At 65.3% G+C, this 56,944-nt stretch carries 50 protein-coding genes, 1 tRNA gene, 2 pseudogenes and 1 riboswitch (1 of these 54 cut by a window edge); of the genes and pseudogenes, 32 read left to right on the plus strand and 21 right to left on the minus strand.

Going from position 1 to position 56,944, the window contains the following annotated elements:
- Positions 1–207: 207 nt before the first annotated feature.
- The 8 genes from IEY43_RS11165 (at position 208) to IEY43_RS11200 (ending at position 9,788) form a co-directional block, all read left to right on the plus strand.
- Entirely contained in the window at positions 208–816 is a 609-nt protein-coding gene (locus tag IEY43_RS11165; RefSeq protein WP_188948683.1) for a hypothetical protein, read from the plus strand.
- Between the two features lie 49 nt (positions 817–865).
- Complete coding sequence (locus IEY43_RS11170) at positions 866–1,450, plus strand: copper resistance CopC family protein (protein ID WP_188948684.1); 585 nt, start codon at positions 866–868, stop codon at positions 1,448–1,450.
- Between the two features lie 94 nt (positions 1,451–1,544).
- On the plus strand, positions 1,545–2,114 hold the full coding sequence (locus IEY43_RS11175) for a copper chaperone PCu(A)C (RefSeq protein ID WP_188948685.1): 570 nt from the start codon (positions 1,545–1,547) through the stop codon (positions 2,112–2,114).
- Positions 2,107–3,273 carry a Dyp-type peroxidase gene (locus IEY43_RS11180; RefSeq protein WP_188948686.1) on the plus strand — a complete coding sequence of 389 codons (1,167 nt, stop codon included), beginning with the start codon at positions 2,107–2,109 and terminating at the stop codon, positions 3,271–3,273. Before IEY43_RS11175 ends, IEY43_RS11180 begins: the two co-directional genes overlap by 8 nt.
- 98 nt (positions 3,274–3,371) lie before the next feature.
- Complete coding sequence (locus tag IEY43_RS11185) at positions 3,372–5,456, plus strand: bifunctional copper resistance protein CopD/cytochrome c oxidase assembly protein (RefSeq protein WP_229777366.1); 2,085 nt, start codon at positions 3,372–3,374, stop codon at positions 5,454–5,456.
- Positions 5,449–6,189 carry a hypothetical protein gene (locus tag IEY43_RS11190; RefSeq protein WP_188948687.1) on the plus strand — a complete coding sequence of 247 codons (741 nt, stop codon included), beginning with the start codon at positions 5,449–5,451 and terminating at the stop codon, positions 6,187–6,189. The genes IEY43_RS11185 and IEY43_RS11190 overlap by 8 nt, the downstream gene beginning before the upstream one ends.
- 182 nt (positions 6,190–6,371) lie before the next feature.
- Positions 6,372–8,279 carry an NHL domain-containing thioredoxin family protein gene (locus IEY43_RS11195; RefSeq protein ID WP_188948688.1) on the plus strand — a complete coding sequence of 636 codons (1,908 nt, stop codon included), beginning with the start codon at positions 6,372–6,374 and terminating at the stop codon, positions 8,277–8,279.
- A 255-nt stretch (positions 8,280–8,534) separates the two neighbouring features.
- Positions 8,535–9,788: an MFS transporter gene (locus IEY43_RS11200; RefSeq protein WP_229777367.1), complete on the plus strand. Its 1,254-nt coding sequence runs from the start codon at positions 8,535–8,537 to the stop codon at positions 9,786–9,788.
- Between the two features lie 3 nt (positions 9,789–9,791).
- Here IEY43_RS11200 and IEY43_RS11205 read toward each other — a convergent pair whose 3' ends face one another.
- The 8 genes from IEY43_RS11205 to IEY43_RS11240 all read right to left on the minus strand — a co-directional run bounded on the left by IEY43_RS11205 (position 9,792) and on the right by IEY43_RS11240 (position 16,749).
- Entirely contained in the window at positions 9,792–10,814 is a 1,023-nt protein-coding gene (locus tag IEY43_RS11205; RefSeq protein ID WP_188948689.1) for a zinc ribbon domain-containing protein, read from the minus strand.
- Between the two features lie 61 nt (positions 10,815–10,875).
- The gene (locus IEY43_RS11210) at positions 10,876–12,621 is read right to left on the minus strand and encodes a helicase HerA-like domain-containing protein (RefSeq protein WP_374189862.1); all 1,746 of its coding nucleotides are present in this window, start codon (positions 12,619–12,621) and stop codon (positions 10,876–10,878) included.
- 46 nt (positions 12,622–12,667) lie between these two features.
- Positions 12,668–13,441, minus strand: coding sequence for an amino acid ABC transporter ATP-binding protein (locus IEY43_RS11215; protein ID WP_281065210.1), 774 nt, complete (start codon positions 13,439–13,441; stop codon positions 12,668–12,670).
- Positions 13,428–14,093, minus strand: a complete 666-nt coding sequence (locus tag IEY43_RS11220) for an amino acid ABC transporter permease (protein WP_188948691.1) — start codon at positions 14,091–14,093, stop codon at positions 13,428–13,430. The genes IEY43_RS11215 and IEY43_RS11220 overlap by 14 nt, the downstream gene beginning before the upstream one ends.
- Positions 14,094–14,168: 75 nt before the next feature.
- A complete protein-coding gene (locus IEY43_RS11225) occupies positions 14,169–14,969 on the minus strand; it encodes an amino acid ABC transporter substrate-binding protein (protein ID WP_188948692.1) in 801 nt (266 codons plus the stop codon).
- A gap of 130 nt (positions 14,970–15,099) precedes the next feature.
- Positions 15,100–16,029, minus strand: a complete 930-nt coding sequence (locus IEY43_RS11230; RefSeq protein ID WP_188948693.1) for an AEC family transporter — start codon at positions 16,027–16,029, stop codon at positions 15,100–15,102.
- A 66-nt stretch (positions 16,030–16,095) separates the two neighbouring features.
- Positions 16,096–16,166 (minus strand) — tRNA-Gly (locus tag IEY43_RS11235).
- A 91-nt stretch (positions 16,167–16,257) separates the two neighbouring features.
- Positions 16,258–16,749: an SseB family protein gene (locus IEY43_RS11240; RefSeq protein WP_188948694.1), complete on the minus strand. Its 492-nt coding sequence runs from the start codon at positions 16,747–16,749 to the stop codon at positions 16,258–16,260.
- A 110-nt stretch (positions 16,750–16,859) separates the two neighbouring features.
- Here IEY43_RS11240 and IEY43_RS11245 point away from each other — a divergent pair, with 110 nt between their 5' ends.
- Together IEY43_RS11245 and IEY43_RS11250 are read left to right on the plus strand one after the other, a co-directional pair.
- On the plus strand, positions 16,860–18,566 hold the full coding sequence (locus IEY43_RS11245; protein WP_188948695.1) for a fumarate hydratase: 1,707 nt from the start codon (positions 16,860–16,862) through the stop codon (positions 18,564–18,566).
- 237 nt (positions 18,567–18,803) lie between these two features.
- Positions 18,804–19,142 carry a hypothetical protein gene (locus tag IEY43_RS11250; RefSeq protein ID WP_188948696.1) on the plus strand — a complete coding sequence of 113 codons (339 nt, stop codon included), beginning with the start codon at positions 18,804–18,806 and terminating at the stop codon, positions 19,140–19,142.
- Between the two features lie 3 nt (positions 19,143–19,145).
- Here IEY43_RS11250 and IEY43_RS11255 read toward each other — a convergent pair whose 3' ends face one another.
- Positions 19,146–20,027, minus strand: coding sequence for a M15 family metallopeptidase (locus tag IEY43_RS11255; RefSeq protein WP_188948697.1), 882 nt, complete (start codon positions 20,025–20,027; stop codon positions 19,146–19,148).
- 178 nt (positions 20,028–20,205) lie between these two features.
- Between IEY43_RS11255 and dcd the strand changes: the two genes are divergently transcribed.
- Positions 20,206–20,787, plus strand: a complete 582-nt coding sequence (dcd, locus tag IEY43_RS11260) for a dCTP deaminase (RefSeq protein WP_188948698.1) — start codon at positions 20,206–20,208, stop codon at positions 20,785–20,787.
- A gap of 60 nt (positions 20,788–20,847) precedes the next feature.
- Here the strand turns inward: dcd and IEY43_RS11265 are convergent, their stop codons facing one another.
- Complete coding sequence (locus tag IEY43_RS11265; protein ID WP_188948699.1) at positions 20,848–22,185, minus strand: MFS transporter; 1,338 nt, start codon at positions 22,183–22,185, stop codon at positions 20,848–20,850.
- A gap of 225 nt (positions 22,186–22,410) precedes the next feature.
- Here IEY43_RS11265 and IEY43_RS11270 point away from each other — a divergent pair, with 225 nt between their 5' ends.
- The 6 genes from IEY43_RS11270 to mnhG are packed head-to-tail and all read left to right on the plus strand — an operon-like array spanning position 22,411 to position 28,746.
- Entirely contained in the window at positions 22,411–25,386 is a 2,976-nt protein-coding gene (locus tag IEY43_RS11270; protein ID WP_188948700.1) for a Na+/H+ antiporter subunit A, read from the plus strand.
- Positions 25,383–25,832, plus strand: a complete 450-nt coding sequence (locus IEY43_RS11275; RefSeq protein WP_188948701.1) for a Na(+)/H(+) antiporter subunit C — start codon at positions 25,383–25,385, stop codon at positions 25,830–25,832. The genes IEY43_RS11270 and IEY43_RS11275 overlap by 4 nt, the downstream gene beginning before the upstream one ends.
- The gene (locus IEY43_RS11280) at positions 25,829–27,430 is read left to right on the plus strand and encodes a Na+/H+ antiporter subunit D (protein WP_188948702.1); all 1,602 of its coding nucleotides are present in this window, start codon (positions 25,829–25,831) and stop codon (positions 27,428–27,430) included. Before IEY43_RS11275 ends, IEY43_RS11280 begins: the two co-directional genes overlap by 4 nt.
- Before the next feature lie 13 nt (positions 27,431–27,443).
- Positions 27,444–28,076, plus strand: coding sequence for a Na+/H+ antiporter subunit E (locus IEY43_RS11285; protein WP_188948703.1), 633 nt, complete (start codon positions 27,444–27,446; stop codon positions 28,074–28,076).
- Positions 28,073–28,339, plus strand: coding sequence for an MrpF/PhaF family protein (locus IEY43_RS11290; RefSeq protein ID WP_188948704.1), 267 nt, complete (start codon positions 28,073–28,075; stop codon positions 28,337–28,339). The genes IEY43_RS11285 and IEY43_RS11290 overlap by 4 nt, the downstream gene beginning before the upstream one ends.
- Positions 28,339–28,746: a monovalent cation/H(+) antiporter subunit G gene (gene mnhG / locus IEY43_RS11295; protein WP_188948705.1), complete on the plus strand. Its 408-nt coding sequence runs from the start codon at positions 28,339–28,341 to the stop codon at positions 28,744–28,746. The genes IEY43_RS11290 and mnhG overlap by 1 nt, the downstream gene beginning before the upstream one ends.
- Positions 28,747–28,817: 71 nt before the next feature.
- On the opposite strand, the gene IEY43_RS11300 is transcribed toward mnhG, so the two are convergent.
- The gene (locus IEY43_RS11300; RefSeq protein WP_188948706.1) at positions 28,818–29,069 is read right to left on the minus strand and encodes a DUF4235 domain-containing protein; all 252 of its coding nucleotides are present in this window, start codon (positions 29,067–29,069) and stop codon (positions 28,818–28,820) included.
- 74 nt (positions 29,070–29,143) lie between these two features.
- Positions 29,144–29,262: riboswitch (TPP riboswitch) on the plus strand.
- Between the two features lie 65 nt (positions 29,263–29,327).
- Here IEY43_RS11300 and IEY43_RS11305 point away from each other — a divergent pair.
- Together IEY43_RS11305 and IEY43_RS18425 are read left to right on the plus strand one after the other, a co-directional pair.
- Positions 29,328–29,948, plus strand: coding sequence for an ECF transporter S component (locus IEY43_RS11305; RefSeq protein WP_188948707.1), 621 nt, complete (start codon positions 29,328–29,330; stop codon positions 29,946–29,948).
- Positions 29,945–32,269: an ATP-binding cassette domain-containing protein gene (locus IEY43_RS18425; protein ID WP_188948708.1), complete on the plus strand. Its 2,325-nt coding sequence runs from the start codon at positions 29,945–29,947 to the stop codon at positions 32,267–32,269. The genes IEY43_RS11305 and IEY43_RS18425 overlap by 4 nt, the downstream gene beginning before the upstream one ends.
- Before the next feature lie 6 nt (positions 32,270–32,275).
- Here the strand turns inward: IEY43_RS18425 and IEY43_RS11315 are convergent, their stop codons facing one another.
- On the minus strand, positions 32,276–33,151 hold the full coding sequence (locus IEY43_RS11315) for an aminodeoxychorismate lyase (RefSeq protein WP_188948709.1): 876 nt from the start codon (positions 33,149–33,151) through the stop codon (positions 32,276–32,278).
- A gap of 192 nt (positions 33,152–33,343) precedes the next feature.
- Here IEY43_RS11315 and cls point away from each other — a divergent pair, with 192 nt between their 5' ends.
- A complete protein-coding gene (gene cls, locus IEY43_RS11320) occupies positions 33,344–34,840 on the plus strand; it encodes a cardiolipin synthase (RefSeq protein WP_229777369.1) in 1,497 nt (498 codons plus the stop codon).
- A 180-nt stretch (positions 34,841–35,020) separates the two neighbouring features.
- On the opposite strand, the gene IEY43_RS11325 is transcribed toward cls, so the two are convergent.
- From IEY43_RS11325 to IEY43_RS11345, 5 genes are all read right to left on the minus strand, one after another.
- A complete protein-coding gene (locus IEY43_RS11325; RefSeq protein ID WP_188948710.1) occupies positions 35,021–36,925 on the minus strand; it encodes an alpha/beta hydrolase in 1,905 nt (634 codons plus the stop codon).
- Between the two features lie 708 nt (positions 36,926–37,633).
- Positions 37,634–39,661, minus strand: coding sequence for a chorismate-binding protein (locus IEY43_RS11330; RefSeq protein ID WP_188948711.1), 2,028 nt, complete (start codon positions 39,659–39,661; stop codon positions 37,634–37,636).
- Positions 39,648–40,157, minus strand: a complete 510-nt coding sequence (locus IEY43_RS11335; protein WP_188948712.1) for a low molecular weight protein-tyrosine-phosphatase — start codon at positions 40,155–40,157, stop codon at positions 39,648–39,650. Before IEY43_RS11335 ends, IEY43_RS11330 begins: the two co-directional genes overlap by 14 nt.
- 102 nt (positions 40,158–40,259) lie before the next feature.
- The gene (locus IEY43_RS11340; protein WP_188948713.1) at positions 40,260–40,883 is read right to left on the minus strand and encodes a LysE family transporter; all 624 of its coding nucleotides are present in this window, start codon (positions 40,881–40,883) and stop codon (positions 40,260–40,262) included.
- Positions 40,884–40,957: 74 nt separating this feature from the next.
- Positions 40,958–41,428, minus strand: coding sequence for a MarR family winged helix-turn-helix transcriptional regulator (locus tag IEY43_RS11345; protein ID WP_188948714.1), 471 nt, complete (start codon positions 41,426–41,428; stop codon positions 40,958–40,960).
- A 112-nt stretch (positions 41,429–41,540) separates the two neighbouring features.
- Here IEY43_RS11345 and IEY43_RS11350 point away from each other — a divergent pair, with 112 nt between their 5' ends.
- The 3 genes from IEY43_RS11350 to IEY43_RS11360 all read left to right on the plus strand — a co-directional run bounded on the left by IEY43_RS11350 (position 41,541) and on the right by IEY43_RS11360 (position 46,244).
- A complete protein-coding gene (locus tag IEY43_RS11350; RefSeq protein ID WP_188948715.1) occupies positions 41,541–43,691 on the plus strand; it encodes an MMPL family transporter in 2,151 nt (716 codons plus the stop codon).
- Between the two features lie 313 nt (positions 43,692–44,004).
- Entirely contained in the window at positions 44,005–45,558 is a 1,554-nt protein-coding gene (locus IEY43_RS11355; protein WP_188948716.1) for a DEAD/DEAH box helicase, read from the plus strand.
- Positions 45,559–45,701: 143 nt separating this feature from the next.
- Complete coding sequence (locus tag IEY43_RS11360) at positions 45,702–46,244, plus strand: hypothetical protein (RefSeq protein WP_308425058.1); 543 nt, start codon at positions 45,702–45,704, stop codon at positions 46,242–46,244.
- Positions 46,245–46,346: 102 nt separating this feature from the next.
- On the opposite strand, the gene IEY43_RS11365 is transcribed toward IEY43_RS11360, so the two are convergent.
- Positions 46,347–46,577, minus strand: coding sequence for a PLDc N-terminal domain-containing protein (locus IEY43_RS11365; protein WP_188948717.1), 231 nt, complete (start codon positions 46,575–46,577; stop codon positions 46,347–46,349).
- A gap of 249 nt (positions 46,578–46,826) precedes the next feature.
- Here IEY43_RS11365 and dnaK point away from each other — a divergent pair, with 249 nt between their 5' ends.
- The 4 genes from dnaK to IEY43_RS11385 all read left to right on the plus strand — a co-directional run bounded on the left by dnaK (position 46,827) and on the right by IEY43_RS11385 (position 50,853).
- Complete coding sequence (dnaK, locus tag IEY43_RS11370) at positions 46,827–48,677, plus strand: molecular chaperone DnaK (protein WP_188948718.1); 1,851 nt, start codon at positions 46,827–46,829, stop codon at positions 48,675–48,677.
- 13 nt (positions 48,678–48,690) lie between these two features.
- Complete coding sequence (locus IEY43_RS11375; RefSeq protein ID WP_188948719.1) at positions 48,691–49,263, plus strand: nucleotide exchange factor GrpE; 573 nt, start codon at positions 48,691–48,693, stop codon at positions 49,261–49,263.
- A gap of 86 nt (positions 49,264–49,349) precedes the next feature.
- Positions 49,350–50,318, plus strand: coding sequence for a DnaJ C-terminal domain-containing protein (locus IEY43_RS11380; RefSeq protein WP_188948720.1), 969 nt, complete (start codon positions 49,350–49,352; stop codon positions 50,316–50,318).
- Between the two features lie 106 nt (positions 50,319–50,424).
- Positions 50,425–50,853, plus strand: coding sequence for a heat shock protein transcriptional repressor HspR (locus IEY43_RS11385; protein WP_188948721.1), 429 nt, complete (start codon positions 50,425–50,427; stop codon positions 50,851–50,853).
- Between the two features lie 239 nt (positions 50,854–51,092).
- Here IEY43_RS11385 and IEY43_RS11390 read toward each other — a convergent pair whose 3' ends face one another.
- Complete coding sequence (locus IEY43_RS11390) at positions 51,093–51,722, minus strand: GNAT family N-acetyltransferase (protein ID WP_229777371.1); 630 nt, start codon at positions 51,720–51,722, stop codon at positions 51,093–51,095.
- A gap of 56 nt (positions 51,723–51,778) precedes the next feature.
- Positions 51,779–52,636 carry a tRNA (guanosine(46)-N7)-methyltransferase TrmB gene (gene trmB, locus IEY43_RS11395; protein ID WP_188948722.1) on the minus strand — a complete coding sequence of 286 codons (858 nt, stop codon included), beginning with the start codon at positions 52,634–52,636 and terminating at the stop codon, positions 51,779–51,781.
- 130 nt (positions 52,637–52,766) lie between these two features.
- On the opposite strand from trmB, the gene IEY43_RS11400 reads away from it, so the two are divergent.
- From IEY43_RS11400 to IEY43_RS11415, 4 genes are read left to right on the plus strand one after another with little or no spacing between them, the layout of a single operon-like run.
- Positions 52,767–53,177, plus strand: a complete 411-nt coding sequence (locus IEY43_RS11400; protein WP_374189863.1) for a YccF domain-containing protein — start codon at positions 52,767–52,769, stop codon at positions 53,175–53,177.
- Positions 53,137–53,397, plus strand: a complete 261-nt coding sequence (locus IEY43_RS18510; RefSeq protein ID WP_188948723.1) for a transposase domain-containing protein — start codon at positions 53,137–53,139, stop codon at positions 53,395–53,397. The genes IEY43_RS11400 and IEY43_RS18510 overlap by 41 nt, the downstream gene beginning before the upstream one ends.
- A 30-nt stretch (positions 53,398–53,427) precedes the next feature.
- Positions 53,428–53,856 carry an integrase core domain-containing protein gene (locus IEY43_RS18355; protein ID WP_188948724.1) on the plus strand — a complete coding sequence of 143 codons (429 nt, stop codon included), beginning with the start codon at positions 53,428–53,430 and terminating at the stop codon, positions 53,854–53,856.
- Positions 53,857–53,875: 19 nt separating this feature from the next.
- Positions 53,876–54,493, plus strand: coding sequence for a hypothetical protein (locus IEY43_RS11415; protein WP_188948725.1), 618 nt, complete (start codon positions 53,876–53,878; stop codon positions 54,491–54,493).
- A gap of 267 nt (positions 54,494–54,760) precedes the next feature.
- On the opposite strand, the pseudogene IEY43_RS11420 reads toward IEY43_RS11415, so the two are convergent.
- Positions 54,761–56,150 (minus strand): annotated as a pseudogene (locus tag IEY43_RS11420) (IS256 family transposase).
- Between the two features lie 153 nt (positions 56,151–56,303).
- Here IEY43_RS11420 and IEY43_RS18430 point away from each other — a divergent pair.
- Positions 56,304–56,944 (plus strand): annotated as a pseudogene (locus IEY43_RS18430) (IS4 family transposase) (it continues 637 nt past the right edge of the window).

Here is a 56,944-nt window from a genome sequence, read left to right on the forward strand (position 1 = left end):
TCCTGCCGGCCACTCGGTGAAGCTGACCGCTGGATCGAAGCTGAAGGCCGCTGTCGCCAAGAAGTAAGCACCCCATGCTTGTCTGGAGGCCCGGTTCCGCGCAATATCGCGGAACCGGGCCTTTTGCCGTTACGCACTTTGAGGCATACTTCTACTTCGCGTAGAATCAGCTGAGATCACCTAATTATCGACGAACGGCAGACCCACGTGCACAAGAACCCAGCGATCCGCGTAGTCCGCGGTTGGCTCGCGGCTTCCGTGTGCACCTGGACCGCTTTCGCCGCACACGCGCACCAGGCACCGACCAAGATGTCGCTGATGGTCATGCTGCTGATCACCTGCGTCTCGGCCGTGGTCGCCATGGCGATGCTGGGACGCAAATTCTCGCTGTGGGCCACCAGCTTGGTGGTTGTGCTCAGCCAGGGGCTGTTCCACTTGTCGCTGTCGGTGATGAGCCATGGCGAAACAGGACCCCTGACCGCGATGGAACACGCGACCCACCACGGCCCCGTGGACCTCTCGGGCCAAATTGTCGTGCAGTACGCCCAGGTGCAGAGCGAATCGATGCTCTACGCCCACATCCTTGCGGCGGCAACCAGCGTCCTCGTGCTGAACGGCGCCGAGCGGCTGCTCGTTCCGCTACGCGGGGTGCTCACCTTGGGATCCGCCCGGCTGCTGCTGTTCCTGATCCGCATTCCAGTCCCGGAACTGCGACCTATTCCCGGCTACTACCCGCTGCGTTTTCAACTCAAGCTTGCGCAGCTTGGCAGGCTGCCCGAACGGCGTGGACCCCCTTCCTTCGTATTGAGCGCGTGAACCCCATCAATACGAACTCCCCGGACACCGGGGAACTGGAAGGACTACTGTGAAACTGCGCAAGAACCTCTCCCGAATGATCGCCGGCGCGGCGGTCGCGATGCTGGCGGCATTTGGAACCGTCGGGGCGGCCAACGCCCACGACTACCTCACCGGCTCCAGCCCGGAGAACGGTGCGAGCGTGAAGAGCTCGCCGAAGGACATCACGATGACCTTCTCCGCCGAACTGCAGCAGCTCTCCGGCACGGACTCGACGGTTGTGGCCCTGAGCCAGGCTGGCAAGAAGATCCCGACCACCGCCAGCACCAAGGGCACCACCGTCACCGTTGTGCCGGATGCCGAACTTGCCTCCGGCGAGTACACCCTGGCCGTGCGGGTGATCTCCTCCGATGGACACCCGGTCGAGGACTCCATCAGCTTCACCGTCGACGTCCCCGCCTCCGCGGCTGCAAGCGCACCCGTGTCGCAGACCGCGGCCGCTTCGAACAGCGCGGATGAGCCCACGGTGCAGCCGGTCCAGCCGGTGCAGGACCTGGGCGCAGGGATGAATCCGGTTGTCTGGATCATCGCCGGCGTCGTGGTCCTGGGCGGCGTGATCGCCGTGCTGGTCAAGTTCATGCGCAACACCAAATAATCTTCCCCATCCTTAACCGGCGCGTACGACGTGCCGTGATTGCGCACGCCTAGAAACCGTGCCGCCGGTTGCACACCGAAAGCTTGAGAAACTCATGAACACCAAGAACACCCTGAAGACCACCGCCGCCCTGCTCGGACTGGGACTGCTGCTGACTGGCTGCGCCCAGGACGGCGCGAATGCCAACGGCGCGGCCGCGTCCGAAAGCCCCGCCACCCAGGCCTCGGCGCTGCAGGCCAGCGAAACCTGGGCCAAGGCTGCGCAGGACGGCATGACCGCCGCCTTCGGCGTGCTGCACAATTCCGGCACCGCTGACGTGGAGCTGACCAAGGTCGAGGACAAGGCCGGCAACGTCATCCAGATCCACGAAACCACCGGAAACGGCGCCGATGCGAAGATGTCGCAGCTGGACGGCGGGCTGAAGATCGAAGCCGGCAAGGACGCGATCCTCGAACCGGGCGGAACCCACCTGATGTACATGGATCTGAAGGCGCCGCTGGTCGCCTCGGAAACCGGCCAGCTGACCCTGGTCTTCAGCGACGGGTCGAGCACCGAGGTGCCGTTCGAAGTCCGCAACTTCACCGGGGCAAAGGAGAGCTACGAAAACCACGAGGGTATGGACCACAAGAACATGGACCATGAATCGATGAACCACGATGGCTAATGCGCCAACGCGCCGGATGTTGCTGGGAACCTCGGCCGCCGCGGCGCTGGGCGGCGTGCTCGCCGGCTTCGGCACGTCGCAGGCCGTGGCCGGGCAGGCCCCGGCCGCGGCTCCGGCACCGCAAGGTCCGCAGTACCTCCCGTTCCACGGGAAGTACCAGTCCGGAATCCTGGATGCGCCGCAGGCCCACGCGGTTTTCGTCGGCTGGAACCTCAACTGGCGCGAGGGCGGCAAGAAGGACCAGCTGCGCTCGCTGCTGAAAATGATCACCGACGACGCGCAGCGGCTGACCGCCGGACGCGGGGTGCTGGCGGACACGGAAGCCGAAATGGCCGCCGGCCCCAGCGACCTGACGGTGACCGTCGGGGTGGGCCAAAACCTGCTGGAGGTCATGGGCGGGGCAAAGGTCGGCACGCTGCCGGGCTTCGCGGGGGACAAGCTGCAGCAGCGGTACGGTCAGAGCGATCTGCTGATCCAGTTCTGCGGACAGGACCCCACGGTGCTGGCCCACGCGGTGCGCGCGGTGTCCAAGAACTTGCGCGGGCTGGCGCAGAAGCTGTTCACCCAGCGCGGGTTCATGCACCAGCGCGGTTCTTCGGACACCTTCCGCAACCTGTTCGGGCAGCTCGACGGGGTGAACAACCCCAAGGCGGAGGCCCGCGAGCTGGCAGTGTTCGGCACCCCGGATGAGCCCAGCTGGATCGCCAACGGCACCACGCTGGCGCTGCGCCGGTTTGAGATGGACCTGGAAGGCTGGGACGAGGTTGCGACGGCGGGGCGGGACTTCTCGCTCGGCCGGCGGCAGTCCGACGGCTCGCCGCTGACCGGCAGCGGGCCCGCGGACCCGGTGGACCTGGACGCGGTGAACGAGGTGGGGCTGCCGGTGATCGGGGCGAACTCCCACGTCGCGCTCGCGATGCCGCGCAGCGCACAGGAGGTGATCCACCGTCGGGGCTACAACTTCATCGACGGCGAGGTCAGCGGCCTGCTGTTCGCCAGCTACCAGCGCGATCCGGCCGCCAGCTTCATCCCGCTGCAGCAGCGGCTGGCGGAGGCTGACCTGCTGAACACCTGGCTGACCCCGACCGGATCGGCGCTGTATGCGATCCTGCCGGGGATCGAGCCGGGGATGTACCTGGGACAGCAGCTGCTGGGCTAGGTTGCTGCCGGCCGCCGGTGTGAGATGCACCGCCGGCCGGCAGAAAACCGCCTGGCTGCTTCTGCTCCGGCGCGGCCAAGTGAGATGATTGAAAGGTTATGGCCATAGAAACTGCACAGCGCGAGAGCGCGCCCCCAGTCACCCGCTTCATCCTGCCGGGGATCCTGGCGATGGCCCTCACCTTCGTGGTGGCGGTGCTTTTCGCCGGTATCGCCGTGCCGAGCCTGCTGGGAGACCCCGGGCCGTTCGTGCGCTGGGCGCTGCCCGCAACCCGGGCCATCCACCACACCTCCATGGCGCTGGCCGTGGCCGCGCTGATCTTCGCGGCGGCCATCGTGCCGCGCGCCAGGAAGGCCAAACGCGCGGGCGCCGGCGAAGCCGAGGACCAGACGCACGACCACCCGGCATTCATCCGCAGCATGAACATCGCCGCCGGTGCCGGCGTGGTGTGGACGCTGGCCGCCGCCGGGGTGCTGATGCTGACCTTCTGGGACCTGGCCGGCACGCCGATCAACCTGCGCCCGGAGTACTCCGTGGCGATGCTGGACTACATCATGGGCATCACCACCGGCCGCGCCTGGGCGTGGATGGTCGTGATTGCGGCGATCACCACCTCGCTGGCGCTGGCAGTGCGCTCGAAGACCGGGGTGGGGCTCAGCGCGGCCTTCTCGATGTTCGGCATCATCCCGCTGGCGTTCATCGGCCATGCCGCCGGCGGCGACGACCACTTTGCAGCCGTCAACTCGATCGGCCTGCACCTGCTGGCCGTGGTGCTGTGGTTCGGCGGCATCATGATGCTCGGCCTGCTCGCCCCGACGCTGGGCGGCGAGGCCCCGGGCCGGCAGCGCGGCCAGCTGCTGGCCGGCGTGGTACTCAAGCGCTTCTCCGCCGTGGCCACCGGCGCGGTCTTCCTGATGATCGGCTCCGGGGTGGCCTCCGCAGTGATCCGCGTGACCGAGGTCGGCCAGCTGTTCTCCACCTACGGTTTCCTGCTGATGGGCAAGGTGCTGCTGACGCTGATGCTCGGCGCGTTGGGCCTGATGCATCGCCGCCGGGTGATCCCGAAGCTGCTGGCCGGCGACTACAGCACCCTGAAAGCCGCCTGGAGCGTGGTGGTCGGCGAGGTCGTCATCATGGCCGCGGTGATGTCCCTGGCCACCGTGCTGGGCCGCACCGCGCCGCCGACCAGCGACGAAGCTCCCCCGGTGATGTCCCCGGCCCGCGCGCTGACCGGGTACGACCTGCCCGAGGCACCGAGCATGTCCAGCTGGTTCACCGTCTGGCGCATGGACTGGATCTGGGTCGCCGTGTGCCTGTTCGGCCTGGCGTTCTACCTGTGGGCGTTCATCACGCTGCGCCGCCGCGGCGACAAGCCGAGCTTCCTGCGCCTGGCCAGCTGGATCGTCGGGCTGGTCGCGCTGTTCTACGTGACCAGCGGCGCCGTCGCGGTCTACGGCAAGGTGCAGTTCTCCACCCACATGATCGACCACATGTCGCTGACCATGATCGTGCCGATCTTCCTGGTGCTGGGCATGCCGGTGACGCTGCTGCTGCAGGCGCTTGCCCCGCGCACCGACGGCACCCGCGGCCCGCGCGAATGGATCAACTACATCATCCACTCGCGCTACTCGAAGGTGATCACCCACCCGATCTTCGCCGCGGTGAACTTCGCCGGGTCGATCGTGGTCTTCTATTTCTCCCCGGTGCTGGAACCGGCCATGGTCTACCACGCGGGCCACGAGCTGATGAACCTGCACTTCCTGCTCACCGGCTACCTGTTCGCGCTGTCGCTGATCGACGCGGACCCGGTCCCGAAGCGCTACCCGTATCCGATCCGCCTGGTGGCGCTGCTGGCCACCGTCGCCTTCCATGCGTTCGTGGGCGTCGCGCTGATGAGCACCACCCAGCTGCTGGCCCCGGACTACTTCGGCAACATGGGCCGCACCTGGGGCGGCAGCGCCATCGCCGACCAGGAACTGGGCGCCGGCTACATGTGGGCGATCGGCGAGGTGCCGACCCTGGTGCTGGCCATCATGGTGGCGGTCTCCTGGCTGAGCCAGGACAACAAGGACACCAAGCGCTACGACCGCAAGGCCGACCGCGACGGCGACGCCGAGCTGGAAGCGTACAACCAGATGTTCGAGCGCTACAAGAAGATCGACGAGAAGGATACCCGTGGCTAAGAAGTTCACCGCAGTCCTGGCAGCGGGCCTGCTGCTCACCCTCAGCGCCTGCGCTGCCGAACCGGCCGACATGCCGCAGGACGAGACGCACAAGATCGCCTCCGAGGGCTCTCCCACCCCGACCCCGGAGGTGCAGAACCTGAGCACCGCCGAGGTCGCCGCAACGGCCGGCGCGGTGATCGCCGCCAAGCTGGGCTTCCCGAACTCCGCGAAGATCCAGGGCGAGGACCTGGCGGCACTGGCCGAAAAGCCCACCGACACGCTCAAGGACATCGTGGTGCTGCCGGGGAACTGCGCGGCCCCGGTCGACGATTTGAACTGGTCCCCGGTGCAGCTGGGCACCGAGGCCGCGCGCACCGACTTCACCAACGAGTCGCAGAACATCACCGGTTCCATCGAGGTCGCCAAGCTGGAGAACGATAAGGACCGCCAGGCGCTGCAGGGGCACTTCGCGAACGTATCGACCATTCTGGCGGACTGCCAGAGCGTGAAGATCAACGGGCTGGACTACTCCGAGACCCTGAAGTTCTCCGACCCGAAGGTGGAGTCGGCGGATTCGGCGCTGTACTACACGCGCAACGGCAAGTACCCGCAGGACTCGCTGGTGCTGATCACCGCCGCCGGGGACTACGCCGGCATGGTCTCCTTCGTCTCCTCCACGCCGCTGGACGACAAGACCTTCAACCAGGTGGCCACCAGCATCCTGGACACCGCGATGACCCAGGTACAGTAGCGCCCCCTGCAACAGGTGCGCGGGAATACCGCGCGGCGCGGGCCGGTTGCACTGCACAGGCGGCGAATCCGGCGCCTGCCGGGGCGGAACTCAACGTTGCTTAACACCGTTAGCCCCTTTTCACGGGGTGGCGGATAATTGAAGACAATCTGCCACACCCAGGCAACTGCGAAAGGATGCCCATGAGCGCCACTTCCGATTCGGTCCGAGCCAACTACAAGGTCCGCGCCAGCGAACTGCAGGGCCGCAACTGGTTGAATACCGGCGGCAAGCAGCTGGATCTCGAAGCACTGCGCGGCAAGATCGTGATCCTGGACTTCTGGACCTTCTGCTGCATCAACTGCCTGCACGTGCTCGACGAGCTGCGCCCGCTGGAGGCGCAGTACTCCGACGTGCTGGTCACCGTGGGCGTGCATTCCCCGAAGTTCGAGCACGAGGCCGACCCTGAGGCGCTGGCCGCCGCCGTCGAACGCTACGAGATCCACCACCCGGTGCTGGACGACCCGGAGCTGGTGACCTGGCAGGCCTACGGCGCGCGCGCCTGGCCGACCTTGGTGGTGCTGGATCCCGAGGGCTACATCGTCGCGCACCTGTCAGGCGAGGGCCATGCCCAGGGGCTGGGCTCGCTGATCGAGGAATTGATTCAGGAGCACGAGGCCAAGGGCACCCTGCATCGCGGCGACGGCCCCTACGTGGCCCCGGAAGCCCGCGAAGGCGACCTGCGCTTCCCCGGCAAGGCCGTGGCGCTGGAGAACGGCAACTTCCTGGTGGGCGACTCCGGCCACCACCGCCTGGTGGAGCTTTCCGCCGACCTGCAGCTGGTGCGCACCATCGGCGCCGGGGTGAAGGGCTACGCGGACGGCGGCGCGGACACCGCGCAGTTCAACGAGCTGCAGGGGCTTGCCGTGCTGCCGGCGCAGCTGGCCGCGCAGGTGGGCTACGACGTGGTCGTCGCCGACACCGTGAACCACCGCCTGCGCTCGGTCAACCTGGCCACCGGCGCCGTGGGCACGCTGGCCGGCAACGGAGTGCAGCGGCTGCTGGACGCGGACACCGCGCGCAGCGCCGAACAGCCTACGCAGCTGGGCACCGACGCGCTGAACATTTCGCTGTCCTCCCCGTGGGACGTGCTCTACCACCCCTCGGGGCGCATCATCATCGCGATGGCCGGCACCCACCAGATCTTCGCCTTCGACCCGCGCACCGGTGCCGTGTCGGTGTTCGCCGGCAGCGGCCTGGAAGGGCTGGCCGACGGCGCGCCGGCCGAGGTCTGGTTCGCGCAGCCTTCGGGCCTGGCGCTGGCCGGCGAGGACGTGTGGGTGGCCGACTCGGAGACCAGCGCGCTGCGCCGCATCGAGATCGCCGACGGGCAGGCCGTGGCCGTGCACACCGCGATCGGCGCGGGCCTGTTCGACTTCGGCTTCCGCGACGGCGCGGCGGAGCAGGCGCGCCTGCAGCACCCGCTGGGCGTGGCGGTGCTGCCGGATCACTCGATCGCGATCGCCGACTCCTACAACGGCGCGGTGCGCCGCTTCGACCCGTCGAACAACACCGTCTCCACCCTGGCCAAGGGCCTGAAGGAACCGGCCGACGTGCTGGTGGACACCGGCGTGGACGGGGATCCGGTGCTGCTGGTCGTGGAGACCAACACCCACCAGCTGGTGCGCATCCCGATCCCCGCCGAGGCGCTGGTGGTGGACGAGGGCGCCAGCCAGACCCAGCGTCCCAAGACGCGGGTGCAGGCCGGGGACCACGAGATCCGGGTGCGCTTCGCCGCGCCGAAGGGGCAGAAGCTCGATGACCGCTGGGGGGATCCGACCCAGCTGAAGATCTCCGCCAGCCCCGAGGAGCTGATCCTGCACGGCGCGGGCACCTCCACCGGCCTGACCCGCACGCTGAGCCTGAACCCCCAGATCGCCGAGGGCGTGCTGCACATCACCGCGCGCGCGGCCGCCTGTGACGGCGAGCCCGGCGGGGAAATCCCCGACCACGCGGCCTGCCACCTGTACCAGCAGGACTGGGGCATCCCGGTGCTGCTGGATGCCGAAGGCGAGAACACGCTGCTGCTGGACCTGCGCGGCGTGAACTGACCAGCCGCACTGCATGGCACCCGCCCCGAGGCCGGCCCCGCGCATCACGCGCGGGGCCGGCCTCGGCCGTTAACCCGCCGTCGTGCCGGTGGGCTCGGCCACCCGAGGCGACGCCACCGGTCCCGGCGGTTTCCCCGCGGGCGCGCGGGCCCGGGCGGATCGCTCGCAGGGGAAATATGAGGAAGCCTCAGTAAATTCCGCGCGCGCATGGCTAGACTGGATGCGGGAGGCGCCGGAGGGATCCGGCAGATACTGATGGCATCGCAAATGTTCCGGGCTCTGGAAATACCCAACTACCGCAACTGGGTGGTGGGCGCGCTGGTTTCCAACATCGGAACCTGGATGCAGCGCGTCGCGCAGGACTGGCTGGTGCTGACCATCCTCACCGACAACGACGGCACCGCCACCGGCATCACCACCGGCCTGCAGTTCCTGCCGATCCTGCTGCTGGGGCCCTACGCGGGGCTGGTGGCCGACCGCTTCAACAAGCGCCGGCTGCTGATTGCCACGCAGGCGTTCATGGGCGTCTGCGCGATCGTGCTGGGCCTGCTGGTGGTCACCGGCACCGCGCAGCTGTGGCATGTGTACATCCTGGCGACGCTGCTGGGCATCGGCGCCGCGTTCGACGCCCCGGCCCGCCAGGCCTTCGTCTCCGAAGTGGTCCCCGGCACCCACCTGGCCAACGCGGTCGCGCTGAATAGCGCGAACTTCAACCTGGCCCGGCTGGCCGGCCCCGGCGCGGCCGGCGCGCTGATCGCCGCCGTCGGCACCGGCCCGGCCTTCCTGGTCAACGGCGCTTCGTTCCTGGCGGTGATCTCCTCGCTGGTGTTCATGCGCAAGGACCAGCTGCACCCGGCCAAGCCGGTCAAGCGCGAGCGCGGGCAGGTGCGCGAGGGCTTCCGCTACGTGAAGGGCCGGCGCGACCTGCTGCTGATTTTCGGCCTCGCCTTCGTGATCGGCACCTTCGGGCTGAACTTCCAGATGACCAACGCGATGATGGCCACCGAGGCCTTCGGGGTGGGCGCCGGCGAGTTCGGCATCCTGGGCAGCATCATGGCGGTGGGCACCTTCGGCGGCGCGTTGCTGGCAGCGCGGCGCTCCAGCCCGCGCTGGCGCTACCTGATCGGCGGCGGCATCGCCTTCGGCATCTTCGCGCTGGCCAGCGCGTGGATGCCGAACTACGTGCTCTTCGGCATCATGCTGGTGCCGGTGGGGCTGGCGTCGCTGACCTTCCTGAACAGCTGCAACACCATGGTGCAGACCTCGGTGCCGGCCCAGTACCGGGCGCGCGTGCTGGCGCTGTACCTGATGGTGGTCATGGGCGGCACGCCGATCGGCTCGCCGCTGATCGGCTGGCTGGCCGAGGAGCTGGGGGTGCGGGTGGCGGTGTCCATCGGCGCCGGGCTGTCGCTGGCCGCGAGCATCGCGGCGCTGGTCGCCTGGCAGAAATTCCGCCACGACGCGGTGCCGCTGCGCGCGCAGATCCGCGAGATGCTGAACCTGCGCTAGCCGCTAGCGGGCTGCCTGCTCGCCTCCGGCCACGGGCACCACGGACACCTCGGTGGTGCTGGTGGTCAGGTGGGCGGTGAAGGAGAACTTCTCGGTGACCTTCTTCGCTTCCTTGGCGCCGGTGCGCAGGTCCTGCTCCACCAGGTTCACGCTGGCCTTGACCTCCAGCGGGGCCAGGATCCAGGCGCCGTTGTAGTAGCTGACGTCGATGGTCGGGTACTTGTCGATGGACCACTTGATCGAGGAGGAATCCACCCGGGCGGTGGTGTTGTAGGCGAACGGGCAGCCCGAGGGCATCAGCACCTGCTGCGTGGCGCAGCCATCGAGGTACTTCTTCACCTTGGTGCTGATGGAGGCGATGAACTCCTTGGTGGGCTGGGTCTTCAGCGCGATCTGCACCGGCTGCTTGCCGACCCCGGTGACGACCACGCCGCGGGTGTCTGCCTGGAAGTTCTTGGTGCTGAAGCTGGCGTCGAGCACCGCCGGGTAGAACACCGGCAGCGTGCTGGTTCCGGCCTTCAGCGGGATGGCCTGCTCGTTGACGTTGACCTCGTTGACGGTGTTCGCCTTGATCTTCACCGTCGGCAGCGTGGAAGGCTCGAAGGCCCAGGTGTCGAAGAACAACCAGTTCTTTCCGGTGTGGCGCAGCGTGTAGGTGGATTCCTTGTCCACCCCCGCGGCCTTGTAGTGCGCGGTCACCAGGCGCAGGTCCGGATCCTTGTCGCTGGGCACGGCGGCGTCGACGGTGAAGTCCGTGATGCCGTCCTGGGTGCGCTTGAGCACCTCGCCGTCCAAGGCGACCGCATCGCCCTTGGGCACCGCGGCCTGCATGAGCCCCAGCGCGCGGGCGCCGTCGCCCGCGGCCAGGTACTGCTGCAGCGAGGCGACCTGCTGCTGCGGGGAGAAGAGCAGGCGGTTGGCGGCCAGCGCGCCGCCGACCAGCAGGGCGATGACGACAACGGCGGCGATGGCCCACCGCACGGCGATGCGCGATGCGGTGACGGGCGCTGAGGTACGAGAGTTCATCACGTAGTAGGCTATCGGTTTTCACCGCCGACCCTGAAACCGGGCTACTTATTGCGGTGTTTCACCGCCGTTTGCGCCTGCGGGTGCCGAACATTCCGCGCAGCACCTCGCGCCCGAGCATGTTCGCCGCATCCAGCGCGAAATCCAGCAGCTCGCCGGTCTGCGCGCGCTCCGCCTGGCGCTGCGGGGAGGCCTCGCCCCGGGGCGTCGATTCCCTGCCCTGCCGGGGGCGCGGGGCCGGATCGGGTTCCGGGGCCTGCCGGTAGTCCGGTATCGGGAAGTCGCTGGCCGGCTCCGTGGTGGGTTTGCCCAGGATGGATTCGGCGATGCGCCGGGCCTCCTCATCGATCTCCGCACTGCCCGGAGAGTTGCCCGGAGAGCTGCCCGGAGAGCCGGGGGCCGCCGGTTCCGGGGTGCGGGGCGGGGCGGCAGGCGGCGCGTCCACGGGGTGGCCGGCGGAAGGTTGCCCGGTGAGCAGTTCATGGGCTGAATCGCGGTCCAGCGCGGTGGAGTACCTGGCCGCCAAGGCCGAGGCGGCGATGATGCCGGACACCACCGGTGCGTCGGCCGGTCCGATGCGCGAACCCGGGGAGGTCAGGCGGGTCCAGGCGGCCGGAGTCGGCACGCCCTTCTCTCCCAGCACCGTGATGACCGCTTCACCCACGCCGGCCTGGGTGAGCGCGGTCTTCAGATCCAGCGCGCCGGCCGGGAACGTGCCCATGACCTTTTTGAGCGCCTCGGCGTCCTTGGGGGTGAACACGCGCACCGCGTGCTGCACCCGGGTGCCCAGCTGGGCCAGTACCTCGTCGGGCAGGTCGGCGGGGGACTGCGAGATGAAGAACAAGCCCACCCCTTTGGAACGGATCAGGCGCACAGTGGAGATGATCGCCTCGGTGAACGCCGCGGAGGCTCCCTTGAACAGCAGGTGCGCCTCGTCCAGGAAGAACACCAGCTTGGGTTTGTCGAGGTCCCCGGCTTCGGGCAGCTCGTCGAACAGGTCCGCGAGCAGCCACATGAGGAAGGTGGAGAACAACAGCGGCTGGCGGTTCAGCGCGGGCAGCTCCAGCACGCTGATGACGCCGGTGCCCTCGCTGCGCAGCAGGTCCGCGGTGTCGAATTCGGGCTGCCCGAAAAACGGGTCCAGGCCCTGCGCCTGCAGGATGCTCAGCCCGCGCAGGATCACCGAGACGCTGGCAGGTGAGACCCCTCCCAGGGTGCGCAGGTCTTCCTTGCCCCCGGCGCTGAGCAGGTGGTCCAGCACGGACTTCAAGTCCTTGAGGTCGTCCAGCGGCAGCTTGCGGGTATTCGCGTAGTGGAACACCAGCTGCAGGACCTGCTCCTGGGTCTCGTTCAGCTCCAGCACGCGGGCCAGCAGGATGGGGCCGAAACAGTCCACGGTGGCGCGCACCGGGATGCCGTCGCTGCCCTGTCCCAGGGCCAGGAATTCGACGGTGTTGGAGCGGGCGGTGAAGGCGTGGCCGATGCCGGACAGGCGCTCGTCGAGCTTCGCGCTGGGTTCGGCCGGCTGGGCCAGGCCGCTGAGGTCGCCCTTGATGTCGGCCAGGAACACCGGCACCCCGGCAACCGCCAGCTGCTCCGCCATCACCTGCAGGGTGACCGTCTTGCCGGTGCCGGTGGCGCCGGCGATCAGGCCATGGCGGTTGAGCATCGACAGCGGGACGCGGACCTGCGCTTCGGGGCGCACGGCCCCGTCGACAATCGCGGCGCCCAGGTCCAGGCAGTCGGTGGTGAAGGCGTACCCGTTGATCAGGTCGGTCAGCAGCGCGGATTCCATAGCCATAGCCATAGCCTAGTGCAGGAATTCCTCGACCGGCAGGGGATCCGGCGCTGCCCTAGAACGGGTGCAGCAGGCGCTGGACGAAGGCCTGGGTGCGCGGGTTCTGCGGCGCGGCGAGCACCTGGGAGGCGGGCCCGGTTTCCACCACCACCCCGCCGTCCATGAACACCACGGTGTCCGCGACGTCCCGGGCGAAGGCCAGCTCGTGGGTCACCAGCACCATCGACCACCCCTCCTGGGCCAGCTCCTTGATCACCACCAGCACCTCGCCGACCAGCTCCGGGTCCAGCGCGCTGGTCGGCTCGTCGAAGAGCAGCAAATCCGGCTTGAGCATCAGCGCGCGCACGATGCCGACGCGCTGCTGCTGCCCGCCGGAGAGCGAGTTCGGGTAGGCCTGGGCCTTGTCCGCCAGCCCGACGCGGGCCAGCAGCGCCGTGGCCTGCTCCATGACCTCGGCGCGCGGCCGTTTCTGCACCTCCAGCGGTCCCACGGTCACGTTCTGCAGCACGCTCAGGTGCGGGAAGAGATGATGGCCCTGGAAGACCATGGCAGAACGCTGGCGCAGGATCTGCGCCTTCTTCGGCTTGAAACCTGCGCTGAAGGAGACCTCAGGCCCGCCGGCGAAGGCGACGGTGCCGGCGTCCGGGATCTCCAGGCCGTTCAGGCAGCGCAGCGCCGTGGTTTTGCCGGAACCCGAAGGCCCGATCAACGCCACCACCTCGCCGGCGTGCACCGTGAAGTCGATGCCCTTGAGCACCTGGTTCGCCCCGAAGGACTTGTGCAGGCCGGCGACGGCGAGCAGGCTGGCGGCCGGGTTACTTGGCGACATACTTTTCAAGCCTTCCTTCCAGTGAATTCTGCAGGGCGGAGAGCAGCAGGCAGATGACCCAGTAGATGCCGGCCGCGGTGCAGTACAGCAGCATGAACTCGAAGGTCACCGCGGTGATCTCCTGCGCCTTGCGGAACATCTCGCCGACCAGGATGATCGAGGCCAGCGAGGTGTCCTTCACCAGGGAGATGAACGAGTTGGACAGCGGCGGCACCGCGACGCGGGCGGCCTGCGGCAGGATGATGCGGTACAGCGTGCGGGTGCGCGACATGCCGACCGTGTAGCCGGCCTCCCACTGCCCGGCGGGGACCGAGAGGATCGCGGCCCGCAGGATCTCGGCGCAGTAGCCGCCGGTGTTCAGGCTGAACACGATGATGGCGCTGGGCCACGGGTCGATGGTCAGCCCGAGCGAGGGCATGCCGTAGAAGATCACGAACAGCTGCACCAGCAGGGGCGTGCCGCGGATGATCGAGATGTAGACGCGGGCGATCGAGGACAGCACCCTGCTGCCGCTGATCCGCATCAGCGCCATGAGCAGCGCAACGGCCAATCCGATCGCGAAGCTGATGACGGCCAGCGGAATGCTGGCGGTGATCGCAGCCTGGGCCAGCGGCCAGAGCGAGTCGAGGAACAACTGCCAATTCGAGTCCATGGGTCACCTTTTGCGCAAAATGAAACCGGCTCCACGCGTGCTACGTGTGGAGCCAGTCTACTGGGAAGCCGATCGCTACTTGCTGACGTCCTCGCCGAAGTACTTCTCGGAGATCTTCGCCAGCTCGCCGTCGGCGCGCAGCTGGTCCAGCGCATCGTTGATGGCGCCCTGCAAGGCTGTCTCGTCCTTGCGCATCGCGACCGCCGAGTCGGTTTTCTCCGTGGCTTCGGCGGCGATCTTGATGCTGTCATCAGGGTGGGTCTTCTGGGCGTCCAGGAAGGTCAGCTTGTCGTTGACGGTGGCGTCCACCCGGCCCTGCTTGAGCAGGGTGACGGCCTGGGCCCAGCCCTCCACCGGTTCCACGGTGGCGCCGGCGGCCTTGGCGGTTTCGTAGTAGTTGCTGGTCAGCGACTGCGCGGTCTTCTTGCCCTTGAGCGATTCGAAGGAAGTGATGTCCGTGTTATCGCTCTTGGTGACGATCACGCCGGTGGACACCGTGTAGGGCTCGGAGAACAGGTACTTGGCTTCGCGTTCGGGGTTGACGGCGACCTGGTTGGCGATCACGTCGAAGCGTCCGGCATCCAGCCCGGCGAAGATCGCATCCCACTGGGTCTGCTGGAACTTGACCTCGACACCCATCTTCTCGCCAACCGCCTTGATGACCTCCACGTCGTAGCCGGTCAGTTCCGAGCCCTCGTTGTAGGAGAACGGGCGGTAGGTGCCTTCGGTGCCCACGGTGAGCACCCCGGATTCCTTGATCTGCTGGAGGGCGTCCTTGCCCTCGGTGCTCGTCGTGTTGTCGCCGGAAGAACCGCAGGCGCTCAGGGACAGGGCAAGGGCTGCGGCGGTGGCCAGCAGGGGAGCGATGCGTTTCACGATGACCTCACAATGATGCTAGGGAACGGATACCCGTGGTCAACGGCCGGGAGCCGCGGGGTATTCCCTGATCATAGACCTACGGCCGGTGGGGCTTCCGGGCCCGAGTCATATGGGGAAATACGAACGATCAGATGCCCAGCAGCAAGGCGAGGACCATCATCAGCGGAATGGCGCAGATGGTGGTCATCAGCACGGTGTCCTTGGCGATCACGACCCCGTGTTCATAGCGCGAAGCGGTGACGAAGATGTTCTGCGCGGTGGGCAGTCCTGCCATGATGACGCAGGCGACCAGCAGCTCGCCGCGAAGGTCGAACAGGTAGTATGCCAGCACCCAGGCCAGCAGCGGCTGCAGCACCAGCTTGGCCGCCGACCCCACGAGCACGTCGGCCCTGCGGCCGGAGGCCTTCTCCAGCGGCTTCGAACCGACCAGGGAGATGCCGAAGGCCAGCAGCATGGCCGGGATCGAGGCGCCGGCGATCAGGTTGACCGGCTCGAGCACGATCTGCGGGACCTCGAACCCGGTCAACGCGACCACCAGGCCCAGCAGCGAGCCGATGATCATCGGGTTCTTCGCGGTGGCCAGGACCAGAGCGAACAAGGTGGTGCGGTGCTTGGAGGTGGTGGCGTCCAGCATCGCCAGGTTCACCGGCTGGTACAGTGCCAGCTGGAACAGGATGATGGGCGCGGCATAGGACATGTCGCCGAGCACGTACAGGGCGATGGGAAGCCCCAGATTGGCGGAGTTCACGGTGGAGGCGGCCATCGCAGCGACGATCCGCTCCGAGGCCGGGCGCTGCAGCCAGCGGGTGGTGGCCAGGTGATAGGCGAGCGCGGTGAGCACCGCGGACAGTCCGGCCACCCACAGCAGCGGGCCGAGCACGGCAACGGGATCGGATTCGGCCAAGGTCGTGAACAGCAGGGCGGGGCTGGCGACGAAGAAGGTCACGCGGTTGAGCACGTAGCGGGCCTGCGGGCCGAGCACCCCGGTGCGCCCCACCAGGTAGCCCACGGCGATGACCACCCAGATGATGGAGAAGCCTTCAAGAACCCCGGTCATGAAACTCCTCGCGCGGTGGAACAGAAAATTGCCGGGGCACCCATGGGTGCCCCGGCAATCCGTGCGAGCGGGCGACGGGAATCGAACCCGCGTATCGAGCTTGGGAAGCTAGCGCTCTACCATTGAGCTACGCCCGCATGCTCCGAGCGGCCTAATGACGGCCCGGGCGAAAAACAGCATATCGCACGATCAGGCTCCGGAAAAATCAAGGTCCCGATACGGCGCGTTTTAGGCTTCTGCGTCGGGATCCTGCTTGAGCATCTGCTCCTTGAGGATCTCCACGCCCTCGGCGGGAATCTCGAAGCTCAGCTCGTCTCCGGGGTTCACCACGAAGCCGGTGCCCTGCAGCGCACGGACGACCGTCGCGCCCTGCACCTTCACGCCGTAGCCGGCCTGGTCGATGTAGCTGGAGGGGATGCGCTCGATGGAGGTGAATACGGCGACCATCGGTGCGCCGGCCGGGTTGGTCAGCAGCAGCGGCTGGGCGTTCTTGTTCTCGCCGGTGACCTCTTCGCGGGAGAGGAAAAAGACCTCCGCGCTCATGAACGCGCCGAGCACCGAACCGGAAAGCTCCGGTTTGTTAAGCCCTGCCTGCAGCATCATTTCGAAGTGGGTTTTCGGCCGAGCGCGTTCCTTGTCCATCGGGGTTTCGATGATCATATCCGGGCGCTCGTTAGGATCTTGTCCGTCCAGCGGGGCGGAGGTGTTCTCGGTGCTCATACCCCAAGCATGTCGCGATCACCGCTGTGGCGCAAACGCCGAATAAGCCAAAACCGGTGACAAGGCCTAAACTGTATAGCGAGCACCCACCATAGATTCAAGGATTGAGCATGCCTGAATTTCGTTATGAGGATCTTCTGCCCATCGGCGAAGACACCACCCCTTATCGCAAGATTTCCACCGAAGGCGTCGAGGTTGTCGCCGGTCCCGATGGCAAGAACTTCTTGAAGGTCGCCCCCGAAGCACTGGAGCTTCTGGCGGAAACCGCACTGCACGACATTTCGCACTATCTTCGTCCGGCCCACCTGCAGCAGCTGCGCAACATCCTCGACGACGAGGAAGCCAGCCCGAACGACAAGTTCGTGGCGCTGGACCTGCTGAAGAACGCCAACATCGCCGCCGGTGGCATCCTGCCGATGTGCCAGGACACCGGCACCGCGATCGTGATGGGCAAGCGCGGCCAGCGCGTGCTCACCGAGGAGCAGGACGAAATCTCGCTCTCCCGCGGCATCTATGACGCCTACACCCGCCTGAACCTGCGCTACTCGCAGCTGGCGCCGATCACCACCTGGGAAGAGAAGGCCACGGGCAACAACCTGCCAGCCCAGATCGACCTGTACGCCAACACCAAGCCGGGCGCGGACACCAGCTACAAGTTCCTGTTCATGGCCAAGGGCGGCGGATCGGCCAACAAGTCCTTCCTGTACCAGGAGACCAAGGCGATCCTCAACGAGAACGCCATGCTGACCTTCCTGGATGAGAAGCTGCGCTCGCTGGGCACCGCCGCGTGCCCTCCGTACCACCTGTCCATCGTCATCGGCGGCACCAGCGCCGAGATGGCGTTGAAGACCGCCAAGTACGGTTCGGCCAAGTACCTCGACTCCCTGCCGACCGAGGGCGCCATGACCGGCCGCGGCTTCCGCGACACCGATCTGGAAGAGAAGGTCCTTGAACTGACCCGCCACTTCGGCATCGGCGCGCAGTTCGGCGGCAAGTACTTCTGCCACGACGTGCGCGTGGTGCGCCTGCCGCGACACGGCGCCTCGCTTCCGGTGGCCATCGCCGTGTCCTGCTCGGCCGACCGCCAGATGCTGGCCAAGATCACCGAAGAGGGCCTGTTCGTAGAGCAGCTGGAAACCGATCCGGCACGCTTCATGCCGGACGAGTCCCACCCGGCCATCGCAGCCCACGACGACGAGACCTCGGGTATTTCCGGCACCGGCGGTTCTTCGGTGGTCAAGATCGACCTGAACAAGCCGATGGACGAGATCCTGGCCGAGCTGACCAAGTTCCCGGTCAAGACCCGTTTGTCGCTGACCGGCCCGCTGGTCGTGGCCCGCGACATCGCGCACGCCAAGATCAAGGAACGCCTGGACGCCGGCGAAGAAATGCCGCAGTACCTGAAGGACCACCCGGTCTACTATGCAGGCCCGGCCAAGACTCCCGAGGGGATGGCTTCGGGCTCCTTCGGTCCGACCACCGCAGGCCGCATGGACTCCTACGTGGACCAGTTCCAGGCAGCCGGCGGCTCGATGGTGATGCTGGCCAAGGGCAACCGCTCGCAGCAGGTCACCGACGCATGCGACACCCACGGCGGCTTCTACCTGGGCTCCATCGGCGGCCCGGCCGCCCGCCTGGCGCTGGACTGCATCAAGAAGGTCGACGTCATCGAGTACGAAGAGCTCGGCATGGAAGCCATCTGGAAGATCGAGGTCGAGGACTTCCCGGCTTTCATCGTCGTGGACGACAAGGGCAACGACTTCTTCGCCTCCACCATGAAGCCGACCTTCACCGGCATCCCGGTGCGCTCCAAGTAGTCCCCGATTGCGCCGCTGACCGGTGCAGACACCTGCGGTCCGCCGCCGTTCCCCGTGGGGGAGCGTCGGCGGACCGCCTGTTTAACCTCTCATTTCACAGCAGATCCACACCGGCCGGCGGTGAAGATCGCCCCGGAATGCGCAGGACGCAGGGGTAGACTCGGAGCAACTGACACGCAGGCATCGCCTGCCGCCCGTGGTGCACCGCGCATCCGGGCACCGCTTGGAGGCAACCGCATGACTCGACTTTTTGTCGTCAATGTCCTGCTGGGGATTCCCGGCGTCATATATTTCTGGCTGCTGCATATGTACATCAGCGAAGGGGCGATGATTTCATTTGGGGCATCGACCTTCGCCCGCAACGTCGAGGGGTTCTTCTCATCGAATCTCGTGCTTGGCCCGCCGCTGGCCATCGGCGCGATTGTGTGGATTCTGGTCAACGTCTACCTGGTTAACCGGCGCCAGCGCAGCGGCGCCTGTCAGAACGGCACCGGGAAGACCGCGCACTGGCTCGCCGCCTTCGGAGCGACAATGCTTCCACCGGCTTTGCTGCTCGCGGCGGCCGCGATCTTCTAACCGCTACTTGGTGAAGCCGAAGCTCCAGTCCCGGTAGGGCGGCAGGAAACGCAGCACCATCAGGTCGTCCTCGCGCAGCACCCCGGAGCCTTCGACCTTCTGGTTGTCCTTGTCGGCGGCTGGCCCGGCAGGCGTGGACGGCTCCGACCTCGGCTCGTTGCTCGGCTCGGCGCTCGGCTTGGCCGCCGGCGATGCCGCGGTGTCCCGCGAAGCCTCCTGCAGCATGCCGAAGTATTCCTCATAGGTCTCGGCGCCGGAGTCCTGCATGGCCTTGGCCTGCTCCTTGCCGATGTAGCGTACGTGCCACGGCTCGTACTTGTAGCCGGTGATTTCTTCCTTGCCCACCGGGTAGCGCACGATCAGCCCGTAGTCGACCGCGTGCTCGGCGATCCATTGGCCGGCCGGTGTCTGTCCGAAGGCCTCCTTCAGCTCGGCGCGGCTGTTGGTATAGCCCAGGTCGGCGGCCAGGCCCAGCTGGTGCTCGCTGGTCCCCGGGCGGGCCGAGATCCGCTCCGCGTAGTCGGTGCCGTACTGCGCCTGGTACTGGTTGAACAAGGTGGCCTGGCGCTGGTAGGAACGGAAGGCGCTGAGCGCCTTGATGCTGTGGCCGGCGGCGCGCGCGTCCGCGACCAGGTCCTGAACCGCGTCGGCGGCCTGCTTGCGCAGCTGGAAGGAGGTGCCTGATACGGTGACCAGGTCCTTGGGGGTGTAATCCTCAGGAGAGAGCTTGGTGCTCGGGTTGATCAGCGCCAGCAGGCTCGAAGCGGACGTCAGCTCCGCGGCCTCGACGGCCGGGATGTTCTCGGGTGCGGCCACGGCGGCCGTTCCGGAGAGCACGAGCATTCCGGCGAGGACGGAGCTGGTCAGGGCTGATGCCAGGCGCATGAATGAAATTCCCTCGGTGGTGCGGTGGGGACACAGCGTCCCGCTCCCAAGAATAGCCGGATTTTCTGGACAGCACATGGGAATCCGCCCACTCCAAACCCACCGGAAGCGCGAAGTGCGCCTACACATAGGCGCACGGTATTCACCGATGCGCCGCAGACACGATAAATTTAGAGGCGTGTTGTATTCAGATGGTGATATTCGCAGAGAAATTGAGTCCGGAGAGATCGGCTTGGAGCCGTTCAATGCCGAGATGATCCAGCCCGCCTCGGTGGACGTTCGAATCGACCGGTTCTTCCGGCTCTTCGACAACCACAAGTACGCGCACATCGACCCGGCGCAGGACCAGAGCGAACTGACCCGTCTGGTCGAGGTCGATCCCGAGGAGCCTTTCATCCTGCACCCCGGGGAATTTGTGCTCGGCTCCACCTATGAAGTGGTCACCCTCGGCAACTCCATCGCCGCGCGCCTGGAGGGCAAGAGCTCGCTGGGACGTCTGGGGCTGCTGACCCACTCGACCGCAGGCTTCATCGACCCGGGCTTCTCCGGCCATGTGACCCTGGAACTGTCGAACATGGCCACCTTGCCGATCAAGCTGTGGCCCGGCTCCAAGATCGGCCAGCTGTGCTTCTTCAAGCTGACCAGCGAAACCGAGAACCCCTACGGTTCGGGTCCCTACGGCAACCGCTACCAGGGCCAGCGCGGCCCGACCGCATCGCGCAGCCACCTGAATTTCCACCGCACCATCATCGAGAACTAGCGCCGGCGCGGCGCACTGCTCATCGTCCCGGCAGCCCGAACGGCCGCCGGGACGACGCGGTTAAGCCGCGGCGTCGCTGGCGGTCTTCTGCGGCGCGCGGATCGGAAGCAGCAGGGCCAGCCCGGCCGCCAAGACCACCAGGATGCCAAGGATGCCGTAGCGCTGGGCCTGGCCGGCGGCCACCAACGGCGTGGCGATCGCGATGGCCGCGCCGAACAGCGCCGGCGCCAGGAAGGACACCGCGCGTCCGGTGGTGGCGTACAGGCCGAACATCTCGCCCTCGCGGCCGGCGGGGATCAACCGGGCCAGGTAGGAGCGGGCGGCGGCCTGGGCCGGTCCGACGAACAGGCACAGCAGCAGGCCGAAGATCCAGAAGCCGGCGGCGGCTGGGGAGAAGAACACCCCGGCCCCGGCCAGCAGCAGGCCCACCAGGGATCCGGTGATCACTGCCTTGGGGCCGATGGCGTCGTCCAGGCGCCCGCCGATGATCGCGCCGATCGCTGCCACCACGTTGCCCACGATGGCGAAGATGATGACCTCGCTCAACTCGAATCCGAAGGTGCCGGCGGCGATCACGCCGCCGAAGGTGAAGATCGCCGCCAGTCCGTCGCGGAACACCGCCGAGGAGAGCAGGAAGAAAATCAGGTTCTTGTCCTCGCGCCACAGGCTCGCGATATGCCGGAACAGCACCGCGTAGGAGCTGCGCAGCGGGATCCTGGTACCCGACGCGGCGGGGGATTCGGGGATGACGAAGAACAGCGGCAGCGCGAACACCAGGCACCAGAGCGCGGAGAACACCGCGACCAGCCTCAGGTTCAGGGAGTTCTCGGTGGAGGCACCGGGCCATGGGAAAACCGGTTCCACGAAGCCGAAGAGCACCAGTGCCAACGCCAGGATGCCGCCCACGTAGCCCATGCCCCAGCCGAAACCCGAGACCTTGCCGACCGTGGCCGGGGTGGAGATCTGGTTGAGCACCGCGTTGTAGTTCACCCCGGCGAACTCGCTGGCGACCGACATCGCCGCGATGAGCAGCGCGCCGAACCACAAAAATCCGGGATCCGGGTAGACGAAGAAGCCGGCGGCGCAGATGAGCACCAGCAGGACGGTGTTGACCATGATCCACAATTTGCGGCGCCCGGCGGCATCCGCGCGCATGCCGGTGACCGGCACCAGCAGGGCGATGAGCACCCCGCCGATGGCCAGCGCCTGCGAGAGCACGAGCGAGGCGTGGTCCTGGTCGCCGAACAGCTCGCTGGTCAGGTACACGGTGAACACGAAGGTGATCATCACCGCGTTGATCGCGGCCTGGCCCCAATCCCAGCTGGCCCACGCCCAGGTGTACTTGGTCAGCCATTTCTCTGCTCGTGGAACCGCCTGCGCCCGCTGATTGAAACTCATGCTCGCATAGTACCCGTTTGCGGTAATCAGCAGGTGAATTCGCGGGATTCCACGGGGCGGCGGCGGGCTGCAGCGCATTCGAGGGCTCGGGCCCGGTGGCCGCAGATTATGGCATGGAAACGCGCTGACATGAAGAAAGTCTGCGTGCAGACTGATAAAATCGCAAGTGCCGGCTATTTTTTGGTCGTCGAACTCTGCCCCATTTCCAGTCGACAGAGGAGACGCGTGCTCATCATTCTCAGTGCACTGTTTGCCACAGCACTGCTGTGCCCACTTCTTTTCCGGGTGCTGAAGCGAAACGCGTTCTACGTTGTCGCGGTGGTCCCCGCCATGGGATTCATCTGGCTGCTCACCAAGCTGCCCGCGGTGCTGGCCTCCGACCAGTCGCTGGCTTCCGGAGCCCCGAACGCCCCGCCGTCGATCAGCATCGACTGGATCCCCGGGCTGAACATCGGGCTGAACTTCCGCATGGACACCCTGTCCGCCACGATCCTGCTGCTGATCCTGGGTGTCGGCGCCCTGGTGCTGTTCTACTGCGCACGCTACTTCAAGAACGACGATCCGCAGATCGGCGGCTTCGCGGCCAAGATGGTCGCGTTCGCCGGAGCGATGACCGGCCTGGTCACCGCGGACGACGTGATCGTCATGTTCATCTTCTGGGAAATCACCAGTGTGCTGTCGTACCTGCTGATCGGCTTCAGCCAGGCCCTGATCACCGCGCGCCGCTCGGCCATGACCGCGCTGATCATCACGACCTTTGGCGGCCTGGTGATGCTCGCCGGCATCCTGATGCTCGGCGCCAGCGCCGGCAGCTACCAGCTTTCCGAGATCCTCGCGGCCTCCGGGCAGCTGGTCGAGCTCGGCGCCTCCACCGATGTGGCGGTCGCGCTGATCATCGTCGGCGCGCTGTCCAAGTCCGCGCTGGTGCCCTTCCACTTCTGGCTGCCCGGGGCCATGGCCGCACCCACCCCGGTGTCCGCCTACCTGCACGCCGCGGCGATGGTGAAGGCCGGCGTCTACCTGATTGCGCGTCTGGCCCCCGGATTCGCCGAGACCAGCCTGTGGGTGCCGATGACCGTCGGCATCGGCCTGGCCACCATGCTCATCGGCGGGTTCCGCGCGTTGAAGCAGTACGACCTGAAGCTGATCCTGGCCTTCGGCACCGTCTCCCAGCTGGGTTTCATCATCGCCATCTTCGGCCTGGGCACCCCGGACGCCGCCTTCGCTGCGCTGGCGCTGACCTTGGCCCACGGCCTGTTCAAGGCCACCTTGTTCCTGTCGGTGGGCATCATCGACCACAACACCGGTACCCGCGATATCCGCAAGCTCACCGGGCTGCGCCGCGCCATGCCGATCCTGACTACCGCCGCGGGCATCGCCGCGGCTTCCATGGCCGGGCTGCCGCTGCTGCTCGGCTTCGTGGCGAAGGAAGCGGTCTACGAGTCGGCGCTGCACCTGGACGCAGCGTGGGGCCCGTTCGCGTTGGCCGCCATGGTGCTGGGCGCCGCGCTGACCATGGCCTACTCGCTGCGTTTCTTCTTCGGCGCGTTCGGCGTGAAGAAGTACAAGGTGGACCCGCTGGCCTGCAAGCCGCCGACGCTGATCTTCCTGACCCCGCTGCTGGTGCTGAGCACCCTGACCCTGGTGTTCGGGCTGTTCCCGTACCCGGTGGAGCTGCTGTCCAAGCATTGGTCCGAAGCGCAGGGCGGAGCCCCGGACATGCACCTGGCGGCCTTCGCCGGATTCAACGCGGCCCTGGGCCTGAGCGCGATCTCTGTGGGGGTGGGCCTGTTCTTCTACTGGATCCGCCGCCGCACCGACACCGGCGCTCCGCTGCGCCGCATGGTCACCTCCGCCGAGGAGCTGTACCGCATGTCGGTGAACGTGCTGGACATGGCCGCCATCTGGATCACCGGCCGCACCCAGCGCGGTTCGCTGTCCTTCTACCTGGGCGTGATCCTGTCCGTGGTGCTGATCCTGCCGCTGGGCATCGCACTGGCCGTGGAAACCCCGTGGCCGTCCAACTGGGTGGTCGCTGACCACCCGGCGCAGATCATCATCGGCGCGATCATCATCGCCGGCTGCGTCATCTCGATCGCCGCGCCCAAGCGCTTCATGGCCGTGCTGATGGTCTCGGTCACCGGCTACGGCATGGTGGCGATCTTCGCGCTGCAGGGCGCCCCGGACCTCGCGCTGACCCAGCTGCTGGTGGAGACCATCGTGCTGGTCTCCTTCGTGCTGGCGCTGCGCGCGCTGCCCAAGCGCCTGTGGGTGGGGCTGACCCGCATCAAGTGGGGCCGGGCGCTGCTGGCGATCGCGCTGGCGGTCATGGTCGTATACATTGCGATCGCGATGATGGCCTCCCGCGAACAGGCCCCGATCTCCCTGCAATGGCCGGAGCTGGCCTATTACGAGGGCTTCGGCAAGAACATCGTCAACGTGGCGCTGGTGGACATGCGCGTGTGGGACACCTTCGGTGAAATCACCGTGCTGGCCGCCGCGGCCACCGGCGTGGCCTCGCTGATCTTCGCCGGCCGCGGCTTCGGCCGGCGGGTGCGCGCCCACCAGGTGGCCCCGGGCAGCATCGACTCGGGCTCCGAAGCCATGGGCGCCACGGCGGAGAAGGAAGTGGAGCTGCGCATCGCCCGGCGCTTCGCCGTCAGCTCCAACCAGGACTGGCTGATGGCCGGGAACACGCTGGTGGCCGAGCGCCGCTCCATCATCTTCGAAGTGGTCACCCGCCTGATGTTCCACACGGTGCTGATCATGTCCGTGTACACCCTGCTGGCCGGGCACAACACCCCCGGCGGCGGCTTCGCCGGCGGCCTGATCGCGGGCCTGGCGCTGACCATCCGCTACCTGGCCGGCGGGCGCATCGAGCTGTCCGAGTCAATGCGCATCGCCCCGGGCATGCTGATCGGCGGCGGCATCGCGTTGGCCGGGCTGTCGGGCATCATGCCGCTGTTTGCCGGGGACGAGATTTTCACCACCTACGCGTGGGAGTTCTGGCTGCCGGTCTTCGGCGAGCACAAGTTCGTGACCTCCACGATCTTCGACATCGGCGTGTACCTGGTGGTGCTCGGCCTGGTGCAGGACGTGCTGCGCTCCCTGGGCAGCGAGATCGACCTGCTGTCCGAGGGCCGCAGTCCCATTGAACAACATGACACGATCCAAGCCTCGCAGACGGGAGTCGGACGATGAGCGTGAACATCACCTTCCTGGTCATCACCGGGGTCCTGCTGGCCACCGGGTTCTATCTGGTGCTCGAACGTACCCTGACCCGCGTGCTGCTGGGCATCATGCTGCTGGGCAACGGCGTGAACCTGCTGATCTTGAGTTCCGGTGGGCGCAAGGGCGCCGCGCCGTTGTTCAGGCCGGACCTGCCGGCGGACCAGTACTCCGACCCGCTCCCGCAGGCCCTGATCCTGACCGCCATCGTCATCACCTTCGCGGTGACTGCGTTCCTGCTCGCCATGATCTACCGCTCCTGGACGCTGACGAGCGCCGACGTGCTGGCCGACGACACCGAAGACATCAAAGTGTCGCAGTCCACCGCCTATGACGAGGAAGAGGATTCGCCGGTGGCCGAGGACACGACAGAATTCGTCGATGAAGAAGGCCGACCGATTCGCGAGGGGGAAGAGTGAATTTCCTGGATCTTGCTCCGCTGGCGGTGGTGCTGCCGATCTTCGGAGCCGGCGCGGCCTTCCTGGTCCGCCGCCGCATCAAGCTGCAGCGCCTGATCACCATCGGCATCCTGTGCGTGACCCTGGTGCTGGAGGCCGGCATGCTGGCCGCGGTGTGGGGCGGGGAAAGCTATGCGGTGCACATCGGCGGCTGGCAGTCGCCGTGGGGCATCTCGCTGATGGTCGACGGCTTCAGCGCGTTCATGCTGCTGATTTCCACCGTGGTGTCGCTGGCGGTGCTGTTCTACGCCACCAGCCAGGGCCTGGCCGACGGGGACGAGCCCGGGCCGGTGTCCGTGTTCCACCCGGCCTACCTGATCCTGCTGGCCGGCGTGTCCAACGCCTTCCTGGCCGCCGACCTGTTCAACCTGTATGTCGGGTTCGAGATCCTGCTGACCGCCAGCTACGTGCTGCTGACCCTGGGCGCCACGGCCGAGCGCATCCGCGCCGGCACCACCTACGTGGTGGTTTCCGTGGTTTCCTCGGTGATCTTCCTGATGGGCATCGCGATGACCTACGCGGCCACCGGCACCGTGAACATGGCCGACCTGGCCGTGAAGCTGCCGCAGCTGGACACGGGCCCGCAGCTGATCCTGCACGTGCTGCTGCTGATCGCCTTCGGCATCAAGGCCGCGGTCTTCCCGCTGTCGCTGTGGCTGCCGGACTCCTACCCGACGGCCCCGGCGCCGGTCACCGCGGTGTTCGCCGGCCTGCTGACCAAGGTGGGTGTGTACGCGATCGTGCGCACCGAGACGCTGCTGTTCCCCGGGGGCGCGGTGAACGCCGGGCTGCTGGTGGTCGCGGCGCTGACCATGGTCATCGGAATCCTCGGCGCGATCGCGCAGACCGACTTCAAACGCATGCTTTCCTTCACGCTGACCAGCCACATCGGCTACCTGATCTTCGGGGTGGCCGTTGGCGGCGAGCTGGCCATTGCGGCGACCATCTACTACGTGGGCCACCACATCATCGTGCAGACCTCGCTGTTCATGGTGGCGGGACTGATCGAACGCCGGGCCGGCAGCGCGAACGTGACCCGGCTGGGCTCGCTGGCCAAGCTGTCGCCGGCGCTGTCGCTGCTGTTCTTCATCCCGGCCATCAATCTCGGCGGCATCCCGCCGTTCTCCGGCTTCCTGGGCAAGTTCGGGCTGCTGCACGCCGCCGCGCAAGACGCGGACGCGCTGACCTGGGTGGTGATCGGTGCCGGCCTGCTGACCAGCCTGTTGACGCTGCTGGCGATCATCCGCGTGTGGGCGCGCATGTTCTGGCGCCGTGCGGCCGACGCCGAGATCCCCAACCCGGAACTGGTGGACGAGGCCGCGAAGGTAGCGGACCAGACCGCCGCCGGCGGAGCGCAGGCACCGCATCTGGGCCTGAAGCTGGCCCGAGAGCTCGAAGCCGCCGCGCTGCCGTGGGGCATGCGCTACGCCACCGGGTCGCTGGTGGTGGCTGGCATCGCGCTGACGGTGTTCGCTGGGCCGATCTTCGAGTTCTGCCAGCGGGTGGCAGCGCAGCTGATTGCCCATGAACCGTACATCAACGCCATCCTGAACTACTGAGCGGAGGGAAAGCATGCCGAACAAGAACCTCGCCCCGCGCGACCAGCGCATCGACGACGCGCTGGACACCGCCGGCGTCCGCCACCGCGCCACGCTCAAGCAGGAATGGCCGTTGCTGCTGTTGCTGGTGTTCGTCTGGGGAGCGCTCTGGCAGGATTTCTCCCCGGGAAACCTGCTCTTCGGGGCGATCATCGCCCTGGTCATCGTCAACTTGTTCCCGCTGCCTCCGGTGGTGCTCTCCGGGCGGTTGAACCTCTGGTACTGCGTCAAGCTGTTCGCGTGGTTCCTGGGCCAGGTCATCGCGGCCAGCGTGCACGTGGCTTGGCTGGCGGTGGTGCGGGGCAAGCAGACCCGCAGCTCGGTCATCGCCGTGCCGCTGCGCACCGACTCGGACTTGATCGTGATGACCGTGGGACACGTGCTGACGCTGATTCCAGGGTCCTTCGTGCTGGACGTGGACCGCAGCTCCTCGACCCTGTACCTGCATTACATCGACGTCGACTCCGCACGTGAGGTCGAGAAGGCGCGGGAGAACATCCGCGACATCGAACGCCGCCTGATCATGGCGATCGGCAGCCAGGACGAGTACGAGGCGATCAAAAACGAATGCAGCCCCCGGGTGAGAAGGAAGAAGGAGCAGCCATGATCGAAGTTGTCATCTGGATCTGCGGCAGCCTGCTGGCCTTGGGCGGCATCGCCTGCTTGATCCGCGTCGTCAAGGGCCCCTCGATCCTGGACCGGGTGCTGGCGTTGGATGTGATGCTGCTGATTATTTCCGCAGCCCTGTGCCTGGAGATGGCGCTAAACCGGCACACCGACTACCTGTTGTTCGTGGTGGCCGCCTGCACCCTCGGATTCATCGGATCGGTGACCGTCTCGCGCTATGTGTCGGATCAGAGGAATGCATAATGGAGATTTTTCTCGACATCCTCGTTGCGGTCCTGCTGATCCTCGGCTGCCTGATGTCCCTGATCGCGGGCATCGGCTTGCTGACCTTCCCGGACATGCTCACCCGCATGCACGCGGCCACCAAACCTCAGGTGCTCGGCTTCCTGCTGATCTTCGCCGGGCTGGCCATCCACCTGCGCAACTGGACCATCGTTCCGGTGCTGATCGTGGCGTGGGCCATGCAGCTGCTGACCGCTCCGGTGTCCGCCCACATGATCGGACGTTCGGGCTATCGGACCAAGCACGCGGCAAAGGACACCCTGTTCTCCGACGAGCTGCGCCAAGTTGTGGACAAGGTGAGCTCCGGGTCGGCCACCGGCGCCATTCCGGTCGTCGACAGCCAGGATCACGAACAGGACGGAAAATAGCCTTCCCGCAACCAAAGGCGGCGGGCCGTCACCCCCGTGGGGAACGGCCCGCCGCCTTGGCGCTGGAGGTTCTACTTGGTGAACTTGGCGATGGCCTTGGTGGTGCCGCGATCGGCCAGCACCTGGATGACGGCCGCGACCACCGCCGAGAAGACGGCGAAGCCCAACGCCTGGCGCATGGAGGCCTCGGCCGCTTCCTCGCTGCCCTTGCGTGGGGCGGTGTTGCCGGTGAAACCCTTCCAGAGCTGGTCGACCAGTTTGCTGCCGACGAAGCCCGCACCCAGGGAAATACCGGTGGCGATGAGCTTTTGTACTGTGTTCATGTGGACCTCACGTTCAACGTTGCGACTTGTCGTTCCCTTGCCAGCTTACCTGCGGTATGGTGAGTGGGCAGCAATTATTCCGACAGGGGAGCGTCAGGCCGTTCGCGGCGAAAGACGCTGAGAGTGCGATAGATCGCAGACCCTCGAACCTGCCCCGGCTAGTACCGGCGAAGGAAGTCGAGCATCTCGGATGCGGACCGGCGACTGATGGCGCCCTTAATCCGTTCATCCCCCCTCCTGTATCAAGGAGGACATCTTATGAGTACATCCCGCACGACGCAGCGCAGCACCTGGCGCGTCGTCGACATCGTCATCGCCTCGGTGATCGCCGTCGCCTCCGGCGTGGTCTTCTGGGCCTGGTCCGCCAGCTACGGACTGTTTTCGCTGGCCTTCACCGCTTTCCCGCCCGGCACCGCCTTGCTGACCGGCCTGTGGCTGTTCCCGGCGGTGCTCGGTGCACTGATCATCCGCAAGCCAGGCGCGGCCCTGTTCTGCGAAGTGCTGGCCGCGGTTGTCGAAGCGCTGCTGGGCACGCACTGGGGCATGCCGGTGCTGATTTCAGGGCTGGTCCAGGGCCTCGGCGCCGAGCTGGTGTTCGCGCTGTTCCGCTACCGCAAGTGGAACCTTCCGGTGGCGCTGCTGGCAGGCCTGGGATCGGGCCTGTTCGCCGGCCTCAGCGAAGCCTACGTGGTGGGCAGCGTGGCCGAATACACCGAGGCCATGAAGCTGTTCCACGTGGGTGCCACCGCCTTCTCCGGCCTGGTGGTCGCCGGCCTGCTGTCCTGGTGGATCACCCGGGCGCTGGCCCGCACCGGCGCGCTGAGCAACCTCGCCAGCCGCCGCGCGCACCTTGAGCCGGCGTTTGCGGTGCGGAAATGAGCGCCGCCGCCAACGGGCGTACGGCCCCGTTGACCAGGCAGGGAGTGCAGATCAGCGCCCGCGGGTTCAGCTGGCAGCACGCGGAGCGCGCGCGCCCGGCCATTGCCGGGCTGGATGTGCACATCCCCGCGGGGCAGAAGGTGCTTTTGCTGGGCCCGTCCGGGGCCGGCAAATCCACCCTGCTGCACGCGCTGGCCGGTGTGCTCGAAGTCGACGAGGAAGCCGGCCCGCGCGGGCAGCTGCTGGTTGGCGGGCAGGACGCGTTCGCGCGCTCCTTCCCGGTGGGCCTGATGCAGCAGGATCCCGAAACCCAGGTGGTGCAAAGCCGGGTGGGCGACGACGTCGCCTTCGGCGCCGAGAACCTGGGGGTCGAACCGCAGGAAATCCGCGCGCGGATCCCGCAGGCGCTTCAGGCAGTGGGCCTGGGGGCGCTGGGCTACGAGCACCGCACGCAGGAACTGTCAGGAGGACAGAAGCAGCGCCTGGCCTTGGCCGGGATCCTGGCCATGCGCCCCGGGCTGATGCTGCTGGATGAACCGACCGCGAACATCGACCCGCAGAGCATTCCGCCGTTGCGCGACGCGGTGATCGACGCCGTCGAGTCCACCGGTGCGACGCTCATCGTGGTGGAGCACCGGCTGGAGGCCTGGGCCCGGCATGTGGACCGGGTGCTGGTGCTCGCCCCCGGAGGAGGGATCGCCCACGACCTGCACCCCGATGCGCTGGTCAGCGACGAGGAGCTCCGCGCCGAGCTGGCGCGGGCGGGGGTCTGGATCCCGGGTTATGTGCCGCAGACCTCGCCGGTGCCGCAGGCCTCCGGCGCCCCCATGCTGCACGCCGAGCAGCTGGTGTGCGCGCGCGGCGGGCAGGTGGTGCGCACCGCGCCGGCCAGCTTCGAGGTCACCGCAGGCAGCGCCCTGGTGATCCGCGGCGAGAACGGTGCCGGGAAGTCCACGCTCGCGCTGACCCTGGGCGGGCTGCTGGAACCGGTGTCCGGCCAATTCGCCGCCAGCGGCCAGCTGGCCGACGGGCTGCTGCCTTCGCCGTTCAGCTGGAAGGCCGGTGCGCTCGTCGCGCGCATCGGCTCGGTGTTCCAGGAACCCGAGCACCAGTTCGTCACCCAGACCGTGCGCGAGGAGCTGGCCTTCGCGCCGCTGCGTGCCAAGCGCGGGGCGGCCGAGGAGCTGAAGTACGACGCGCGGCAGGTCGAGGCCCGGGTGCAGGAGCTGCTGGTGCGGTTGGGGCTGCAGGACCTCGCCGAGGCCAACCCGTTCACGCTCTCCGGCGGCGAGAAGCGCCGGCTGTCGGTCGCTACCGTGCTGGCCGCCTCGCCGGACGTGCTGATCCTCGATGAGCCGACCTTCGGGCAGGACGCCAATACCTGGCGCGAGCTGGCGCAGCTGCTGATTGAACAGCTCGCCGGATCCACCGCGATCATCGCGGTGACCCATGACGAGCACTTCGCCGCGGCGCTGGGAGCCCACGAGCTGGTGCTGGCACCGGCCCAGGCGGCTTCCGGAAGGCCTTCTTCGGCGCCGATGCTCGATGCACCGGTGGGGGACAGCTGGCTGGCGAAGATCAATCCGCTGGCCAAGTTCGGCGCGATCGCCGGGGCCACCTTGCCGCTGATCAGCACGGTGGACTGGGTTTCGGCCGCGGTGGTCATCGCGGCCACGCTGCTGATGCTGCCGCTGGCCGGGTTGGGGATCGGGGCGTTCTTCCGCCGCGGCTGGCCGCTGCTGGTGGCCGGTGTCCTGGCGGCCTGGGGCATCGCCCTGGTAGGCCAGGATTCCGGGCGGGTGCTGCTGGACCTGGGGATCTTCGACATCACCGAAGGCTCGGTGGCCGGGGGCATCGCCACGGGGCTGCGCGCCCTGGCCATGGCGGTACCGATGGTGCTGCTGCTGTCCACCACGAACCCCAGCGACCTGGGTGGCGCGTTGTCGCAGCAGCTGAAGGTGCCGCACCGCTTCGTGCTCGGAGCGCTGGCCGGCATGCGTCTGCTGGGGTTGATGGTGGAGGAATTCACCACGCTGACGCTGGCCCGGCGGGCTCGCGGCATCGGCAACCTGGGCACCGTGCGCCAGCGCGTGGGGGCGAAACTCGGCCAGCTGCTGGCGCTGCTGGTGCAGGCGATCCGCCGGGCCGGGCGCCTGGCCACCACCATGGAGGCCAAGGGCTTCGGCACCGGGCAGCGCACCTGGATCCGTACCGCCACGTTCACCCGGCGGGACGGCGCGGTGCTCGCCGCCGGCATCCTGCTGGGCGCCGCGGCCATCACGGCCGCGATCTGGGCCGGGACCTACAACTTGATCTGGTAGCCGGGGCTAGCGGATCGAATCGGCCAGGGCGCTGAGCTGCGCATGCAGCTCGGCGTCCATCCGGATCGGCTTGGCATCCAGCGTGCGCACCGGGGTGAGCAGGCGGACCGAGGACACCAGCCACACGCCGTCGGCCTGGTACAGGTCCTCCGGGCGCAGCGGGCCGTAGCCCAGTTCCCAGCCGTCCTGGCGCGCGGCGTCGAAGATGGCGCTCTGGGTGGTGCCGGGCAGGATGCCGGTTTCCAGCATCGGGGTCAGCAGGCGCCGGGTGTCGCCGTCGCGCTGGGCCAGCAGCACGGTGGCGGTGGGGGCTTCGAGCACCACGCCGTCGGCGGAGGTGAAGATGACCTCGTGGGCTCCGTGCTTGCGGGCGTAGCGCAGCGCCGCCATGTTCACCGCGTAGGACAGGGTCTTGGCGCCCATCAGCAGCCACGGCGCGCGCTCGGCGAGCATCGAATCGTAGCCGCGGTCGAGGAACAGCACATCCACTCCGGTTTCGCGCTGCTCCATGCCGATACGCGGGGCCGGGGAGACGGTGACCCAGCACACGGCCGGGTCGTGGTCCAGTTCGCCGCGCATGGCCACGAGTTTGACCACGGCTTCCTCGGCGCCTCCGGTGGCGTCGAAGTCGGCAACGGCGGTGTCCACTGCGGCACGCCAGCTGCGTTCGTCCGGAATGGGAAGGTCGGAGGTTTCGGCCGAGATGGCCAGGCGAGCCAGATGGGCCTCGAACTTGCGGACGGTCTGCTGGGTGTACAGCATCGACTCGAAGACCCCGTCGCCGCGGTTCACACCCTGCAAGGTGACCGGGAGCTGGGGCGCGCTGATGTCGGCAAGGCGTCCGGCGGGATAGGCCGGATCGAGGAATACAAGAGAACTCATTCTCCAAGGTTATCGAATTTCGCGCCCTGCTCGCGCGCGAAGCCCCCTGTCCACACCGCTTGGACGATATTCCAACATGCGGCAGGGGATTCGATAGGCTAGGCAAAGATGTTTTTGCCCGCCGCTGTCGGTGGCGGGCTGCGGCGCACACGCCGCGGACGCCCATGGGCGCTGACGTGAGGGGGTGCCGCGATGTGGCCGAGTAATGAAGTGATGCTGCAGATCGGCGGCGTCGTGTGGAGCATCCTCGTCGCGGCCGAACTGGCGGTCCGCTATTTCATGATCGGCATCGTCCCCGGCAACCGGCGCCCCACCACGGCGATGGCCTGGCTGCTGGCCATCTTCTTCATCCCGGTGGTCGGACTGGTGGCCTACTGGCTGTTCGCCAACCCGAGGCTTTCGCGCCGCCGGCTGGAGAAGCAGAAGCGGGCGCACGACGAGATCATGCGCGGCACGGCCCACATGCAGTTGCCCGAGGAATTCCATTCCACGGAGGAATGGGTCGAATCCGCGGTCATCCTGAACCGCAACCTGGGCGCCATGCCGTTGGAAGGCGGGAACACCGTGCAGGTGCTCTCCGACTACCGTGGTTCGCTGGAAGCCATGCGCGAGGAGATCGACAAGGCCAAGCGCTACGTGCATATCCAGTTCTACATCATGGGCGACGATCCGGATTACGTTGACCCGGTGCTGGATTCCCTGGAAGCCGCAGTGCAGCGCGGGGTCAACGTGCGACTGCTCTTCGACCATCTAGGGACGCTGCGGGTGAAAGGCTACCGCAACTTCAAGAAGCGGCTGAAAAGCTCCGGCATCAACTGGCGCCCGATGCTTCCCATCGACCTGATCGGCCGGCGTTGGCGCCGGCCGGATCTGCGCAACCACCGCAAGATCCTGGTTATTGACGGCGAGGTCGCCTTCACCGGAAGCCAGAACCTCATCGAGCCCGGCTACAAGCGCGAATCCGCGCACAAGGTGGGGCGCGAATGGGTGGAGATGATGCTGCGGGTGGAAGGCCCGCTGGTGCGCAGCCTGGACGTCACCTTCGCCACCGACTGGTGGCAGGAAGATGACGGCCAGGAGGTGCTGATGGACATCACCGAGGCCAGGCACCCGCTGCCCTACGACGACCGGCCCGGCAGCACGCTGGCCCAGCTGCTGCCCAGCGGCCCGGGATTCGGCGGGGAAAATAACTTGCGCCTGTTCAACACGCTGATCTATTCGGCCTCCGAGCGGTTGATGATCACCAGCCCCTACTTCGTGCCGGACGACTCGTTGCTCTACGCCATCACCACCGCCGCCCAGCGCGGGGTGGAAGTCCACCTGTTCGTCTGCGAGGAGGGGGACCAGTTCCTGGTGCACCACGCGCAGCAGTCCTACTACCAGCAGCTGCTGGAGGCCGGGGTGCGGATCCACCGATACCCGGCGCCGATGGTGCTGCACACCAAGTGCTTCACCGTGGACAACGAGGTGGCGGTGGTCGGCTCCTCGAATATGGACATGCGCTCATTCAGCCTGAACATGGAAATCTCGGTCATGCTGCTAGGCCAGGAAATGGTCGACGCGGTGAACGCGGTGCAGAACGACTACCTGGAGATCTCCTCGGAAATCAGCCTGGCCGAATGGCGCCGCCGTCCACGCATGCAGCGCTGGATCGACAACGTGGCGCGCCTGACCGCCACCTTGCAGTAGCGCCGGGCATGGCGTGCCACTGCCGTCGGCGGGGTGTAGCCGGACAAAGCTCTGTCGCTCTGTGCCATGCGGTGTCGTGGTTCCCTCCACGAAGCAGGATTTCGCTCAGTCCACAAAAATGAGCGGTGGAACCGGCAGCGCGGTTCCACCGCTCATATTCACTACCCGTGGCAGGGCAGCTTAGCTACGCGGCAACGCACCGGGAAGCGGTGGCACCACTGGCGGCAGCTGGCGTTCAGGAGCGGCCTTCCGACGCCGGTTATCGAATTCTTCCAGTTTATCGGTGAACGGTTGCACCTCTCCGGTACAGAGCGTCCCGGCGGCAGGCAGGCGCTTGGTCAGCAGGTAACGGTCCATCGCATCGGTGACACACCTTGACGTGCCGTAGGCGGTGTGGCCCCAACTGTTGCTGCTCAGAAGCCGAGAGTTGGGCATCAACTTCGAGACCTTCTGGGCCCCGGAATAATTCGTGGCCGGATCCCAGAAGTTTCCAACCACCAGCATCGGATTCACGGTCCGCTTTGTGAAGGGACCCTTATAGGTATCTTCGTCCTTGGCCTTCCACGTGGCACTGGCGCACGGAGCTGAAATCCACGTCCACAGCTGTCCGAATCCCGGTGCACTCTTACCTGCGTTGTCAGCGTAGCGGGACCAGTTCTCGGCCTTCGACGGGTTGCGCGAGTCGGTGCACAGCACCGTCTGGTACGCCTCGGGTGAATTCTCATAGGGGAACGCGAAACCGGTGGCGGCAGCCTTGCCGGCAAGATCTTTCGCCGCAGTCTTTTGCTCTGCCTCCATGGTACGCAGGCTTTGGGCCAACGCCTTGCGAGCCGTCTTCATCGCGGACTTGGCTGGTGCCTTGGCCTTGCCTGTCGACTTCGGGAAAGTGGTTCCCTTCGATGCGGCCCGGTCCTGAAGCGCCTGCAAGGTATAGGTCAGTTCCGGGTCTACCATGGCGGATCCCTGCGGATCGTACATGTAACTGAGCAGAATCGAGGACATTGTCGCTGCGGTGAACGAGTAGTCGTATTCGGGAAAATCCGGGTCGGAGAACACCAGCGGTGAACGTCGCAATTCGGCCATGATCTCTCGATAAAGCTTCTCAGGATCGCCATGGCCAGCCAACATGCAATAGTCCTGGCCGGCCTTCTTGCAACGGCTCAGAATCCCGCGCATGGATTTTTCGGCTCCTTCGCCCGATTTCATGCGTCGGGTTTGCGGCGTCCACATGTTGGTGAGGGTGCCGGCCCAGGCCACGGGATCGAGTACCCCATCGATGGCTACCGCACGGACCCGGTCAGGGAACATATTGGCATAGACGGTACCGAGGTAACTGCCGTAGGAGAAGCCCAGATAACTCAGTTGCTTGTCGCCCACCATGCGGCGCAACACATCCATGTCACGGGCGACCTGGGCGGTCGACATCGAAGTGGAGAGCGGCTTGCCGGTAGTGGAGCAGGCCTTGCCGAAGGATTTGGAGGAGTTCACGTAGGCACGTGTTTCCTTGGCCGTGGCCGGATAGGGGACGCTCAACCCTTCCAACGCGGTGCCTTGGGCACCAAAATTTTTCCAGCAGCGAACGTTGTCGCTGAAGTTGGTGCCGCGTGGATCAAATCCGATGATATCGAAACGCTCAAGCACGGTGGGGGAAATGAATTCAGGGGCCATCGCGGCAAACTGTATCCCGGAACCACCCGGTCCTCCGGGGTTCACGAACAGGGTTCCAATGCGCTTGGACTGGTTTTTCGCCTTGATTCGCAATAACGCGACCTCGGTTTTGGCCCCGCGAGGATTGTCGTAGTCCAAGGGCAATTTCACCGACGTGCATTGGGCGCCGGCGGCCAGCTGGGCGCAGTTGAACCACTTCGGACGGGGCGTTGCCACCCCGTCAACGCGCTGGCGTTCAGCCGCGCCCGTCTTGTCATGTGTACTTTGTGCGGTCGTCTGTGCCGTGAACGCACTCAGCGCGGCGCTTTCCTTGATCGGCAGTGGTGCTGAATTGGCAGGAACAACGAAACCCGTTCCTGCCAAGAGTCCCACTGCCATCGCCATGCCCAAGGCACGACCCCATCGTTTGCTTGTCATGTCAGTTCCTTCCCAAGTAGGTGCTGTGCATGGCATCGTGGACGGTCGGTCACATGGCCATTACTGAATTATCTAGGACTTGACGGGTAAATCAAGCGTTTGGACTGTAACGATTTGGCGAAGGCTCTTCCAAGTTCTGGAATAACGAAAGCCGAGTCGCAGAACGCCATCATTGGTAGGGTGATTTCGTCCGCAGTTTTGTCAAGCTCACCCGGAAAGCGCTCCGTGCCGGGACGCAAGATTCTCAGGAGGATCTTGCCTGCAAATTGCGCAGAATTTCAGATCAAGAGGTCATGCTTCGATCAGAAAGTGTCCAAGCACCCAACGAAGCGAAAGCTGACGCCTGGCCGGAGAACACCTTGCTAGGGCCTAGCGAAGCGGAACCCAACTTGAGCCCCGCGTCCCGCGACCGCAGGCCAACTTGCGCGGACGGGTTCTGCCTGCAGGCACGAAAACGATTGTTTGCGGAGGTGCGACAATGGCTGGCAAAGAATGGTTCTGCACCTGTGGATCTTCTTGTTCCGCCGCGTTCCGATGTGACGGTCGAAATGCGCCATATGCTGTTGCCGGTGTATGAATTGTCCCGGTAACACGCTGAGGACTGGACAAGATATGTACCTTCTGCGAGCCCAGCCCAGGGGTATCGCACCCAGAGGATATCCGCCGGTAATGCCGAGTGGATGACACGCCCACTGCGTTGGCCTAGGACTACTGGCCGGCGGCGGCCATCGGCTGGTTCGGGAACGTCGAGCCCAGAGCGGAGAGCACACCCACGGATTTGGTGATGACTTCGTCCCATTCATCCTGGGCCACGGAATCGGCGGTGATCGCCCCGCCCAGGCCCAGGCTCAGCCTCCATCCGTCGTCCGTCGTCCGGTCGCAGACCAGGGTGCGGATGACCACCGAGAAGTCTGCGGATCCGTCAGCGCCCAGATATCCCACCGCACCGGAATACAGTCCGCGCTCGCGCTGGTCCTCCAGCTCGTCCAGGATTTGCATGGTCGACAGCTTCGGCGCTCCGGTCATGGAGCCGGGCGGGAAGGCCTCCCGCAGCGCCTGCGCGGACAGCGCCGGATCGCGCAGCTGGGCGTCGATGGTGGAGACCATCTGGTGCACGGTGGCGTAGCTTTCCACCGCGCAGAGCCGTGCCACGCGCACCGAGCCGGGCACCGCGTGGTGCGAGAGGTCATTGCGCAGCAGGTCGACGATCATGATGTTTTCCGCGCGGTCCTTGGGGCTGGTCGCCAAGTCCTGCTTCAGCGCCAGGTCTTCAGGCACGGTGGCCCCGCGCGGTCGGGTTCCCTTGATCGGCTCGGCGCGCAGCAGCCCGGTGGCTCCCAGACTCAGGAAACGCTCCGGGGAAATGCTGGCCACCTCGGTGCGTCCCATGCGCAGGTAGTGCGCGAAAGGCGCGGGGCTGGAGGTGCGCATCCGGCAGTAGGCCTCGAAGGGGCTGTAGCGCGCGACGGTGGCGGTCAACTCGGTGGTTAGACAGACCTCGTAGGTGTTTCCCTCGTAAATTTGTTGTTGGGCGCAGGCGATTTTGTCCTTGTAGCCCTGCTCGGTGTCTGCGCAGGTGAATTCCACCGGCTGCAGGTCCACCGCGAGGCGGTGCTGGACTCCGGCCCCGGCCAGGTGCTCGGTGATCCACTCCCGCAGGTGCACGGGTGCGTGGATGGCCATCTGCCCGGTGCGGTGGTTGATGACCAGCACGATATTCGGTGCGAAGAACCCCGCGTCGGGGCGTCCGGAGCGATGCCCGGTTGCCGGCGCGGTGTCGGAGCCGACCTCCCGCTTGAGCTCGTAGCCCAGGTAGCCGACCCAGGCCGGCAGCGGGTAGTGGTCCGGAATGGTGCCGGCGGCGGGCCACAGGCCCTGCAACGATTCAAAGAATCCGGGCTGCAGACGCAGGCTGGCCCCGCCGCGCTGCACCGTGGTGCCGACGGACGAGCTCTGCAGCAGGGGATAGGCGTCGCCGACCGCCAAGGCGATCAGCGAGTACTTGTTGCGGTCCAGCGGATCGGTGAGATGGTGGCTGGTGGATTCCAGCAGGGCTGCATGCTCCAGTCCCTCGGCCAGCGCTTCGAACAGGGTGGCGGCATCTGCCGGGGCTGCATGGTGCCCGGCCAGCGGCGGAGCGGCGGAGGCCGGTGCGGCGGGCGGAAGCAGATCGCGCAGGCGGGCCGGCAGGAAGGCGCTGAGTCCGAGCAGCTGCTCGAATGGCGGGTGCGGGCCGTCGGCGTCGAGGACCAGGTCTGCGGCGCTGGGAATGTCGTCCCGGGACAGGTAGTCCTCTTCCTGGGCGGCCCAGCGCTCCCAATGCGGAGCATAGGTCTGGCCGTCGCGCCGCAGGGCGCGCTGCTTGCGGACCTCGGGCGGGGCCTGGAGCCAGATGCTCAGGTCGAGCAGGTCGCGGACCTGTCGGTGCGCGGCGCCCACGCCTTCCACGATGACGACCTCTGCAGGGTCGAGACTGGTGCGGGCGCCGAGCGCGCCGGCATCCCAATCCCATAATGACCAGCTGGCGGTGCGGCCGTGGGCAAGCTGTTCGAGCAGGCCCGAATAGAGATCCAGGGCGGGCTGGAGCCCGTCCCAGCCGTGATAGAGGTCTTCCAAGCGCAAGATCGCCACCGAGGCGGTTTGGGACAGCTGGTTCGCTAGCAACGATGCCAGGCTGCTCTTTCCCGAGCCGGAGCGTCCATCAAGAGCAATGAGGTAGGGTCTAGCGGTTTCCACGAGAGGCTATATTACTCCTGACGTAGTCAACGAGTGCAGGAAGGGCTGCGGAGACGAGCTTCCAGGTCTCGCGGAAGTCTCCCGCGTCGCCGTACCACGGGTCGTAGACTCCCTGGCGGTCGTGGGGTTCGCTGGCGGCGACGGGGTCGAAGGATCTGAACATGCGCAGCATGGGGCGCTCGCTGGGGTCGATCTCCGTCAATGCCGGAACGAGATCTTCGAAGTGATCGGTGTCCATGGCCAGTACCAGGTCCACGGCGCCCAGTTCGTCGGCGCCAATAAGGGTTGCGACGTGGTCAGAGGCATCCAGGCCGTGGGCGCGCAGGGTGCTGGCGGCACGCGGGTCGATCCCGTTGCCAGCTTCCCCCTCGCTGAGAGCCCGGGAGCAGACCTCGACCTCGGTCACCTCTGCATCGCGCAAGGCGCTTTTCAGCATGTACTCGGCCATGGGAGAGCGACAAATATTTCCCGTGCACACGATCATTATCCGGAACATGACATCAGTCTATGGCCAGTTCACATTTCGATCGAGGGCTACGCGCAAGATAATCAGCAACGATACGGCAACGATTTGGAGCAACTCCAAAATCGCGGGTGATTAGTGGATAAGGAGCATCATCGCGGCTACGAGGATGAACAGGACGCCGAAGACGATATTGAGCATCTTGGCTCCGCGCACGGTCGTGGTGAAGCGCTGGAAGCTGCGGGCGGTGCCCGCGAAGAAGAAAAACATCACCAGCACGTCGACCGCAATGATGGTGCCGATAAAGATGAGGTACTGAGGCAGCAGCGGCTGGTCGGTGCGGATGAATTGCGGCGTGAAGGCCAGGAAGAAGACGATCGCCTTCGGGTTCAGCAAGTTCACCAGGATGCCGCGGCGCAACATGGCCCCGCGAGTGAGTGTGCCGCCGGTGCTGGTTCCGTCCGAGGCGACATCGGGTTTGGACAGGATCATGCGGATGCCCAGGTAGACCAGGTAGGCGGCGCCGGCATAGCGGATGCCCGCGAAGAGCAGCGGGGAGCTGGACACCAGCAGCCCCACGCCGGCGGCAACGATGACCACGTGGATCAGCAAGGCGATCTGCTGGCCGAGCACTCCCCAGATGGAGGCGCGCCAGCCTTGGCGCATCGAGTTGTTCATCGTCTTGATGGCCCCGGCGCCCGGGGTGAAGCTGATGACGATGGATGCGCCGAGAAGTGAAAGCCAAAGTGAAAGTGCCACCTGTCTAGGGTAGTGGCATCGCCGGGGTTCTTTTCACTCGAAGACCGGTCATGACGGGCGCAATGGCGGGAGGCTTATTTGGGCTGGGCAACGACTTCCAGCCGGGCCGCATCCACGCCGGCGACGGCTCGGGCCATGAAGTCGCTGAGCAGCTCGATCTGCTGCTCGTCGTAGGAGGAGATCAGGTCCGTCATCTTTGCGCCGAGCGGGCGGAACATCTCACGTGCCTCGGTCATGGCCTTGTCGGTCAGGGCGATGTGCACGCTGCGGCGGTCCTGCTCGCTGCGGCGGCGGGTGATGTAGCCCAACCGGTCCAGCCGGTCGAGCATGGCCGTGGTGGCGGGGGAACTGAGTTGCAATTCCCTGCTCAAGTCCCGGGGCGATGGCAGCGTGCCGGCGCGCTGGTACTTCATGATCACGGTCAGGCCGTTCATGTCGGTCCGGTGCGTGCCGTAGTGGCCGCCGGTGGATTCCACGTAGCGGTCCGAGGCCTGCCCGAAGTCCTGCAGCAGCTGCAGCAGTCGGTGGTGGTTGCTCGCTTCCATCCTTCAATCATAAACTAAGTAAACATTTCCATCATCAAACTAAAAGTTGGTACGCTGGAGCGATAGTCCGCAGTGGGCGCACGTAATTTGAACCAATTTTGAGGACAGCACCATGTCACATGTAGCGAAAGTCGATGAGCCTGCAGGGCGTTCCATCAGCGGGAAGGGCATTGCCATCCGGGCGGCAGTCTATTCCCTGCTGATCGTGCTCTGGATCGGCATCGCCGGAGTCGGTGGACCGACCTTCGGCAAGCTCTCGGAAGTCCAGACCAACGACCAGACCGCATTCCTGCCGGCCAGCGCGGAAGCCACGCAGGCTCTGGAATGGCAGAACAAGTTCCGCACGAGTGACGCGATTCCCGCGGTGGTGCTGGTGACCTCCGATGAGGGGGTTGACCAGGAACAGGCAGCAGCGCTCGCCGGGAAACTCTCCGACTTCGAATTCCTCGATGGGCAGGTAACCGGTCCATTCCTGGCCGAGGACGGCAAGGCGGCGGAATTCATCCTGCCGATCTCCTCGACGGTCAAGGCGGACGAGGGCGTGACCGCGCTGCGGGCCCTGCTGGCCGATATCCAGCCGGAGGGCATGCAGGCCTACGTCACCGGCCCCGCCGGGTTCTCCGCAGACCTGATCGAGGCCTTCGGGGGCATCGACGGGGTACTGTTGGGCGTCGCTCTGGTGGCGGTGCTGGTGATCCTGCTGTTGGTCTACCGTTCGCTGCTGCTCCCGCTGACCGTGCTGATGACGTCGATGGTGGCGCTGTGCGCCGCCATCCTGGTGGTCTACTTCATGGCCAAGGAAGGCATCATCCGGCTGGACGGCCAGGCCCAGGGCATCCTCTCGATCCTGGTGATCGGTGCGGCCACGGACTACTCGCTGCTGTTCGTCGCCCGCCACAAGGAAGCTCTGTCCTCCGGGCTGAACCGTTGGCAGGCCGTGGCCAAGGCCTGGAAACGCTCGCTGGAACCGATCATCGCCTCGGGCGGCACCGTGACAGTTGGCCTGCTGTGCCTGCTCTTCTCCGATTTGAACTCCAACAAGGCGCTGGGCCCGATCGGCGCCTCGGGCATCGTCTTCTCGATCGTCGCCGCCCTGTCCTTCTTGCCTGCGGTGCTCGGACTGCTGGGCCGCGCCGCCTACTGGCCGTTCCTGCCTAAGCCGCAGGAGGAGGATGCCCAGGCTCAGGCCAAGCCGGGGTTGTGGGCCCGCATTGCCACGTTCGTCGCCTCACATCCGCGTCCGATCTGGATGATCACTGCCGTGGTGCTGGCTATCGGCGCCGCATTCTCGCTGCAGCTCAAGGCCAGCGGCGTGCCGCAAAGCGAGCTGGTGATCGGTGGCTCCGAGGCCCGCGACGGGCAGGTGGCGCTCGGCGAGCACTTCCCGGGCGGCAGCGGGTCCCCGGCCACCGTAATCGTCGACGAGGCGGAAGCGAACACCACTTTGGACGCGGTGCTGCAGGTGCCCGGCGTGGATTCGGCCTACCTCCAGGCCGAAGACGGCGGGCCGGCCATGGCGCAGCGCGGCGCTCCGGCCTACACCGTCGAAGGGCGCAACCTCATCTCCGTCACCCTGAGCGACGCTGCAGACTCGGACGAGGCCGCGAACACCGTCACGCAGCTGCGCACCACGGTGCACGAGATCAATTCATCGACCCTGGTCGGCGGAACCACCGCAACCCAGATGGACAAGAACTCGACCGCGCAGGCGGACCTGTTCAAGATCATCCCGATCACTCTGGTTGCAATCCTGGTCATTCTGATGCTCCTGCTGCGCTCCATCCTGGCTCCGGTGCTGCTGATCCTCACCACGGTGCTCTCCTACGGGACAGCGATGGGCGTGAGCGCCCTGGTATTCAACAACGTGCTGGACTACGTGGGCGCGGACCCTTCGGTGCCGTTGTTCGGCTTCGTGTTCCTCGTGGCACTGGGTGTGGATTACAATATCTTCCTGATGACCAGGGTGCGCGAGGAGACGCTGGTGCACGGCACGCGGGACGGGATGCGCCGCGGCCTGACTGTCACCGGCGGAGTGATTACCTCCGCGGGCATTGTGCTGGCGGCGACCTTCGCCGCGCTGGGTGTTGTGCCGATCATGTTCCTGGGGCAGCTGGGCTTCATCGTGGCCTTCGGCGTGCTGCTCGACACGTTCATTGTGCGAAGCCTGCTGGTCCCGGCGCTCGTCGAGGATATCGGTCCGGCAGTGTGGTGGCCGTCGAAGCTGGCGCACGAGAAAAAGGCCGTTGGCGCCCATCGCAAATAAGCGTCTGCGAGCGGTGGACGTGGCGGAAATCTCCTGTGATCCGCCCCGTTGGCAGGCTCCTGGCCCGGTAAGTCCGGGAGCCTGCCTGTAGACTTGGAACTTGTACGCACCGAAAGCGCAATGCCAGGACGAGCTGGACTGCCGGTGCGTATTCGTCGACAGACTTGATTTCCTTTATGCGAAAACTTCCGGATTCCCGGTTTTTTGCGCGGGCGGCAGGCATTCTCCACGCCGGCCCGCACCGGACTTCCTCCTGGATCGGCGAACCCGAGCGTCGAAAACGACGCGCGAATTCAGAGAGAAAGTTCGAGCATTGACCTCTACTTTTAGCGCCCTTGGCGTGCCCGCGGCCCTGGTGGACGTGCTGTCCAAGAGCGGCATCGAAACCCCATTCCCGATCCAGGAAGCGACCCTTCCCACCACCTTGGCCGGCGGCGACGTCCTGGGCCGCGGCCAGACCGGTTCGGGCAAGACCCTTGCCTTCTCGCTGCCGCTGGTGGCTCGACTGAGCGAGCGCCCGCAGCGCCGCAAGGCCCGTTTCCCACGCGCCTTGATCATGGCGCCGACCCGCGAACTGGCGACCCAGATCGCCAAGACCGTCGACCCGCTGGCTGCCGCCAGCGGCCTGCGCACCACCGTGATCTACGGCGGCGTGGCGCAGAGCCGCCAGGAAAAGGCCATGAACGAAGGCGTTGACATTGTCATCGCCTGCCCCGGCCGCCTGGACGATCTGATCAAGCAGAAGATCGTGGACTTGTCGCAGCTGGAGATCTCCGTGCTGGACGAAGCGGACCACATGGCAGACATGGGCTTCCTCCCGGTCGTCCGCCGCATCATGGATCGCATGCCGACCGGCATTCAGCACATGTTGTTCTCCGCCACCTTGGACAACGGCGTGGACAAGGTCGTCAAGCGCTACCTGAGCAGCCCGACCATCCATTCTGTGGATGCTCCCGAGGCCGCGGTGAACACCATGGAACACCACGTTTTCGTGGTCAGCAACGACGACAAGAAGGACCTAATCCGCGTGCTGGCGCAGGGTACTTCGCGCCGCATCATGTTCATGCGCACCAAGCACCACGCAAAGAAGATGGCAGTAGTGCTGTCGAAGGCCGGCGTGCCGACCGTTGACCTGCATGGCAACCTGTCGCAGAACGCCCGCGACCGCAATCTGGCCGCCTTCTCCTCGGGCGAGGCCAAGGTCCTGGTCGCCACCGACGTGGCAGCGCGCGGCGTGCACGTCGATGGAGTGGAGCTGGTGGTTCACATCGATCCGCCAGCAGAGCACAAGGCCTACACCCACCGCTCCGGACGTACGGCCCGCGCCGGCTCCAGCGGTACCGTGGTGACCATCTGCACCCCAGACCAGCAGGGCGACGTCGCTACCCTGATGAAGCAGGCCGGGCTGAAGAAGGTTCCATTCGAGAAGGTCAACCTGAACTCGCAGGTCGTCAAGGACGTCGTGGGCGAAGTTGCTGAACTGGTGCCATACACCGGTCCGGCGAAGCAGCAGAGCGCTCCGGCCAAGCGCAAGCCTGCCGGCGAATCCGGCGGTTCGCGCGGAGGACGCGGCCAGCGCGGATCGCGCGGCGGCCGCGCATCCAGCGAGGGACAAAACCCGCAGCGCAGCGAGTCGGGGCGCCGCAATGAACGCGGCCCGAAGGCAACCGGAGAACGTCCAGCCCGCGCTGGCCGCGGAGCAGGTTCCGATCGTCCGGCCGGTGCCGGCCGTGGAGCAGGTTCCGAGCGCCCAGCGGGTGCAGGCCGAAGCACGCGCCAAGGCGGCCGCGCCGCCCAGGACGCCTCGGCCGGCGGCCGTTCACGCGGTCCGCGCCGAGCCACCAGCCCTGCCACCCGCAGCCGCTAAGCTTTCGGGATAGCCGGATTTCCGGCTGACCACAAGAAGATCCTCCGCTCCTACATCGGGCGGAGGATTTTTTTGCGCTCGTACCCACCGACCCGCCGAGAATACCGCAGACGGGACAAAAGTTTAGCCCCGGCGGATGACCAGTGGGCGAAATTCCGCATCCTAGGCTTGAAATAGCGAGAGTACCTATTTCACCTAGCCAGGAGCGACTGACGATGATCGATTCACTGCAGGACTTCGTTGCAGTTTTCCCCGAGCCGCTGCAGTGGCTGGCCGTCGCATTGGTATCGGCCATTCCCTTTGTCGAGTCCTACTTCGGATCCGCCATCGGAGTGTTGATGGGCCTGCCTCCAGCAGTCGGAATCCTGGCGGCAGTCCTCGGCAACGGCATCTCGATGTTCTTATTCGTCAACAGCGCACATGCTGTTCGTTCCAAGGTTCGACAGGGCAAGGAGAACGGCAAGCCGAAATACGAAAAAATCCACCGGGCATTCGACAAGTTCGGCATTGCCGGCGTCAGCCTGGTCGGCCAGACCATGCTTCCCTCGCAAATCACCTCGGCGGCTTTGGTTTCTTTCGGTGCATCAAAGCAGAAAGTGATTTTCTGGCAGGTCATTTCCATCATCTTGTGGGGTGTGATCTTCGGAACTCTGGCCGCGCTTGGCATGCCACTGCTGGCCAAATAACTTGTCCCCGTCCCAAGGACGGTTCACTTCAAAACCGCCAGGAGCCTGCGCACCATTGCGACGCAGGCTCCCGGCGGTTTTTTGTCGACTGCCGGTCGCGGTCTAGTCCTGCAGCTTCTTACGGCCGAAGCTGAAATAGCTCAACGGGCCGAGGGTATTCACGAAGCACAACCCGACCCACAAGCCCTTGCGCCCACGAATCTGTTCAGGGCTGCGTCGATAGATATCGATCTGCGCGGCGGCGAATAAGGCAATTTCGATCGTGCCCGCGACAACGACGGCGGTTTGCGCAAGGGGAGGGAGGTCGGAGAATTTCTTTTTGGTTCGTGCCATGGTTCCACCTTTGATCTGTAGTTTTCAGCTCGCGTCCTGGCGGGTTGGGGCAGCCTGAAAAAGTTTTTGATTGATGGGAATTATTCTGCCACCCCACCCGTTGAATAAGACAGAGCGCAAAGTTGAGTCGAGTTCACTCAAGTTAATTTGACAGTCGAAAGCGGCTGAGTAAACTTGAGTCCGAAGCGCTCAATGGGGTGAAAGCCCCAGCGTTGGAATTTTTTTCAGACAAGGCAAAGGAGAGCCATTATGTCGCGTGCCGTAGGTATTGACCTTGGAACCACCAACTCCGTCGTATCCGTGCTTGAAGGCGGTGAGCCAACCGTCATCGCTAACGCGGAAGGCAACCGCACCACCCCATCGATCGTTGCCTTCTCGAAGGGCGGCGAAGTGCTGGTCGGCGATATCGCCAAGCGCCAGGCAGTCAACAACATCGATCGCACCATCGCATCGGTCAAGCGCCACATGGGCACCGACTGGTCCATCGCCATCGATGACAAGAAGTACACCGCCCAGGAAATCTCGGCACGTACGCTGATGAAGCTGAAGAGCGACGCCGAGTCCTACCTCGGCGAGAAGGTCACCGACGCGGTGATTACCGTTCCTGCATACTTCAACGACGCCGAGCGCCAGGCCACCAAGGAGGCCGGCGAAATCGCAGGCCTGAACGTGCTGCGCATCGTCAACGAGCCAACCGCTGCCGCCTTGGCCTACGGCCTGGAGAAGGGCAACGAAGACGAGCTCATCCTGGTCTTCGACCTTGGTGGCGGTACCTTCGACGTTTCCCTGCTGGAAGTTGGCAAGGACGACGACGGCTTCTCGACTATTCAGGTCCGCTCCACCGCTGGCGACAACCGCCTGGGCGGCGACGACTGGGATCAGCGTGTTGTCGACTGGCTGCTGGCTCAGGCCAAGGCTAAGGGCGCTGACCTGTCGAAGGACAAGATTGCCCTGCAGCGCCTCAAGGAAGCTGCCGAGCAGGCCAAGAAGGAACTGTCCTCGGCCACCAGCACGAACATCTCTCTGCAGTACCTCTCGGTCACCCCTGAAGGCCCGGTCCACCTGGACGAGCACCTGTCGCGTGCAAAGTTCCAGGACCTGACCGCGGACCTGCTGGAGCGCACCAAGAAGCCTTTCAAGGATGTCATTGCCGAAGCCGGCGTCAAGGTCTCGGACATCGCCCACGTGATCCTCGTTGGCGGTTCGACCCGTATGCCAGCCGTTGCCGAACTGGTCAAGGACCTGGCCGGCAAGGAAGCCAATAAGGGCGTCAACCCGGACGAGGTTGTTGCCGTGGGCGCGGCCCTGCAGGCCGGCGTGCTGAAGGGCGAGCGCAAGGACGTTCTGCTGATCGACGTCACCCCACTGTCCCTGGGCATCGAGACCAAGGGCGGCGTGATGACCAAGCTGATCGAGCGCAACACCGCGATCCCGACCAAGCGTTCGGAGACCTTCACCACCGCTGAGGACAACCAGCCTTCGGTTTCGATCCAGGTCTTCCAGGGCGAGCGCGAGTTCACCCGCGATAACAAGGCCCTGGGCACCTTCGAGCTGACCGGCATTGCTCCGGCTCCTCGCGGCATCCCGCAGGTCGAGGTTACCTTCGACATCGATGCCAACGGCATCGTGCACGTGTCCGCCAAGGACAAGGGCACCGGAACCGAGCAGTCGATGACCATCACCGGCGGCTCCTCGCTGTCGAAGGAAGACATCGAACGCATGGTCCAGGAAGCCGAAGCCCACGCAGAAGAGGACAAGGCCCGCCGCGAGGCAGCCGAGACCCGCAACGCTGCCGAGCAGGCCGCCTACTCGGTGGACAAGCTGATCAAGGACAACGAGGACAAGCTGCCCGAGGAGGTCAAGACCGAGGTCCAGGCCGACGTCGACGCCCTGAAGGCGGCCCTGGAGAAGCAGGACAACGACGACGAGGTCAAGGCCGCGTTCGAGAAGCTGCAGGCTTCGCAGTCCAAGCTGGGCGAGGCCATCTACGCCAACACCCAGGCCGAAGGCGCAGCTGCCGGCGAGCCGGATGCACCAAACGCTGATGAAGACATCGTCGACGCCGAGGTTATCGACGAAGACGAAGCCGACAAGAAGTAGGGAGTTTAGGAATATGTCCGAGGCAAAGGACCAGAACGAAAACTCCGGCCAGGAGCCGGAGAACCAGCCAGAGGCAGCTGACCAGCAGCCAACTGCTGACGCTTTGGGTCAGGCCGAGGCGATCCTGAACGAGGCAGGCGAATCCGTGGACGCGGAGCAGGACGAGGTCAGCGAGGTCGTTACCGAGCTGCGCAACGACCTGCTGCGCCTGCAGGCCGAGTACGTCAACTACCGCAAGCGCGTGGAACGCGACCGTGCCGTAGCGCGTGAAAACGCTGTGCAGGGCATGCTGTCCGCCCTGCTGCCGGTGCTTGACGATATCGACGCGGCCCGCGCCCATGGCGATTTGACCGATGGTCCCTTCGCATCGATCGCCAACAAGCTGGACTCGATCCTGGCCCAGCATGGCCTGGAGCGCATCAACGAGGCGGGGGTCGAATTCGATCCGAACGTCCACGAAGCGCTGTTGCGTCAGGCTGTGCCGGAGGTCCCGGCCGATCATGTGGGACAGGTACTGCGTACCGGCTACCGCAAGGGAAACAACATCCTGCGCGCTGCCCAGGTACTGGTCGCCACCGGCGAATAGCAACTAGCTAGTACAACCGAAACTGCCCACTGTCGAGTATTCGCCAGTGGGCAGTTTCGAATTGTCATAGAAAGGATGAGGACCTGATGGCAAGTCAGGACTGGATAGACAAAGATTTTTACGCGATCCTCGGTGTCTCCAAGGACGCCACGGACGCGGATATCAAGAAGGCGTACCGCAAGCTGGCGCGCAAGTACCACCCTGACACCAACGCCGGTGACGCAACCGCCGAACAGAAGTTCAAGGACATCACCGAAGCCAACTCGGTCCTCTCCGACAAGGAAGAGCGCGAGCAGTACGACGCCATCCGGGCCATGGGCTCGGGAGCCCGTTTCTCGGCCGGAGGCCCGGGCGGTGCTCCGGGCGGCGGCGCGGGATTCGAGGATATCTTCTCCAACCTCTTCGGAGGCGGTGGCGGGGCGCGACAGCGCGGCGGGCAACCGGACTTCTCCGACCTGTTCGGGGGTGCCGGAGGCTTTGGCGGCTTCGGCGGCCAGAGCGCCCCGCCGCGCAAGGGCGCAGACCGCACCGCGACCACCTCGATTTCCTTTGCCGGCTCGATCAATGGCACGAAGATCGGGTTGCGCGAGCCGAGCGGCGAGGTCATCGACGTGCGCATCCCGGCGGGTATCAAGGACGGCCAGTCCGTGCGCGTGCGCGGACGCGGCCAGGCTGGAGCCGCGGGCAATGGGGACCTGATCGTCAAGGTTAAGGTCGCCGAACACCCGTTCTTCAAGCGCGAGGACAACAACATCCGCGTGCATGTCCCGGTGACCTTCGACGAGGCCGCACTGGGAGCCAAGATCCACGTCCCGACCCTGGACGGGGAGCAGGTCGTAGTGAAGGTTCCGGCGGGTTCGAACTCGGGCCGCACGCTGCGCCTGAAGGGCCGCGGTGTAAAGACCTCCAAGGCCACCGGCGACCTGCTGATCGTGCTCGACGTGGTCATTCCACAGAATCTCTCGGACGCCGCCAAGAAGGCGGTCGAGGATTTCGCCGCTGCGACGCAGGACGAAGATCCGCGGACGGGCTTGGCTTCGAAGGCCAAGCTCTAGGATCGGCCACGCCGATCACCCATCGCCGGTGCAGGAGGGATCACCACCCTCCGGCACCGGCGATGGACTCAAGATACAGCTAAGGCAGAAAGGTGGTTGAAAAACCGTGAACGGTGAGTACCTGCGACCTGTCTTCGTCATTTCGGTTGCCGCACAGCTTGCCGACATGCATCCGCAGACCCTGCGCCAGTATGACCGCATCGGTCTGGTCTCGCCCAGCCGGCAGTCGGGCAAGCAACGCCGCTATTCCCAGCACGACGTGTCGCTGCTGCGCCAGGTCCAGGCGCTGAGCAAGAACGGCGTATCGCTGGAAGGCATCAAGCGGATCCTTGAGTTGGAAGACCAGGTAGCAAGCTTGAAGGGCCAAGTGAACCAGCTGCGCGCCGAACTGGACTACGTGCGCCAAGGCCAATCGCGCATCTTCGCCGCTGGCACCGTCGCAGGCGACGTGGTGTCGCTGGCCCGCGGCATGCGCCCGTCGCGGCCCGAACCCACGGTGACGCTGTTCCCGGTGCGCCGCGCCATCGGCAGGTAGAATTCCACGCCTGCACGCGAAAGTTGCGTTGACGCGGATACCCGTTTCAACGACACGCCTTACTTGCAGTGCAAGTTCAGATTATTTTATGCTCGTCATAATCGTTCAGCCCGCACGGATGAAACATCCGGAGTGGGCTGGATTTCTTTTGTCAGCTTTTGGCGCCGGCCATGGTGAAGCCCTTTAGCAGGACAAGCGACTGGTGGGTTTCTTTGGATGGAATCTGGGCAGGATTGTAGTTAGATTCGGCCATGGCGGCGTAGCCGGGCCTCCAGCTGTGTGCGCACCGCCGGCCACTCGTGGGGCAGGATCGAGAAGACCACGGTGTCGCGCAGGGTGCCGGTCACCGGATCGTACTTGTGGTTGCGCAGCACGCCGTCCTGCCTGGCGCCCAGCCTCGCAATGGCCGCGCGCGAGGCCTCATTGTGCCAATGCGTGCAGAAGGCCACCGAGTAGCAGCCGAGTTCTTCGAAGGCCCTGCGCAGCAGCAGGAATTTCGCCGCCGGGTTGATGCCGGTGCCCTGCGCCGCAACGGCCAGGAACGTTGATCCGATCTCCACCCGGCGATTCGCGGCATCGATGTTCAGGTAGGTGGTGGCGCCGACGGCTTTGTCGGTGGAGGTATCGATGATGGCGAAGGGAGCCATGGTTCCGGCCGCCTGGGAGGCCAGCCGCTGGGCGATATTGGCATTCATTTGTTGAGCCGATGGGGTCGTGGCGAACCATGCCTCGTCCAAACGCCCTGCGGCCACTGCCTCGGCCAAGTCCGGCGCGTGCGACGGCGCGAGCTGCTCCAGCCTGACTCCCGCGTACTCCATGGTGGGTGCGAGGGCGAACTCGGCGGCGGGGATTAATGACGAATGGCTCATGACCACCAGTTTAGGTTGGTCATGAGCCATTGCCGGACTTTGTTTCCGGTCGTGTACTAGCCGACGCGGGTGTAGGCCAAATCGAAGATCAAGCGTCCTGCCTTCAGCGCCTTGCCTTCGAAACTGGTCAGGATGCGGCGTTCGAAGCGAGGAGCCCAACCGCCGAGCTCGTCGGTGAAGTCGGGTTCCTTCTCGAAGCCTTCCATGCCCTCGCGGCGGACCTTGGTGAGGTTGCTGTCCTCGCCGGCCAGGTTGCCGGGGAACTGGTTCTCGAAGTCCGGATGGGCGCTGAGCACGTCGCGCATCTGCTCGGCGTAGTTGGACCAGTCGGTGGCCAGGCGCAGGGTTCCACCGGGCTTGAGCACCCGCGACACCTTGTCCAGGAATGAGGCCTTGATCAGGCGGCGCTTGTGGTGGCGCGGCTTGTGCCAGGGGTCGGAGAAGAAGATCCAGATTTCGTCGGCGCTGTTCTCTTCGAGCATCACATCCAGCACCTCGGGGGCGTTGGCCTGGACGGCGCGGACGTTCTCGATGCCGAAGGACTCGACCTTGAGCATCAACTGGGCCAGTCCCGGGCGATAGACCTCTACCGCGAGGTAGTTGCGCTCGGGATCATCCTTGGCGGCATTGGCGATGCATTCGCCCAGTCCGGTGCCGATCTCCACGATCAACGGGGCCACGCGGCCGAATGCCTGGTCCGGGTCGAGGGTGAAGTCGTCGGCGACAGAAGTATCGGCGATCTTGCGGGGAGGCTCGATGACGTACTGCTCGGCGTTGCGCTCCCAGGCGCTGGCACGGCGGCCCTGCAACCGGTTGCCGCGACGGACAAATGAGACCGGCTCGGCCCGGAAAAGTGCTGGGTCTTTGGGAGTCGTGGCCGAGGCCTGACGCTGTTCTTCGCTCGAATCGCTCATGATCATTAATCCTAGCCGAGCTGTACGCCTCGAATCTTCCTCGGCTGATAGGGGATTTGCCACGATGTCAGGGGAAAATCCGGGCTGTCACCCATAGCGCCCCGGGGCGGGGATGGGGAAGACTGGACCCATGACTGATCTACTGCGGGGAATCCTGAATATTATCTGGCTGCTCTTCGGCGGCCTGTGGCTGGCCCTGGGATATGTCCTGGCCGGCATCATCTGCTGCCTGCTGATCGTGACAATTCCGTTTGGCATTGCTTCATTCCGCATCGCCGGCTACGCGCTGTGGCCCTTCGGCCGTACCGTGGTTGACCGCGGGGCCGTTGGCGCTTTTTCCACCCTCGGCAATGTCATCTGGTTGGTCTTCGCCGGTATCTGGATCGCCATCGGCCATGTGATCACGGCTATTCCGATGTTCGTATCGATCATCGGCATCCCGCTGGGCATCGCGAACCTGAAGATGATTCCGGTATCCCTGATGCCGCTGGGCAAGGTTGTTGTGCCATCGGACTACTACATCGGGAGCATGCGCCGCTAGACCCAATGCCGGTAAGTTAAGGTCCCAGCGCCCCAGTCAAGCCCGACCCGCCCACCTCGGCGCCCTGACCGAACACATCAGCCCAGACCTTCTGGACTCGGCCCTTCAAGCCACCGGAACCACCCAACGCCGCGTCAGGCTCCTGCCAGCGCGCACGATGATCTACTTCATCCGGGCCCTGATCCTCTACCCGCACGCCAGTTACACCGACGTCGGCTGAGAAACCTCCACGGTCAAGGACACCGAGTTCGTGGAGCAGTGCCTGAAAATGGCACTCTGGCGCCGAAAACACACGAATAGGCCGGTGGGCAAGGGGCTTCTGCACCATAGCGATGCGGGATCGCAGTACACCTCGATCCGATACACAGACACCCTGGAAATCGAAGGGCTCATTCCTTCGACCGGCAGCGTCGGCGACGCGTACGATCATGCCGCCGCCGAAACCGTGATGGGCTTGTTCAAGAATGAAGCGGTGGCCAAGGATTCACCGTTCCGCAACGGAGCATTGAAGACCGAATCCGACGTCGTTGATGTCGTTTTTGAATGGGTCCACTGGTACAACAATGATCGCTTGCATTCCTCTTTGGATCACCAGACTCCGGAGGAATTTGAGCAGACATACTATGATGAAATTTCCGGCTCGTTGCCCGACGCTGCCGCCCACAAGACGGCGACATGATTTCCGGGACAGTTCAGGCATGCTGATGGAGGAAAAAGATGGAACTGATCAAGTGATCGTGACTCCAACAGATCCACGAGAATTGCTGAAGAGCTGGGAAGCCGCAAAGTTGCCGTCGGTGACTCCAATACAGGTGCGCGCACTCCTTGAAGACAACTATAAGGCCTACGGAATTCCCGTTCGGTTGATGGAACCTGATGGATTCGAATTCGATGAGGAAGTGCGGGAAGATCTGATTGATGCGTTGTTTACCATCACCAATCCCGCGGTTCTCCTGGAACTAAGAAATGGGCGGCCGGTCGCTGTCGATGAAGATTCCGTTGAAGACGCCGAGTTCTACTGGCAAGAGCTTTTCGAGGGCGACATGCTGGAACTCCCATATAGGGTTCTTTCTGCCCAGCATGCCTTGGGACAACGAGTCTCGGTGTTGCTTGAGCGCGAAGGAAGATTCATCACCGGCTTCAAGGTCTATGGGGTGGCAGGAGACAAGCTCAATCGGTACCTCACCGCGGTCATTGGCTTTCCGTCGCGCCGTGAGCAAGATCCGGAGGATGGGCCCTTCATGCGTGCGGGAGACCTGACAGACCCTGTGTTTGTGGACTACCTCGAAGCAACAGCTGAATGCGGGCTCATTTAGGCAACGCATAGGTGCTGCATTGAGTTGGATTGAATGGTCTGGGGCTATTCACAGAGTTAGCCAACGCCCCCGGCGAGAATGAGTGAGTGGCCTACAGAGTGGCGGATGCCGTGTTTTAGGCCATTTCCTTTTGTTCTCACCGGCAGGTTCCCCTGACGATGGAAATTAAACCGTCCCGGAAATCATGCCGCTAATTTACTAGCGGGAGCTTGTCAGAGTGTTTGTGTAAGCCCCTAGTCACGTCCGTTATTCAGGGCTTCGTAACACTCACTTCAAATACGGCTCGATGCGCTCCGGATAGGCTATGGCCAGCTGCTGCAACGCCTGCTTCCAGCCATTCGTCCCGGCCCCTTCCACCAGATGCGACCCGGCGCCGGCCCGTGGGGTGCGGCCCTTCTTCTGCGCATCCTTGAACCGCTCCCTGGCCCGCTTGTCCTCGATATTGCAGATCGCCAGCCACAGCATCTTCACCGCCGCCGCATCGGAGGGGAAGTGGCCCCGGGATTTGGTGACCTTGCGCAGCTGGTAGTTCATCGACTCAATCGCATTCGTCGTGTAAATGACCTTGCGCAGCTCGGGGCCGAACTCCAGGAACGGGGTGAAGCGTTCCCACGCGTTGCGCCACGTGGCCACCGCCGACGGATACTTCTTCCCCAATGCGGACGCTTCGAAATCATCCAACGCCTTCGCGGCTGATTCGATGCTCGGAGCCGTGTAGATGCTCTTCAACTGGGCGCTGACCGCTTTTGCGGTCACCGTAGGAGACGAACCGGTTCGCCGCTCGGATCAGGTGCACCACGCAGGTCTGCACGGTCGCCCGCGCCCACGTTGCCTCGATCGCCTCCGGGAAACCAGTGAGCCCGTCGCAGCAGGCAATCAGGACGTCTTTCACGCCGCGGTTGGCCAGCTGCGCGCAGACCTGGGCCCAGAATTTCGCACCCTCGTTCTCCGTGACCCACAGTCCCAGCACGTGCTTGACGCCTTCCACGGTCACGCCGATGGCCATATGCGCGGCCTTGTTCCGCACCTGGTGGCCGTCGCGGACCTTGACCACCAGCGCATCCAAGTAAAGGATCGGGTAGAACTCTTCGAGCGGACGTTCCTGCCAGGCGGCGACTTCGTCGAGCACTTCGTCGGTGATCTTGGAGATCGTGTCGTGGGACAGCTGGGTGCCGATGGTGGTTTCCAGGTGGTAGGCGATATCCCGCACCGTCATGCCGCCGGCGTAGAGGGAGATGATCATTTCGTCCAGGCCGCCGGTGCGGCGTGAGCCTTTGGGCACCAGGGTCGGGGCGAAGGTTCCGGCCCGGTCCCGGGGGATCTGCAGGTCGATATCCCCGGCCACCGTGGACACGGTCTTCGGGTAGGAGCCGTTGCGGGAGTTCGGCAGGAACCGGCCGTGGGCCTCGCCTTGCTCGTAGCCCAGGTGGCTGCTCAGCTCGGATTTCAGGCCGCGTTCGAGGCCGGCACGGATGATCTGTTGGATAAACCCGTCTTTGCCGTCGAGCTGGATTTCTCCGCGGTCGATGAATCCCATGAGTTCGTCGAAGGCCCCGGAGTCCTTGACGGCGTCCATGGAGCCGAGGGCTGCGATCTTCTCGGCGATGTCGGAGGCGTTTTCCATGCTCTGTTCGGTCTGGTCTTTCTGGATGGTCATATCGTGTTTTTCCTAGTCTCTTTCTATCAATTGACTAGGGGTCTTACACAATCAGCCTGACAGGCTCACTAGCGGCAACATCGGATAACGCGCCGTTGACTTCAGAATAATAGAGTTCCTCGAATTCCGCCGGACTCCGATAGCCCAGACCTTCTGGACTCGGCCCTTCAAGCCACTGGAACCACCCAACGCCGCGTCAGGCTCCTGCCAGCCCGCACGATGATCTACTTCATCCTGGCCCTGATCCTCTACCCGCACGCCAGTTACACCGAGGTGTTCACCAAACTGACCCAGCACACCGGGCTGCTGCTGTTGCGCGCCACCTCACCGGCCCTGGCCCAAGCCAGGATCGGCCTGGACGTCAAGCCCCTGCGCTGGCTGTTCGGCCAGCTGCGCGGTCCCGAGCAAACCCTGCACGCCCCAGCGTTCTTCGGCCGATACAGGGCCTGCGCCATCGACGGGACGATCCTGCCCCTGCCCGACACCCCTAAAATCCTGGCCAAGTACCACAAGCAGGCCGGCAATCACGGCGGCACCGGCTACCCCCAGGCCCGCCTGCTCGCCCTGGTCGACTGCGCCACCCGCAGCATCAGCGACGCGGTTTTCGGCCCCACCAGCATTGGGGAAACCACTTACGCACCCCAACTGGTGCCCAGCATGCGCCCGGACATGCTGATCCTCGCAGACCGGAATTTCGCCTCCGCTAAGCTCCTGCACGAAATCGCCGCCCAGGGGGTCGGATTCCTGGTCCGGGTGAAAAACGGGCGGAACCTGCCGGTGCACCAGATCCTCAC

This window comes from Glutamicibacter protophormiae (assembly GCF_014647495.1).
GTDB lineage: Bacteria > Actinomycetota > Actinomycetes > Actinomycetales > Micrococcaceae > Glutamicibacter > Glutamicibacter protophormiae.

What these genes read in the sequence shown, in the direction of transcription:
- IEY43_RS11175 (WP_188948685.1), top strand. Translation starts at nt 1,545, where the DNA reads ATGAACACCAAGAACACCCTGAAGACCACCGCCGCCCTGCTCGGACTG.
- IEY43_RS11285 (WP_188948703.1), top strand. Translation starts at nt 27,444, where the DNA reads ATGCCGAACAAGAACCTCGCCCCGCGCGACCAGCGCATCGACGACGCG.
- IEY43_RS11380 (WP_188948720.1), top strand. Translation starts at nt 49,350, where the DNA reads ATGGCAAGTCAGGACTGGATAGACAAAGATTTTTACGCGATCCTCGGT.
- IEY43_RS11230 (WP_188948693.1), bottom strand. Translation starts at nt 16,029, where the DNA reads ATGACCGGGGTTCTTGAAGGCTTCTCCATCATCTGGGTGGTCATCGCC.
- IEY43_RS11205 (WP_188948689.1), bottom strand. Translation starts at nt 10,814, where the DNA reads ATGAACTCTCGTACCTCAGCGCCCGTCACCGCATCGCGCATCGCCGTG.
- IEY43_RS11350 (WP_188948715.1), top strand. Translation starts at nt 41,541, where the DNA reads ATGTCACATGTAGCGAAAGTCGATGAGCCTGCAGGGCGTTCCATCAGC.
- IEY43_RS11245 (WP_188948695.1), top strand. Translation starts at nt 16,860, where the DNA reads ATGCCTGAATTTCGTTATGAGGATCTTCTGCCCATCGGCGAAGACACC.
- IEY43_RS11400 (WP_374189863.1), top strand. Translation starts at nt 52,767, where the DNA reads ATGACTGATCTACTGCGGGGAATCCTGAATATTATCTGGCTGCTCTTC.
- cls (WP_229777369.1), top strand. Translation starts at nt 33,344, where the DNA reads ATGTGGCCGAGTAATGAAGTGATGCTGCAGATCGGCGGCGTCGTGTGG.
- IEY43_RS11250 (WP_188948696.1), top strand. Translation starts at nt 18,804, where the DNA reads ATGACTCGACTTTTTGTCGTCAATGTCCTGCTGGGGATTCCCGGCGTC.
- IEY43_RS11300 (WP_188948706.1), bottom strand. Translation starts at nt 29,069, where the DNA reads ATGAACACAGTACAAAAGCTCATCGCCACCGGTATTTCCCTGGGTGCG.
- IEY43_RS11240 (WP_188948694.1), bottom strand. Translation starts at nt 16,749, where the DNA reads ATGAGCACCGAGAACACCTCCGCCCCGCTGGACGGACAAGATCCTAAC.
- IEY43_RS11265 (WP_188948699.1), bottom strand. Translation starts at nt 22,185, where the DNA reads ATGAGTTTCAATCAGCGGGCGCAGGCGGTTCCACGAGCAGAGAAATGG.
- IEY43_RS11325 (WP_188948710.1), bottom strand. Translation starts at nt 36,925, where the DNA reads ATGACAAGCAAACGATGGGGTCGTGCCTTGGGCATGGCGATGGCAGTG.
- IEY43_RS11185 (WP_229777366.1), top strand. Translation starts at nt 3,372, where the DNA reads ATGGCCATAGAAACTGCACAGCGCGAGAGCGCGCCCCCAGTCACCCGC.
- IEY43_RS11390 (WP_229777371.1), bottom strand. Translation starts at nt 51,722, where the DNA reads ATGAGCCATTCGTCATTAATCCCCGCCGCCGAGTTCGCCCTCGCACCC.
- IEY43_RS11220 (WP_188948691.1), bottom strand. Translation starts at nt 14,093, where the DNA reads ATGGACTCGAATTGGCAGTTGTTCCTCGACTCGCTCTGGCCGCTGGCC.
- IEY43_RS11200 (WP_229777367.1), top strand. Translation starts at nt 8,535, where the DNA reads ATGGCATCGCAAATGTTCCGGGCTCTGGAAATACCCAACTACCGCAAC.
- IEY43_RS11375 (WP_188948719.1), top strand. Translation starts at nt 48,691, where the DNA reads ATGTCCGAGGCAAAGGACCAGAACGAAAACTCCGGCCAGGAGCCGGAG.
- IEY43_RS11210 (WP_374189862.1), bottom strand. Translation starts at nt 12,621, where the DNA reads ATGGCTATGGCTATGGAATCCGCGCTGCTGACCGACCTGATCAACGGG.
- dnaK (WP_188948718.1), top strand. Translation starts at nt 46,827, where the DNA reads ATGTCGCGTGCCGTAGGTATTGACCTTGGAACCACCAACTCCGTCGTA.
- IEY43_RS11305 (WP_188948707.1), top strand. Translation starts at nt 29,328, where the DNA reads ATGAGTACATCCCGCACGACGCAGCGCAGCACCTGGCGCGTCGTCGAC.
- IEY43_RS11415 (WP_188948725.1), top strand. Translation starts at nt 53,876, where the DNA reads ATGCTGATGGAGGAAAAAGATGGAACTGATCAAGTGATCGTGACTCCA.
- trmB (WP_188948722.1), bottom strand. Translation starts at nt 52,636, where the DNA reads ATGAGCGATTCGAGCGAAGAACAGCGTCAGGCCTCGGCCACGACTCCC.
- IEY43_RS11290 (WP_188948704.1), top strand. Translation starts at nt 28,073, where the DNA reads ATGATCGAAGTTGTCATCTGGATCTGCGGCAGCCTGCTGGCCTTGGGC.
- IEY43_RS11215 (WP_281065210.1), bottom strand. Translation starts at nt 13,441, where the DNA reads ATGTCGCCAAGTAACCCGGCCGCCAGCCTGCTCGCCGTCGCCGGCCTG.
- IEY43_RS11195 (WP_188948688.1), top strand. Translation starts at nt 6,372, where the DNA reads ATGAGCGCCACTTCCGATTCGGTCCGAGCCAACTACAAGGTCCGCGCC.
- IEY43_RS11275 (WP_188948701.1), top strand. Translation starts at nt 25,383, where the DNA reads ATGAGCGTGAACATCACCTTCCTGGTCATCACCGGGGTCCTGCTGGCC.
- IEY43_RS11255 (WP_188948697.1), bottom strand. Translation starts at nt 20,027, where the DNA reads ATGCGCCTGGCATCAGCCCTGACCAGCTCCGTCCTCGCCGGAATGCTC.
- IEY43_RS11315 (WP_188948709.1), bottom strand. Translation starts at nt 33,151, where the DNA reads ATGAGTTCTCTTGTATTCCTCGATCCGGCCTATCCCGCCGGACGCCTT.
- IEY43_RS11365 (WP_188948717.1), bottom strand. Translation starts at nt 46,577, where the DNA reads ATGGCACGAACCAAAAAGAAATTCTCCGACCTCCCTCCCCTTGCGCAA.
- IEY43_RS11345 (WP_188948714.1), bottom strand. Translation starts at nt 41,428, where the DNA reads ATGGAAGCGAGCAACCACCACCGACTGCTGCAGCTGCTGCAGGACTTC.
- IEY43_RS18425 (WP_188948708.1), top strand. Translation starts at nt 29,945, where the DNA reads ATGAGCGCCGCCGCCAACGGGCGTACGGCCCCGTTGACCAGGCAGGGA.
- IEY43_RS11335 (WP_188948712.1), bottom strand. Translation starts at nt 40,157, where the DNA reads ATGTTCCGGATAATGATCGTGTGCACGGGAAATATTTGTCGCTCTCCC.
- mnhG (WP_188948705.1), top strand. Translation starts at nt 28,339, where the DNA reads ATGGAGATTTTTCTCGACATCCTCGTTGCGGTCCTGCTGATCCTCGGC.
- IEY43_RS11180 (WP_188948686.1), top strand. Translation starts at nt 2,107, where the DNA reads ATGGCTAATGCGCCAACGCGCCGGATGTTGCTGGGAACCTCGGCCGCC.